General features: G+C 59.4%; 58 protein-coding genes and 2 tRNA genes (1 of these 60 cut by a window edge). 27 read left to right on the top strand and 33 right to left on the bottom strand.

Features of this window, described 5'->3' with window-relative positions:
• A protein-coding gene (locus HY36_RS07650; protein WP_035550765.1) for a hypothetical protein crosses the window boundary here: on the top strand, positions 1-12 show its 3' end. The gene continues 318 nt to the left of window position 1, outside the view; only the last 12 of its 330 coding nucleotides appear in the window; its start codon lies off the left edge, out of view; it ends in the stop codon at positions 10-12.
• Between the two features lie 131 nt (positions 13-143).
• Here HY36_RS07650 and HY36_RS07645 read toward each other — a convergent pair whose 3' ends face one another.
• A complete protein-coding gene (locus HY36_RS07645) occupies positions 144-2045 on the bottom strand; it encodes an acetyl/propionyl/methylcrotonyl-CoA carboxylase subunit alpha (RefSeq protein ID WP_035550762.1) in 1902 nt (633 codons plus the stop codon).
• 69 nt (positions 2046-2114) lie between these two features.
• Here HY36_RS07645 and HY36_RS07640 point away from each other — a divergent pair, with 69 nt between their 5' ends.
• Positions 2115-2498 (top strand): hypothetical protein, encoded by a 384-nt coding sequence (locus HY36_RS07640; protein ID WP_035550760.1) that lies wholly within the window; start codon positions 2115-2117, stop codon positions 2496-2498.
• Here HY36_RS07640 and HY36_RS07635 read toward each other — a convergent pair.
• Positions 2458-3351 (bottom strand): DUF817 domain-containing protein, encoded by an 894-nt coding sequence (locus HY36_RS07635; RefSeq protein WP_081806112.1) that lies wholly within the window; start codon positions 3349-3351, stop codon positions 2458-2460. The two genes, HY36_RS07640 and HY36_RS07635, sit on opposite strands and share 41 nt — an antisense overlap.
• Positions 3352-3492: 141 nt before the next feature.
• Between HY36_RS07635 and HY36_RS07630 the strand changes: the two genes are divergently transcribed.
• A complete protein-coding gene (locus tag HY36_RS07630; RefSeq protein WP_035550757.1) occupies positions 3493-3813 on the top strand; it encodes a hypothetical protein in 321 nt (106 codons plus the stop codon).
• Between the two features lie 7 nt (positions 3814-3820).
• Here HY36_RS07630 and HY36_RS07625 read toward each other — a convergent pair whose 3' ends face one another.
• The 6 genes from HY36_RS07625 to HY36_RS07600 all read right to left on the bottom strand — a co-directional run bounded on the left by HY36_RS07625 (position 3821) and on the right by HY36_RS07600 (position 8994).
• Positions 3821-4621 carry an enoyl-CoA hydratase-related protein gene (locus tag HY36_RS07625; protein WP_035550754.1) on the bottom strand — a complete coding sequence of 267 codons (801 nt, stop codon included), beginning with the start codon at positions 4619-4621 and terminating at the stop codon, positions 3821-3823.
• Between the two features lie 4 nt (positions 4622-4625).
• On the bottom strand, positions 4626-5672 hold the full coding sequence (locus HY36_RS07620; RefSeq protein WP_035550751.1) for an acyltransferase family protein: 1047 nt from the start codon (positions 5670-5672) through the stop codon (positions 4626-4628).
• 83 nt (positions 5673-5755) lie between these two features.
• Positions 5756-6064, bottom strand: coding sequence for an EF-hand domain-containing protein (locus tag HY36_RS07615; protein WP_035550748.1), 309 nt, complete (start codon positions 6062-6064; stop codon positions 5756-5758).
• A gap of 117 nt (positions 6065-6181) precedes the next feature.
• Entirely contained in the window at positions 6182-6769 is a 588-nt protein-coding gene (locus HY36_RS07610; RefSeq protein WP_035550745.1) for an NAD(P)H-dependent oxidoreductase, read from the bottom strand.
• Positions 6770-6850: 81 nt separating this feature from the next.
• Positions 6851-7384 carry a hypothetical protein gene (locus HY36_RS07605; RefSeq protein ID WP_035550743.1) on the bottom strand — a complete coding sequence of 178 codons (534 nt, stop codon included), beginning with the start codon at positions 7382-7384 and terminating at the stop codon, positions 6851-6853.
• 2 nt (positions 7385-7386) lie between these two features.
• Entirely contained in the window at positions 7387-8994 is a 1608-nt protein-coding gene (locus HY36_RS07600; protein WP_035550740.1) for a carboxyl transferase domain-containing protein, read from the bottom strand.
• Between the two features lie 118 nt (positions 8995-9112).
• Here HY36_RS07600 and HY36_RS07595 point away from each other — a divergent pair, with 118 nt between their 5' ends.
• Positions 9113-10909 (top strand): patatin-like phospholipase family protein, encoded by a 1797-nt coding sequence (locus HY36_RS07595; protein ID WP_051602614.1) that lies wholly within the window; start codon positions 9113-9115, stop codon positions 10907-10909.
• Here the strand turns inward: HY36_RS07595 and HY36_RS07590 are convergent.
• From HY36_RS07590 to HY36_RS07575, 4 genes are all read right to left on the bottom strand, one after another.
• Complete coding sequence (locus HY36_RS07590) at positions 10906-12078, bottom strand: isovaleryl-CoA dehydrogenase (protein WP_035550737.1); 1173 nt, start codon at positions 12076-12078, stop codon at positions 10906-10908. The genes HY36_RS07595 and HY36_RS07590 overlap by 4 nt on opposite strands.
• Positions 12079-12114: 36 nt before the next feature.
• Positions 12115-13272, bottom strand: coding sequence for a lysozyme (locus HY36_RS17770; RefSeq protein ID WP_162175965.1), 1158 nt, complete (start codon positions 13270-13272; stop codon positions 12115-12117).
• A 107-nt stretch (positions 13273-13379) separates the two neighbouring features.
• Positions 13380-14762, bottom strand: a complete 1383-nt coding sequence (gene mgtE / locus HY36_RS07580; RefSeq protein WP_035550734.1) for a magnesium transporter — start codon at positions 14760-14762, stop codon at positions 13380-13382.
• Between the two features lie 329 nt (positions 14763-15091).
• Positions 15092-15176: transfer RNA gene (locus HY36_RS07575), tRNA-Leu, on the bottom strand.
• 85 nt (positions 15177-15261) lie between these two features.
• Between HY36_RS07575 and lipB the strand changes: the two genes are divergently transcribed.
• Positions 15262-15960 carry a lipoyl(octanoyl) transferase LipB gene (lipB, locus tag HY36_RS07570; protein WP_035551277.1) on the top strand — a complete coding sequence of 233 codons (699 nt, stop codon included), beginning with the start codon at positions 15262-15264 and terminating at the stop codon, positions 15958-15960.
• Here the strand turns inward: lipB and HY36_RS07565 are convergent.
• The 4 genes from HY36_RS07565 to HY36_RS07550 all read right to left on the bottom strand — a co-directional run bounded on the left by HY36_RS07565 (position 15933) and on the right by HY36_RS07550 (position 20043).
• Positions 15933-16733, bottom strand: a complete 801-nt coding sequence (locus tag HY36_RS07565) for a hypothetical protein (RefSeq protein WP_035550732.1) — start codon at positions 16731-16733, stop codon at positions 15933-15935. The genes lipB and HY36_RS07565 overlap by 28 nt on opposite strands.
• A 23-nt stretch (positions 16734-16756) precedes the next feature.
• Positions 16757-17278: a DUF805 domain-containing protein gene (locus tag HY36_RS07560; protein ID WP_035550730.1), complete on the bottom strand. Its 522-nt coding sequence runs from the start codon at positions 17276-17278 to the stop codon at positions 16757-16759.
• A gap of 146 nt (positions 17279-17424) precedes the next feature.
• Complete coding sequence (locus tag HY36_RS07555) at positions 17425-17871, bottom strand: DUF805 domain-containing protein (RefSeq protein WP_035550727.1); 447 nt, start codon at positions 17869-17871, stop codon at positions 17425-17427.
• Positions 17872-18039: 168 nt separating this feature from the next.
• A complete protein-coding gene (locus HY36_RS07550) occupies positions 18040-20043 on the bottom strand; it encodes an acetyl-CoA carboxylase biotin carboxylase subunit (RefSeq protein WP_035551275.1) in 2004 nt (667 codons plus the stop codon).
• A 141-nt stretch (positions 20044-20184) separates the two neighbouring features.
• On the opposite strand from HY36_RS07550, the gene HY36_RS07545 reads away from it, so the two are divergent.
• Positions 20185-21162, top strand: coding sequence for a hypothetical protein (locus HY36_RS07545; RefSeq protein ID WP_051602612.1), 978 nt, complete (start codon positions 20185-20187; stop codon positions 21160-21162).
• On the opposite strand, the gene HY36_RS07540 is transcribed toward HY36_RS07545, so the two are convergent.
• Both HY36_RS07540 and HY36_RS07535 read right to left on the bottom strand, forming a co-directional pair.
• Entirely contained in the window at positions 21159-21608 is a 450-nt protein-coding gene (locus HY36_RS07540) for an ion channel (protein ID WP_035550724.1), read from the bottom strand. The two genes, HY36_RS07545 and HY36_RS07540, sit on opposite strands and share 4 nt — an antisense overlap.
• A 15-nt stretch (positions 21609-21623) precedes the next feature.
• Positions 21624-22565, bottom strand: coding sequence for a hypothetical protein (locus HY36_RS07535; protein WP_035550721.1), 942 nt, complete (start codon positions 22563-22565; stop codon positions 21624-21626).
• Between the two features lie 145 nt (positions 22566-22710).
• Here HY36_RS07535 and HY36_RS07530 point away from each other — a divergent pair, with 145 nt between their 5' ends.
• The 3 genes from HY36_RS07530 to HY36_RS07520 all read left to right on the top strand — a co-directional run bounded on the left by HY36_RS07530 (position 22711) and on the right by HY36_RS07520 (position 26358).
• The gene (locus HY36_RS07530; RefSeq protein ID WP_035550718.1) at positions 22711-23526 is read left to right on the top strand and encodes an SDR family NAD(P)-dependent oxidoreductase; all 816 of its coding nucleotides are present in this window, start codon (positions 22711-22713) and stop codon (positions 23524-23526) included.
• 175 nt (positions 23527-23701) lie between these two features.
• On the top strand, positions 23702-24376 hold the full coding sequence (locus HY36_RS07525) for a TorF family putative porin (protein ID WP_035550715.1): 675 nt from the start codon (positions 23702-23704) through the stop codon (positions 24374-24376).
• Between the two features lie 167 nt (positions 24377-24543).
• A complete protein-coding gene (locus tag HY36_RS07520) occupies positions 24544-26358 on the top strand; it encodes a cation:proton antiporter (protein WP_051602611.1) in 1815 nt (604 codons plus the stop codon).
• Here HY36_RS07520 and HY36_RS07515 read toward each other — a convergent pair whose 3' ends face one another.
• Together HY36_RS07515 and HY36_RS07510 are read right to left on the bottom strand one after the other, a co-directional pair.
• A complete protein-coding gene (locus tag HY36_RS07515; RefSeq protein WP_051602610.1) occupies positions 26359-26895 on the bottom strand; it encodes an MlaC/ttg2D family ABC transporter substrate-binding protein in 537 nt (178 codons plus the stop codon).
• A gap of 292 nt (positions 26896-27187) precedes the next feature.
• A tRNA-Leu gene (locus HY36_RS07510) sits at positions 27188-27274 on the bottom strand.
• Between the two features lie 173 nt (positions 27275-27447).
• Between HY36_RS07510 and HY36_RS07505 the strand changes: the two genes are divergently transcribed.
• On the top strand, positions 27448-27813 hold the full coding sequence (locus HY36_RS07505) for a hypothetical protein (RefSeq protein ID WP_162175964.1): 366 nt from the start codon (positions 27448-27450) through the stop codon (positions 27811-27813).
• On the opposite strand, the gene HY36_RS07500 is transcribed toward HY36_RS07505, so the two are convergent.
• From HY36_RS07500 to HY36_RS07485, 4 genes are all read right to left on the bottom strand, one after another.
• Positions 27810-29021, bottom strand: a complete 1212-nt coding sequence (locus tag HY36_RS07500; RefSeq protein ID WP_035550710.1) for an acetyl-CoA C-acetyltransferase — start codon at positions 29019-29021, stop codon at positions 27810-27812. The genes HY36_RS07505 and HY36_RS07500 overlap by 4 nt on opposite strands.
• Before the next feature lie 5 nt (positions 29022-29026).
• Positions 29027-29809 carry an enoyl-CoA hydratase gene (locus HY36_RS07495; RefSeq protein WP_155841784.1) on the bottom strand — a complete coding sequence of 261 codons (783 nt, stop codon included), beginning with the start codon at positions 29807-29809 and terminating at the stop codon, positions 29027-29029.
• 85 nt (positions 29810-29894) lie between these two features.
• A complete protein-coding gene (locus HY36_RS07490) occupies positions 29895-30380 on the bottom strand; it encodes a hypothetical protein (protein WP_035550706.1) in 486 nt (161 codons plus the stop codon).
• Complete coding sequence (locus tag HY36_RS07485) at positions 30377-31150, bottom strand: competence/damage-inducible protein A (protein ID WP_035551263.1); 774 nt, start codon at positions 31148-31150, stop codon at positions 30377-30379. Before HY36_RS07485 ends, HY36_RS07490 begins: the two co-directional genes overlap by 4 nt.
• Positions 31151-31251: 101 nt before the next feature.
• On the opposite strand from HY36_RS07485, the gene HY36_RS07480 reads away from it, so the two are divergent.
• From HY36_RS07480 to map, 3 genes are all read left to right on the top strand, one after another.
• Complete coding sequence (locus HY36_RS07480) at positions 31252-31689, top strand: OsmC family protein (RefSeq protein ID WP_035550704.1); 438 nt, start codon at positions 31252-31254, stop codon at positions 31687-31689.
• A gap of 20 nt (positions 31690-31709) precedes the next feature.
• Complete coding sequence (locus HY36_RS07475) at positions 31710-31946, top strand: hypothetical protein (RefSeq protein WP_035550702.1); 237 nt, start codon at positions 31710-31712, stop codon at positions 31944-31946.
• A gap of 87 nt (positions 31947-32033) precedes the next feature.
• A complete protein-coding gene (map, locus tag HY36_RS07470; RefSeq protein WP_035550699.1) occupies positions 32034-32855 on the top strand; it encodes a type I methionyl aminopeptidase in 822 nt (273 codons plus the stop codon).
• A gap of 2 nt (positions 32856-32857) precedes the next feature.
• Here map and HY36_RS17765 read toward each other — a convergent pair whose 3' ends face one another.
• A complete protein-coding gene (locus HY36_RS17765) occupies positions 32858-33487 on the bottom strand; it encodes a cupin domain-containing protein (RefSeq protein WP_051602609.1) in 630 nt (209 codons plus the stop codon).
• A gap of 130 nt (positions 33488-33617) precedes the next feature.
• Between HY36_RS17765 and radC the strand changes: the two genes are divergently transcribed.
• The gene (radC, locus tag HY36_RS07460; RefSeq protein WP_035550696.1) at positions 33618-34307 is read left to right on the top strand and encodes a RadC family protein; all 690 of its coding nucleotides are present in this window, start codon (positions 33618-33620) and stop codon (positions 34305-34307) included.
• On the opposite strand, the gene HY36_RS07455 is transcribed toward radC, so the two are convergent.
• The gene (locus HY36_RS07455; RefSeq protein ID WP_273279285.1) at positions 34308-34853 is read right to left on the bottom strand and encodes a TetR/AcrR family transcriptional regulator; all 546 of its coding nucleotides are present in this window, start codon (positions 34851-34853) and stop codon (positions 34308-34310) included. It lies immediately after the preceding gene.
• 102 nt (positions 34854-34955) lie between these two features.
• Here HY36_RS07455 and HY36_RS07450 point away from each other — a divergent pair, with 102 nt between their 5' ends.
• From HY36_RS07450 to HY36_RS07440, 3 genes are read left to right on the top strand one after another with little or no spacing between them, the layout of a single operon-like run.
• The gene (locus HY36_RS07450; protein ID WP_051602608.1) at positions 34956-35813 is read left to right on the top strand and encodes an NAD(P)H-binding protein; all 858 of its coding nucleotides are present in this window, start codon (positions 34956-34958) and stop codon (positions 35811-35813) included.
• The gene (locus tag HY36_RS07445) at positions 35810-36214 is read left to right on the top strand and encodes a DUF4345 domain-containing protein (RefSeq protein ID WP_035550692.1); all 405 of its coding nucleotides are present in this window, start codon (positions 35810-35812) and stop codon (positions 36212-36214) included. Before HY36_RS07450 ends, HY36_RS07445 begins: the two co-directional genes overlap by 4 nt.
• On the top strand, positions 36211-36699 hold the full coding sequence (locus HY36_RS07440; RefSeq protein ID WP_035550689.1) for a DUF1772 domain-containing protein: 489 nt from the start codon (positions 36211-36213) through the stop codon (positions 36697-36699). Before HY36_RS07445 ends, HY36_RS07440 begins: the two co-directional genes overlap by 4 nt.
• On the opposite strand, the gene HY36_RS07435 is transcribed toward HY36_RS07440, so the two are convergent.
• Positions 36696-37373, bottom strand: a complete 678-nt coding sequence (locus HY36_RS07435; RefSeq protein ID WP_035550684.1) for a Fe2+-dependent dioxygenase — start codon at positions 37371-37373, stop codon at positions 36696-36698. The genes HY36_RS07440 and HY36_RS07435 overlap by 4 nt on opposite strands.
• 77 nt (positions 37374-37450) lie before the next feature.
• Here HY36_RS07435 and HY36_RS07430 point away from each other — a divergent pair, with 77 nt between their 5' ends.
• From HY36_RS07430 to rnhA, 7 genes are all read left to right on the top strand, one after another.
• Entirely contained in the window at positions 37451-38320 is an 870-nt protein-coding gene (locus tag HY36_RS07430) for a hypothetical protein (RefSeq protein ID WP_035550681.1), read from the top strand.
• Positions 38321-38461: 141 nt separating this feature from the next.
• Positions 38462-39979 (top strand): spinster family MFS transporter, encoded by a 1518-nt coding sequence (locus HY36_RS07425; protein WP_035550678.1) that lies wholly within the window; start codon positions 38462-38464, stop codon positions 39977-39979.
• A gap of 28 nt (positions 39980-40007) precedes the next feature.
• Entirely contained in the window at positions 40008-41501 is a 1494-nt protein-coding gene (locus tag HY36_RS07420; protein WP_035550675.1) for a spinster family MFS transporter, read from the top strand.
• Positions 41502-41510: 9 nt separating this feature from the next.
• The gene (locus tag HY36_RS07415) at positions 41511-42491 is read left to right on the top strand and encodes a homoserine kinase (protein ID WP_035550672.1); all 981 of its coding nucleotides are present in this window, start codon (positions 41511-41513) and stop codon (positions 42489-42491) included.
• Positions 42488-42979, top strand: a complete 492-nt coding sequence (locus HY36_RS07410; protein WP_035550670.1) for a hypothetical protein — start codon at positions 42488-42490, stop codon at positions 42977-42979. The genes HY36_RS07415 and HY36_RS07410 overlap by 4 nt, the downstream gene beginning before the upstream one ends.
• Positions 42976-43539 carry a hypothetical protein gene (locus HY36_RS07405; RefSeq protein WP_035550669.1) on the top strand — a complete coding sequence of 188 codons (564 nt, stop codon included), beginning with the start codon at positions 42976-42978 and terminating at the stop codon, positions 43537-43539. The genes HY36_RS07410 and HY36_RS07405 overlap by 4 nt, the downstream gene beginning before the upstream one ends.
• Positions 43540-43577: 38 nt before the next feature.
• The gene (rnhA, locus tag HY36_RS07400) at positions 43578-44021 is read left to right on the top strand and encodes a ribonuclease HI (RefSeq protein WP_035550666.1); all 444 of its coding nucleotides are present in this window, start codon (positions 43578-43580) and stop codon (positions 44019-44021) included.
• Between the two features lie 87 nt (positions 44022-44108).
• Here rnhA and HY36_RS07395 read toward each other — a convergent pair whose 3' ends face one another.
• The 4 genes from HY36_RS07395 to pdeM all read right to left on the bottom strand — a co-directional run bounded on the left by HY36_RS07395 (position 44109) and on the right by pdeM (position 48000).
• Positions 44109-44540 carry a hypothetical protein gene (locus tag HY36_RS07395; RefSeq protein ID WP_035550663.1) on the bottom strand — a complete coding sequence of 144 codons (432 nt, stop codon included), beginning with the start codon at positions 44538-44540 and terminating at the stop codon, positions 44109-44111.
• 21 nt (positions 44541-44561) lie between these two features.
• Entirely contained in the window at positions 44562-45551 is a 990-nt protein-coding gene (locus tag HY36_RS07390) for an NAD(P)H-dependent flavin oxidoreductase (RefSeq protein WP_035550660.1), read from the bottom strand.
• Positions 45552-45629: 78 nt separating this feature from the next.
• Positions 45630-47057: a DEAD/DEAH box helicase gene (locus HY36_RS07385; RefSeq protein ID WP_035550657.1), complete on the bottom strand. Its 1428-nt coding sequence runs from the start codon at positions 47055-47057 to the stop codon at positions 45630-45632.
• Positions 47058-47277: 220 nt separating this feature from the next.
• Positions 47278-48000: a ligase-associated DNA damage response endonuclease PdeM gene (gene pdeM / locus HY36_RS07380; protein ID WP_035551255.1), complete on the bottom strand. Its 723-nt coding sequence runs from the start codon at positions 47998-48000 to the stop codon at positions 47278-47280.
• 168 nt (positions 48001-48168) lie between these two features.
• Between pdeM and HY36_RS07375 the strand changes: the two genes are divergently transcribed.
• Both HY36_RS07375 and HY36_RS07370 read left to right on the top strand, forming a co-directional pair.
• Positions 48169-49200: a sterol desaturase family protein gene (locus HY36_RS07375; RefSeq protein WP_051602607.1), complete on the top strand. Its 1032-nt coding sequence runs from the start codon at positions 48169-48171 to the stop codon at positions 49198-49200.
• Positions 49197-50327, top strand: coding sequence for an acyltransferase family protein (locus HY36_RS07370; protein ID WP_035550654.1), 1131 nt, complete (start codon positions 49197-49199; stop codon positions 50325-50327). Before HY36_RS07375 ends, HY36_RS07370 begins: the two co-directional genes overlap by 4 nt.
• On the opposite strand, the gene HY36_RS07365 is transcribed toward HY36_RS07370, so the two are convergent.
• Positions 50328-52934, bottom strand: coding sequence for a ligase-associated DNA damage response DEXH box helicase (locus HY36_RS07365; protein WP_035550651.1), 2607 nt, complete (start codon positions 52932-52934; stop codon positions 50328-50330). It abuts the gene before it with no gap.
• 109 nt (positions 52935-53043) lie between these two features.
• On the opposite strand from HY36_RS07365, the gene HY36_RS07360 reads away from it, so the two are divergent.
• Entirely contained in the window at positions 53044-53730 is a 687-nt protein-coding gene (locus HY36_RS07360; protein WP_155841782.1) for a hypothetical protein, read from the top strand.
• A 3-nt stretch (positions 53731-53733) separates the two neighbouring features.
• On the opposite strand, the gene HY36_RS07355 is transcribed toward HY36_RS07360, so the two are convergent.
• Positions 53734-55287, bottom strand: a complete 1554-nt coding sequence (locus HY36_RS07355) for a serine hydrolase domain-containing protein (protein ID WP_081806093.1) — start codon at positions 55285-55287, stop codon at positions 53734-53736.
• Positions 55288-55318: the final 31 nt, after the last annotated feature.

Genomic DNA, 55318 nt, shown 5'->3' with positions numbered 1-55318 from the left:
GTCGCGGCCTAGTCACGCAGCGGCCCCTACCCTTTACATGTTCCCTGCCTGTCGCGCCTCCACACCACTCTCCGGGCGCGCGGGTCTGGTCCGATTTCACCCATCGGACAGGGGGCAGCACATCAGCATGTGAAGGGTGGGGGTTACTCCGCCTCCAGATGAACCAGTACGTCACCTTCCGCGACCTGGTCTCCGGCAGCGGCCTCAACTGAAGCGACCACCCCGTCGCGCGGTGCGGACAGTGTGTGCTCCATTTTCATGGCTTCCATTACGGCCACAGGGTCACCCTTGGCCACCGTGTCGCCCGCCTTTACCTGAATAGACAAGAGCTTTCCGGGCATGGGCGCGCTGACGGAATCTCCGCCAAGCACCGCCTCGACGTCTGCATCATAATCCGGCACCTCAACCAGCACCGTATCGCCACCCGTCGTCACAGCATACCGGCGCGGCGACAGATCTGTCACGAAAGGCAGCGGTGTTTCAGCCGCCACATCATGGTCTGCCGGATCGAACCAGTCCGCATCCGCGCCCACGGCCACAGCCGCCTTGCGGACAGGCGCTGCATTTGACCGAAAGCCGTCGCGAATATCCCAGGGCATACCTGCGCCAGCATCATCAAGCCGAATATCACTGACCGCCAGCACTGAGGCGTGCTGATGTTCCGATGGCGAATGAGTCAGAGCGTCCCCCTGCTCGGCAATCCAGTTCACGTGATGTGTACCGTCCCGGAACGCATCAGACTGAGCGCAGCGGCGTAGGAAGCCGGTATTTGCCGGTACGCCGGACAATTGTGTATGGGCCAGCGTCTCCACCAACAGGTCTACCGCCTCATCACGGTCTCCACCCGACACGATCAGCTTGGCGATCATGGAGTCATAGTTCGACGGCACACGGTCACCGGTCTCAAACCCGGCATCCCAGCGGATGGTTTCACCATCTATAGGCTGTAGCAAGCCGAATTCCAGTATCAGGCCCGCACCCGGACGGAATCCGTCAGCCGGGTCTTCCGCGCAGACTCTTGCCTCAATGGCGTGGCCAATCAGAGGGATCTGATCCTGTGCCAGAGGAAGCGGCTGACCGGACGCGACACGCAACTGCCATTCGACGAGATCTTGGCCCGTAATGCATTCCGTGACCGGATGCTCGACCTGAAGACGGGTGTTCATTTCCAGGAACCAGAACGTATCTACCGCCAGCGGTTTCGATCCGTCCACAATGAACTCCACCGTACCGGCTCCCTGATAGCCGACCGCCTTGGCCAGCTTGACCGCTGCATCCGTCATCGCCGCACGTACGTCTTCCGGCATGCCGGGTGCGGGCGCTTCTTCAATAACTTTCTGGCGGCGGCGCTGAAGCGAGCAATCGCGCTCATAGAGGTGGACGACAGTGCCCTGCGCATCGCCAAACACCTGTACCTCGATGTGGCGCGGCTGCTGGACCAGTTTCTCCAGCATCACCCGGCCATCGCCAAAGGCGCTTTCGGCCTCGCGCACCGCGCTTTCCAGTTCGGCTTTCAATTGGCCCGGCTCGCTGACAAGGCGGATACCGCGACCGCCGCCACCTGCTACAGCCTTGATCAGCAATGGAAATCCGATCTCCTTGGCGGCATTGGCGAGCGTTTCCAGATCCTGCCCTTCCCCGCGATACCCGGGCAGCACGGGAACACCTGCTTCCTCGGCAATTCGCTTTGCCTCATCCTTTGGTCCCATGGACCGGATCGCCTTGGCCGACGGCCCGACCCAGGTCAGGCCTGCGTTCTCCACCGCTTCCGCAAAATCAGCATTCTCGGACAGGAAACCATAGCCGGGATGAATCGCATCCGCGCCTGTGGCCTTGGCTGCGGCAAGGATAGCCTCCCCATTCAGGTAGCTTTCTGTGGCCGGAGCAGGTCCGATATGAACAGACTCGTCCGATTCGCGAACATGTTTTGCGCGGGCATCGGCGTCGGAATAAACGGCCACGGTTTGTATGCCGAGGTCCCGGCAAGTGGCCATGATGCGACAGGCGATTTCGCCGCGATTGGCAATCAGGAGCTTTTTCAACATGGGAGAAGCAAGACCCGATTTTGTCGACAAAGACAAGCATCAGGGCTCTGCTATGGAAGGTCAAACTGTATGAAATACCCGGCCCTTATGCTGTCAGCACTGCTGGTGATACTGCCCGCAAACGCAGAATTTCTGGATGTCGACCCGGTGATGAATGCGTTCGCCCAACAATGCGATGAGGCGCTTCCGGGAATGGAGCCTGCCTGCGGCTGTATCACAGCAAATGTCAGAAACTGGGTGAGCCGCACGGATGCTGGCGACCAGCAGGTTCGTCTTTGGATGCTGATGAGCGACGCCTTGCGAGGAAACGTGCCAGACGACCAGATCTATGAGCGCGCCTCAGTCGCCGGAGTTAGCCGAGAGGCCTTGAGCGCGGCGGAGATCAAGTATTTTGACGTGGTCGACGATCTTTTCATGGCCTGCGCGTCCCAGATGACAGCGAGCGCTGACTAGCCTGCCCGCTGCGATGGACGCACGCCACCAGAACAAAACTGATGATCATCAGCAAATACCATGCGCCGAGCTTGGATAGGGAAACCGGATGCCAGCCTTCAGTCTGGCCCGGATACGCCCAGGCGCGGGTGAATGTGCCAATATTCTCCGCAAACCAGATGAACAATGCCACCAATATGAAGCCGATTACGAGCGGCATCGGCCTGTGCGCGTCATCGGCGCGAAACCAGACCACGCAAGGGCCGTAAACTATCGCCGTGGCCGCAAACAGTCCGATCCGGATATCCGGCAGCCAGTGATGCGCGAAAAAGTTCACATAGATGGCTGTGGCAAGGGCAGCCTGAATCCAGAGTGGCGGGAATCGGTCGAACCTGAACTCGAACAGTCGCCAGACTCGCGCGAGATATGAGCCGACTGCTGCATACATGAAACCCGTGAAAAGCGGCACGCCCGCGATGCGCAGCAAGCTGTCTTCAGGATAGATCCAGCTGCCATGCGCCGTCTTGAACAATTCCATCACCGTTCCGACGATGTGGAAGACGAGGATGACCTTGGCCTCCTCCCAGGTCTCCAGCCCAGTCCAAAGCATGCCGACCTGGATCACGATCGCCCCTAGAACAAGGAAATCATACCGACTGAGCATCGCCGTTTCAGGATACCAAAGAAAGGTGGCCAGGAGCAGGCCAAGCATGAGACCGCCAAACAGGCAGGCCCACCCCTGCTTGATGCCAAAGGCGACGAATTCGAACACAGCCTGCGACACGGGCCCGCGCACATATCGCGCATGCAGCGCCGCCCGCGCATCATGAAGACGAATTTGCAAACGAGTCGAATTGGGGGGCGGCATGGTCATCCACATGTCTATCCGGTCCAAACACGGCGCAAACGAGGTGCAAGCCCGGCCACGAGGGGGCGATTGCCCGTCCAAATTCCGCCTTTGACAGCCCGGCGAGCTATCGTAAGGGTTAACGCAGGTAAACCACGGGAGTATCTTATGGCCTATGCTTCAGGGATCAGGATCAGCAGTGTTGCGGGCATAATCGGCGCAGGTGTCGGCGGTTACATCGGCTTCACTCAGGCCGCAGATGTCAGCAATCTCAGCCCCGTGGCAGGCTCACTGATCCTTGGTGCCATTGGCTTTGTCGCCGGCAGCGCAGGCGCCTTCATCCTGAAATCCCTGATGCAGTTCGTGATCTATATCATCCTGTTCGGAATTGTGGCCTACGTCTTCCAGAATCAGATTGAGGCAATGACCGGGATCAACCCGGTCGACGCAACGATTCACGTGTTGAGAGACTGGGGCCTCCCCGTCTGAGGAGAGCCTACTTCCCCCAGCTAGGCGGACGCTTGTCCAGGAAGGCGGCGATACCTTCCTTGCCCTCTTCTGAAGCACGGCGGGCCGCGATCCGCTTTGACGTATCGTGGCTGAGGTCCTTGTCGATGAACACACCCGACACGTCCCGCACCAGCGCCTTGCTGTCTGCAACAGCGCCCGGCGCAGCGGCAAAGACCAGATCTGCGAGGTGCTCCTCCATCGCCGTCATGTCTGCTTCGGTTTCGACGACATACTGCACGAGCCCGAGCCGCTCGGCATAGTCGGCATCGAACGTTTCCGCCGTGGTGAATAGTGCTTTCGCCCAGCGTGGACCAATCGCTTCAATGACGTAGGGACTGATCGTGGCAGGGGTCAGGCCGAGACGCACTTCTGAAAACCGGAACTTCGTACCCTTCATGGCGACAGCCACGTCACACGCCGCCACAAGGCCCGCGCCGCCGCCCATCGCGGCCCCCTGGACCAACGCCAATGTCATCTGCGGCATCTCGTAAAGCGCCCGCAGCATTTCGGCCAAATTCATGGCATCGCGTTCGTTATCGTCGCGCGTGTGCATTGCCGCCAGCTTCATCCAGTTCAGGTCTGCGCCAGCGGAAAAGCTCTTTCCCGCCCCGCGCAGGATCATCATCCGGATCGTTCGCTGGTCTGCAATCGTATGAAAGGCATCTGTCAGCTCCGCAATCAGCTCCGCGTTGAATGCGTTGTGCACATCCGGGCGGTTCAGTGTAACGACGGCGAGGCCCTCCTGCGTCGCTTCAAGCGTGATGAGATCGTATTCGGAATCGCGCATGGGATCATTCCTGTTCAGTGTATTCTGCCACCTTGCGGTAGTGGCTGGACGGGCGCAAGGCGCGCCGTTCGACAAGATGCCACAGCGCATAGCTGGCGGCGATCACCAGCGCGGCGGAGAGCATGAATCCGGCCGCATATCCCAACGAGGCGAACACACCGAGCGCCACCAAAGCCTGTAGTATGGGAAAATGCGTGATGTAGACGCCATAGCTGATGTCGCCAAAACGGGCCGCATACAAGGCCGGGCCCGGCAGGAAAGCGATGCAAGCTATCAAGCCCGTCAGCCCCGCCGCGCGCAGCGGCTCCAACCAGGGATGCGCGAATGAAAGAGCGGTTACGAGGAATCCCAGCACGCCGAACCAAAGTGGCTTCGCCTTTGCGGTACCCCACATCTGCCAAAGCGCAATACCACTGGCAAAGAAGGCCATCTGGCCTGGCAACTGACGCGCAAGCATGGGCGCATCGGGATGATCCAGCATGACCGGCACAAGCTGGCGCCACGCCTCTCCCGCCGCATAAATTCCGATCAGAAACAGCCATTTTGCCCGTCCGAACAATCTGAGCAGCCAACCAATGACCGGAAGGCAGATATAAAACATCACCTCGATCTTCAGCGTCCAAAGTGCGCCGTTCGCTTCCGTGAAGCGGTTGCCTTCAAACACGCCCGGCAAGTCAGGCGACAGGAAATTCAGGAAAACCAGATTGGCCGCGATGTACTCGCCGACGCCTCGAACGTCTCCGCCCATCAGCAAACAGATGATTGCTGGGATCAAGACAACGACCAGATAGGCCGGATACAGCCTTCGCACCCGCTTTCCCGCATAGTCCGCAAGACCTTGGGATCGCACCAGAGATCCCGCCACCAAAGCGCCGGACACGATGAAGAAGCCTTGAATGGCGATTTCTGCGAGCTGGCCCCATCCTGCCTCCAACCCACTCATTGGCGCGAGCGATGACAAAACGATGGCGTGGTAGACAAATACCGTCGAGGCGAGCGCCAGACGGATGAGATCAAACCTGTTCGCCGTGGACGAGTGCGCTTCAGACATCGCGCGTGTTTACCGTATCGGCCTCAAATGAAAAGGGGTCCGCAGGACCGGCGGACCCCTTCAGCACCTGCCTGATGGCTTCCCTACCGAGCCGGTTGGGACGCCGTCATGACAGCGCTGTCTTCGGACCGTCCCCGCCAGGCAGCAAGAGCGTCTGCCAGTTCTTCTTCGGACACGGTACCATTCGAGTTCAGGTCAAGCTTGGTGAACCGGGCCTTCGCCTCTGCCTCGCTGGCCGCGCCTGCGTTGGCATGATGGCTCACAAACTCGTCCTCACTGATCAGGCCATCATCATCCAGATCCAACTGCGAGAAGTCGGGCATTTCGCCCGCATGGCCCATCAGGGCCGTCATCATGGCGGCTGTCACGAGAAAGCTGCTGCGTCTGATCATATTCGAACTCCTTCTCACTTCAGGTGTCGCAGGGGACCGCGACAGAGACGAAGGTACGCGAAATGGCTGGTAATGATGCGTGAAAAGACGTTCACGACGAAGATGTAATGAAAGCGATCAAACGGCTTCGCCACCGATCTCCTTCATGAAAGTCATCCACGATTCGATCTTCGACTCTGTCAGCGCGCCCACACTGCCAATGATGGTGTGATGCATCGGCTTGAAGCCGGACAGGCCAAGCACACCGCGCTCCAGAGCTTTCAAGGCACCCGCATCCATTCCGAAACGGTACATCAAATCCGGCATGCCCATTGTGATGATGATCCTCGCAGACTTGCCCTTCATCATGCGCTCGGGCCACTCATGGTCAGACTGGCCTGGCTTCAGAAAGAAACCCGCACGCGCTGCCTGTTCCAGAAACGCCTTCAGCCGGGCCGGCATGCCGCCCATCCAGAGCGGAAAGGCGATGACGAGATGGTCCGCAACGCCGATCTGCTCCCGCAAACTCAGAATGGGCTCAGGCGGAGGTGTATCGAACTCGTCCTGAGAGTTCAGGAAGGGCACGTCCATGCCGCCGACGTTGATGCGCGACACTTGATGCCCCTCCTCCACCGCACCGGCTTCGTATGCATTGCAAAGCGCATGGATAAGATGGTCCGGATTTGCATCCGGATGGCCGTCAATGATGCAGATTTTCTTGGACACGGGTCAGCCTCCTGTCGGTAACAAGAACTGTTTACCACGCGTGGCGATGCGGCCTTATACGTAGGATTACTACTGACAATTTCACGTCAGAAAACTTGTGTCGCTCGATTGGCGAAGGGAGTCTCTTGCCCCATCGAACTGATCAAACACTTCCAACTGCTCAGCTGTGTAGTGCTTTGAAAGAGTACGGCTCAATTGGCGCGCCGTAAATGTGGTACGCTCATACGCTTTCCAAAAGCGTTCACCTCTTCGCACAGCAGAGGTGAAGATGGCTCCGAACTCCTGCAATGCGACTTCATATGATGTGAAATACTGATCGAGCTTCTCTGGCAGTTTGTCTTTAGAAGTTACCATCGTGCGCAACGTGCCGACTCGTTCTACAAGTAGCTCGATCATCCACACCTCGCGGTTGCCGCCTTCTTGGGTCCAATTTCGTGTAGCAAAATTGAAAAGCCGCCGTTGAATCGTGATGATCTCTTTCACAACAGCGCGACGCTCGCGTTTTCCGATCTCGTGTCGAGAGAAGACGGCGCCTATCAGAGTAAAGAGTATTGCAAGCGTGAGTTCCCAAGCATAGGGACCTATCGAAGTGACTAGCTCGCTATACTTGCTCATGTCTACATCCGGAACACGCCGAACCCCCTGTCCGGGAACGGAGCATTGAGGCTGGCTGACAGGGCGAGGCCAAGGACACGGCGGGTATCAGCCGGGTCGATGATGCCATCATCCCAGAGGCGCGCCGTGGAGAAGTAGGGAGAGCCTTCGGCCTCGTAGAGGTCGCGGATCGGCTGTTTGAAATTGTCCTCTTCCTCGGCGGACCATTCACCACCCTTGCGCTCGATGCCGTCGCGCTTGACCGTGGCCAGAACGCTGGCCGCCTGTTCGCCGCCCATGACGGAGATGCGCGAGTTCGGCCACATGAACAGGAAGCGTGGGCTGTAGGCCCGACCGCACATACCGTAATTGCCGGCTCCAAAACTGCCGCCGGTCACCACGGTAAATTTCGGCACGCTTGCTGTCGCCACAGCGGTGACCATCTTGGCACCATCCTTGGCAATGCCGCCTGCCTCGTATTTCGAGCCAACCATGAAGCCGGTAATGTTCTGCAGGAAGACCAGCGGAATGCGACGCTGGTCCGCCAGTTCGATGAAGTGCGCGGCCTTTTGCGCGCTTTCCGAGAACAGGATGCCGTTATTGGCCAGAATTGCCACCGGCATGCCATAAAGCCGCGCAAAGCCGCAGACCAGCGTCTCGCCATAAAGTTTCTTGAACTCGTGGAATTCGGAGCCATCGACAAGACGAGCGATCACTTCACGGGCATCGTAAGGCTCCCGCACATCCTGTGGTACCAGCCCATGCAACTCCGCGGGGTCATAAAGAGGCTCTGCCGGATCGGTAAGATCAAAGGGCTGCGGTTTCGGCTTTGCCAGTGTGCGGACAATGGACCGGACAATAGCAAGCGCATGGGAGTCATGAGCTGCATAATGGTCTGCCACGCCGGACTGGCGCGTATGCACATCCGCGCCGCCAAGGTCTTCGGCGGAGATTACCTCCCCCGTCGCAGCCTTCACCAGCGGCGGGCCGCCAAGGAAGATCGTGCCCTGCTTGCGCACGATGATTGTTTCATCCGACATAGCCGGTACATACGCGCCACCCGCCGTACAGCTTCCCATCACAGAGGCGATCTGGGGGATGCCCTTCGCACTCATCTGGGCCTGATTGTAGAAGATGCGCCCGAAATGCTCTCGATCCGGGAAAACTTCCGACTGGTGCGGCAGGTTCGCGCCACCAGAATCGACCAGATAGATGCACGGCAAATGGTTCTCCAGTGCGACTTCCTGCGCGCGGAGGTGTTTCTTTACCGTCATCGGAAAATACGCGCCGCCCTTGACCGTCGCATCATTGCAAACGATCAGACACTCGCGCCCCTCGACCCGGCCAACACCCGTGATCAGGCCCGCGCCGGGGGCTTCATTGTCATACATCCCATTCGCGGCCAGCGCGCCAATCTCCAGGAATGCAGAGCCCGGATCCAGCAACCGTTCGACACGTTCGCGCGGCAACAATTTGCCCCGGTCTACATGGCGCTGGCGGGATGCTTCAGGTCCCCCGAGGGATGCTTCGAACGTCTTCTCACGCAGTTCGGCAAGAAGCGTCTCCATCGCGGCCTTGTTGGCGGCAAATTTGCTTCCCGAAACATCTAGGCTGGATTTCAGAACCGGCATAAAGCCTCCCACTGGAATTTTTGTGCCTGCTTAGCGGCGTGCGGCGCGCGTGTCACGCGGACGTCATGCGAATTTGAAACACACAGGATGATCGAAAGGCTATGAAAAGGGAATCGAAATGGGCATGTTCACCAACATGGGCTTCGATATCACTCCCCGCCTCAGGGCCATTGAATTCCTGAAAGATGTGCCTCGCCGCGCCATGCGGGCCGCGGGCAAGGAAGCCAAATGGTTTTCCATCCCTGCCGGTAAGCCGCTTTACCTGGCCGGAGAAGCCGCCGACACGCTCTATTTCGTCTTGTCCGGAACGCTGGGCATCTTCCGCGAAGGCCCGCACGCCAAGACTGAATTCATTGGACATATTCGCTCTGGCGAACCGGCAGGTGAAATGTCGCTATTCCTGGGCGGCGTAGACCTGACGGGTGATGGCCAGCCAAATGATGCGCCACATACCAGCTCGGTTTACGCGCTGCGCGACACTGAGGTGGTCGGTGTGTCTCGCAAGGGATGGGACCGAATGGTCCGCGCCGAGCCGGAATTGCTGGAATCCATGATTCGCGTGATCCTGCAGCGGCTTGGCAAATCTGGTGACCGCGTGGCGAGCGCTGCGCCGAAAGTCTACACGCTGGTGGCCACCTCCCCGACGATCGACCTGAAGCTGCGGGCACGCTCACTCAAACAGGCCCTGGAGAGGCTTGGCCGAAAAGCCATCATCGTTGATGAGTCTATGGGGGATGAGCGCCCGGCCGCCTATTTTGACGAGCTTGAACGCACGCATGATGTCGTGATCCTGATCTCGGCCATTGGGGACAATGCCTGGTTCCGGCTCTCCATGCGTCAGGCGGATCGGATCTGGGTCGTTGGCCGCGCCGATGCCCGACCGTCCAACCCATTGATGCCGGATGATGAGTCTCCGGCGCGAGCAATGAAGCTGGTCGACGTCGTGTTGCTGCATCATGGCGACCAGCGTCGCGGTGCGAAGCCCGCCGAATGGGTCGCCGCGTCCGGCGCGACCCGCGTATTCCACTGGAACCAGGTCGAGGGGAATGATTGCGATAGGCTCGCCCGCATTATGGCTGGCGTCTCAGTCGGTTTGATCCTGTCTGGCGGCGGCGCGCGCGCCTATTCCCATATTGGCGCTGTGAAAGCGATGCGGGAAATGGGCATACCGATCGACTTCACGGGTGGCGCCTCAATGGGGTCTGTCGTGGCCGCCTGCGTCGCCATGGGGTGGAGTGATGCTGAAATCGAACTCCGCATCCGGAAAGCATTCGTGGAGAGCAACCCGCTCGGCGATTACCATCTGCCGGTGGTCGGCATGGTCAAAGGTGCGCGGGTGAATGCGCGTCTGAAAGAACATTTTGGCGAAGCCGAAATTGGCGACCTGCACCTGCCTTTCTTCTGCACCTCAACCAATCTCACCAGCGGCGCCACGCGCATCCATCGCGAGGGTTTACTGCGTCATGCCCTTCGCGCCACTATCTCCCTGCCCGGCATTCTTCCACCGGTCGTGGATGGGCAAGACCTGCTGGTGGATGGCGCGGTGCTGAACAATTTTCCGGCGGACATCATGCGTGACATGCATCGTGGGTTTGTCATCGGGTCCGACGTGACTCGCCAGCCGGAGAACATGGATCTCGCTGAATTCCGAGATCCACCGGGCTTTTTCCGCTGGGTGTTCAACAATGGCTTCTCCAGCCCGCCCCCAATTGCAGGCCTGTTGATGCGCACGGCCACAATCCGTGCAGACACGAAATTCGGCCACGACATGGCCGATGTTCTTGTCCTGCCACAACTGGCCGATGTGCAATTGCGCGACTGGGACGCATATGATGAAACCGTCGAGGCTGGCTATGTCGCCACGATGAAAGCCTTCGAAGGCAAGAAAATCAAGGAATTGTGCTGCCCAGCTTAAGCCGTTTCGCCGAAAAGCTCCCGGCCAATCAACCAACGGCGGATTTCCGACGTGCCTGCCCCGATCTCGTAGAGCTTGGAATCGCGAAGCAGACGTCCGGTCGGGTATTCATTGATATAACCATTGCCGCCCAGAATCTGGATCGCATCAAGCGCCAATTTGGTGGCGGTTTCGGCCGCATACAGAATGGCGCCAGCGGCATCCTTGCGGGTCGTCTCGCCCCGGTCACAGGCTTTGGCCACAGCATAAACGTACGCTTTCGCCGCATTCATCTGGACATACATGTCCGCCAGCTTGCCCTGGATCAACTGGAATTCGCCAATCGATTGACCGAACTGTTTCCGGTCATGGATGTACGGGACCACGACATCCATGCAGGCTTGCATGATGCCGGTCGGGCCAGCAGACAGCACCGCGCGCTCGTAATCCAGGCCGCTCATCAGAACGCCAACACCACCATTCAGCGGGCCCATGACGTTTTCTTCCGGTACTTCGCAATTATCGAAAACCAGCTCGCCTGTCTCGGACCCACGCATGCCGAGTTTGTCCAGCTTCTGCGCCACGGAGAAACCCTGGAAATCCCGTTCGATCAGGAACGCGGTGATGCCGCGCGATCCGGCCTCGGGCTCTGTCTTGGCATAGACAACCAACGTGTCCGCGTCCGGCGCATTGGTGATCCACATCTTCGTGCCGTTCAGCACATAGCGGTCGCCTTTTTTCTCTGCGCGCAGTTTCATGGATACGACATCTGAGCCCGCGCCGCTCTCACTCATCGCGAGCGCGCCCAAATGCTCTCCGGAAATCAACTTGGGCAGGTAGCGGGATTTCTGGTCATCATTCCCCCAGCGTCGTAGCTGGTTCACGCACAGATTGGAGTGCGCGCCATAGGAGAGGCCAACCGAGGCCGACGCCCGGGAAATTTCTTCCATCGCGACGACATGTTCTAGATAGCCAAGTCCGGTGCCGCCCCATTCTTCCTCGACGGTGATGCCCAGCAAGCCGAGCTCGCCCATCTTCGGCAACAGATCGCGGGGGAATGTGTCCGTCCGATCAATTTCGGCAGCGCGAGGCGCAAGCTCGTTCTGGGTAAAACTTGCCACCGTTTCGCGGATCATGTCGGCAGTTTCGCCGAGATCGAAGTTCAATGTGGGATATGTGTTCGGAATCATGGCGGTGACCTAGCAATTCTTTTCCCGCCTGTCAGCCTAATCCTCGCGGGCAAGCATGCGGTAGAGATAGTAAACTGACACAAACAACAGAAAGCCGCCACCGAGTGTCAGGAGCGGACCGCTGTAACCTTGCGTCGCGGTTTCGCCAATTCGGCTGGCCGATCCGGTCACGATGCGCCGCAGCCCCTCGTAAAGGCCAATCGTGCCAAGGCCGGCCAGAAGGGCAAACGGCACCCAACGGAGATTGTATGGTGGCGCGAAATCAGCCACTTCCTCTTGTGCTGGCGTGGTCCGGCGGCTCGTGTCGACATGCACCTTCGCCAAGTCGTCTACAACAATCTGGCGCGTCGACACCTGTAGCTCATCTTCAGGCTCTTGCGGGCGATGCGCGCGACGCCGTTCAGACATGGAGGCTGGCGGCGGATGGTCGCCATTTCCTTCGGGGCCTGCCAGAGCGGACACGGCACGTGTAATTTCGTCGACCGTGGAATCACCGCTTGGCTCTATCCCGGTCTCTCCCGAAGCAAGCGAGCCATTCTCCCCCAGAATACGCGTCAGCCGTTGCGCCACGGCACGGGCGGCAGTTTCAGGAGCGCTTTCGCGCTCTGGCGTTGATCGGGCACGTTCTGCCTCGGGCCGGGATTCCAGAACAACGGAACCTTCCCTGGACAAATTCAGCCCGGATAAGCCATCACGCTCCGGACGAACCAGGGCGCTGGGGATCGCAACCCTCTGGCGCGGCGTGTCGAGAAACATCGCGACTTCAACAGCGCGGCGGCGGACAAGGCCATCGATCACACGGATCTGGCCATCCACCCTGCCCCGCCGCCAACTGCTCATGGCTTCCGAGGCAAGTATGCGGTCACCGGAATTCAGGTGGGCCAGCACATCTGAGGCATCGAAGGCTTTCAGCCCGATATTGAAAGCAAACGAGACCAGTGAATCGAATTCATTCTGGGCAAGCGGTGTGAAGACCTGCTGTGCAAGGTGATCCTCAATTCGTTTGAGGTCGCGATAGCGCAAGATGAGTTCGGCATCGAACGGACTGACCTTCAGTCCGGCCCGCGCGGTTTCCGTATGCCCATACCCGATCAGCCATTTCCCATCCGGCAGCCGACTGGCACGCGCACGGAAGCCCTCGAAACTCTTGATGAGTTCGACCCCCGTATCAGACGTGCGCATGTTTCCGGCCATGCAAAAGGCTCCCATTCTGGGACAGTTCTGTTTTTTACTACGGTGTGACACTGCAATTCTCGCGCCCTTTCACCTGAGAGGCGAGATTCTGGCCCAACGCCTTCATTTTAAAGCAAAACGATTGAGGCAAGGCCCAGAAAGCTGAAGAATGCCATCACATCGGTCAGGGTTAACACGAATACAGAGGACGCCACCGCAGGGTCCGCACCAAGGCGTTTCAATCCCAATGGAACGAGAATGCCGGAGAGCCCAGCCCAAACGAATGTCGCAAGCATCGCCGTAGCGATCACAAGCGCCAGTTCGATATCGCGGAACCATACCAATGAGATTACCCCCACCCCAATGGCGAAGATCAATCCATTGACGAAGCCGCTGAGCACTTCGCGAAGAATGGCGCGGCGCGCTGCATCGCCATCCAATTGTCGCTCTGCAATGGCGCGTACAGCCACGGCGAGCCCCTGGCTGCCTGCATTGCCGCCCAACGCCGCCACGACTGGCATCAGTACGGCCAGCGCCACCACTTGGGCGATAGCCCCCTCGAACAGCGAAATGATCGCCGATGCGATGAATGCCGTAAACAGATTCACCCCCAGCCAGGGGGCCCGCGCCTTGACCGTATCCCAGACAGTATCGGCCCCATCTGCCGAGGTCACGTTGAGCAAGGAGAGCAGGTCTTCTGCGTTCTCTTCCTGCATGACATCGACCATATCGTCGACCGTGATCATACCGACCAGTCGCCCGCCCTCGTCTGTAACCGGCGCCGCGGCCAGCGAGTATTTGCGGAACTGGAATGCCACCTCTTCCTGATCCATGTCGGGCTTCAGGGAGGAGAGCGGGTCCTTCATGATGTCTGACAGCTGGACATCGCGCGCCGTCCGCAGGAGGGTTGCCAGCTGGACGATGCCGATCAAGCGGTGACCGGGGTCGATAACATAAAGCTCATAGAAGACTTCGGGCAATTCCTCGCCGATATCGCGCGCATGGTCGATAGCGTGGCCCACCGTCCAGTATTCCGGCGCAGCGACAAATTCCGTCTGCATGAGACGGCCAGCCGATTCCTCTTCATAGGAAAGACCACGCTCAAGCTGAGCCCGGTCAATCGGCGCGAGGTCTTCCAAGATGCGCTCGCGCCGATCATCTTCGAGGTCTTCAAGGATGGTGGTTGCATCATCAGAGTCGAGCTCATCCAGCGCGCTCGCAACGGCTGCATCGGGCAGCACCTCGACCGCCTCTTCCCGATAGGAATCGCGCAATTCGATAAGGATGTCTGCCGGCAATTCGCCGCCCAGCAGTTCCACAGCTTCGGAAAACGTGTCGAAGGACAGCGCTTCCAGCGCATCCGCGGCATCGGCCGGGTGCATGCGTTGAAGGGTCCGCGCCAGCCAGCGGGTATCGCGCTCATCGATGGACTCGATGATATCTTCCAGCAGATCCGGATCGACGTTTGGCGTCTCAGCGGCCTGCGCAGGCTGAACGGACTGTTCGGTCATGTCGCCTCTTTGCCGTTGTTAATCTGCGTCGGCAAGAACCGAATGCTCGGAGGTGACAGGGATTCGCGGGAAATTCACAGGCTGCCAACAATATGTGGCGGAGAGCTGTGAAGCGTGCGCATACGGGAAATATAGACGGGGTGAGCCTTTGAACTTATTCATTCGCTCCAATCGATCCTCAATCGATTTTTGGCGCGGAGCGCCACCGCAGCAGCCTTGAGCCACATCCAGGGCGAAGTGAAACGAAGCCGGGATGAGTCTTTGAATTCATTCATTCACTAAAATCGATCCTTGATCGATTTTTGGCGCGGAGCGCCACCGCGAATGAATGGTGCGGTCAAGAGGACTCGAACCTCCACGGGTTGCCCCACAGCGACCTCAACGCTGCGCGTCTACCAATTCCGCCATGACCGCACTGGTCTTCAATGAGGCAGACGGGCCGTATAAGGCGACACCAGCCCTTTGTGAAGCCCCGAATGTCGCCTATATGCGCGCGGTGATGCAGAAATTTCCCGACACCGAATGGGCCGTTTCCGAACGGCAGGTTCCCTACGAAGCCGCAGTCCGGTTCATGGAGGCCCGCGCCCGCGCCATCCGTGAGGAAGGCGCACCGGAACTGGTCTGGTTCCTGGAACATCCCCCGCTCTACACATCTGGTACGTCAGCCAAGGCGGACGACCTGCGTGACCCGTCCCGCTTCCCCGTGTTCGATGCCGGCCGCGGTGGGGAGTACACCTATCACGGCCCCGGACAGCGCGTCGCCTATATGATGCTGGATGTCGCCCAGCGTGGCCGGGATGTGCGCGCATTCGTGCAGAATCTTGAAACCTGGATCGTCGCGGCGCTCAGCGCTTTCAATGTCGAAGCCGGTACGCGCGACGGACGGGTCGGGGTCTGGGTCGACCGGACTCAAGCGGGCGGCCCTTTGCGCGAAGACAAGATCGCAGCCATTGGCGTGCGCCTGAAAAAGTGGGTCAGCTTCCACGGTATATCCCTGAACGTGGAGCCTGATCTGGAGCACTTCTCTGGTATCACGCCTTGCGGCATCGCAGACCCGCGCTATGGCGTCACCAGCCTCGTCGACCTTGGTATTCCCGCGACAATGGAAGACGTGGACACCGCGCTGAAAGCAGCGTTTGAAACCGTGTTCGAAAGCCGCCTTGTTCGAGTTCAGGAACCGCTTGCGGCCATCTCGTAGGATTTCAGCCGCTGCTCTTCCTGCGTCAGGTCGCTTCCTGTGCGAAACCCGCCAACGCCGCCATTCGGCAGGCGTGCCACATGAAGCAGCGTCCACAGCATGACGAAGAAAGATGACAGGGCCCACAGCGGCATGGCGAGGCCCATACCCGCGCCAAGGGCCATCTCCGCTGGCGTTGGCGGCGGACCTCTGCGGCCGCGGTTCTGCGCCGGGGCCTGTTCGGCTGCTTCTGTCGGTGCGGCGTCAGCGGCCGCGCCATCAGCCGTTTCATCCGTGACGGTTTCGACCGGCGCCTGCGCAGACTGTCCCTGTTGGGCCTCGTACTGAGACACGCCACCCATAACCCCGAGCGCGAATCCGATCAGGCCGAGCGTCAGCGGAATCAATACGATCGCCGCCTTCAGAGTCGACCGGTTCGCTTCCGCGAAACGACGTACATGAGCCACCCAGGATGTGAACTCAGTGACAATCGTGAAAAAGAAGAAGGGCACCAAAAGCGCTGGCAGCGGCACCCCGATCGATTTGATCGGTTGCCAGGCTGAGCTGAGATCCGCTCCCGCCATCGTCGCAATGGACACGCCGAAAACCGGCACAATGAATAGCAGCAGTCGCCCCATGAACATGAATGTCCAGGCGCGACTGAAGTGCAGTTTGCCCGTCATGCCGAACGGATTGAACAAGGTCTGTACCCAGTTCATCCGGGACGGGTCATCGCGCTCATCCCGAATCCAGGGCCGGTGCGGATCAATCGGTGTTGTCGTATGATGGGTCATATCCGGTCGGCTCCTTCAAAGGATCAGGAAGTGGGGGGAGTCATCGGTGTGCCCGACGTGGGCGGTCCGTACTTGTTGGGTCCCGCATCAGTGGGCAGGCGCGCGGCGATGAAGCCAAGCAATGCGGTGGTCAGCAGGAAGCTGGCCAGCGAAGTCAAGGCCGTCAGACGCTCGAACTCCTGAATGTTCTCCGTCAGCGCTTCCATCGCAGCAGCGAGATCGTTTCCGAACTCCGCATACAATGCAAACGCCTCAGGCGACAGGACGGGCATCAACAGGGCGCTGACGACGCTGGTAACAACCGCATACCCGATCAGAAACAGAAGATAGAACCAGCCCGAATGCCCCGCATCATGCAGGCGCTTCGAGAACAGGCACACATACACATAGACCATCGGATAGAAGAGAATGCCGAACATGGGCGATATAAACGTGTTGGCGATCTGCACCAGAATGAAGGCAGCCGTGATGACCGACAAGCCGCGCAGGAAGGTGCGCGAGCCAATTCGGCCTTTTGACGACAAGAGGACATATCTCATGTCCATATGGGTTCAGTCTCCTTTATCGGGCGAAACACGCACACTGGCAGCGTTCAGCGTCTCGCGTCCTTATCAATAAACGATAAATGCATGCAACAAAAAAGAGCCGGACAACTGCCCGGCTCTTCTGGAAATTGGATTGTTCCGGTCGACTAGACGAATGTGTCAGCCGCGCCAGCCGTCGGATTTTTCGGGTCCGGGCCGTACTTGTTCGGGCCAACCGTGCCTGGGATGCAGGCGATCACGATCTGGGCGATCGAGGCCAGGAAGTTGATGAACGGAATAAAGCCGGCAATCACGAGGCCGAGATAAATCCAGCCCGTCTGATTGATGTCGTGCAGGCGACGAATGAACAGAGCAATACTCGGAATGATGATTGCGAGCGCATAGAGCCCCATAACTGCAAAGAAGATCATGCCCAACGGATTCATCTCACCGGTTTCGAAATTGCCGCCAAGCCCGAACGCGAGCACGGCAAGAACGCCGAACACGATCACATTGAACAGAGCAACCCACCAGTATTCAGAGCGCTGTGAACGACCCTGAAAATCCACATAGCGACTGAAGAACATTTTTACTGCGTCTGGAAAACTGACCATTTCGGCCCCCTTGATTTGCTTCCACTGCGAAAGACTGGCGCATTTTCTTCGCGCCAGCGGTCAGGTCAAGGAAAGACTCGTAAACGTTTCCCCTGCCCCACTGGCGAGATATCCGCGCCAATTTGGTTAGGGCAGGGTTAATAGGTTCGCCAGATGGGCGTTTTCAACCTAGTCGAATTCGACCATGATCTCGTCGGCTGCAACGCTGTCGCCAGCGCCGACATTGATGGCTTTCACGGTACCATTGGCTTCGGCGCGGATGATATTCTGCATCTTCATCGCCTCGACCACGCAAACCGCCTCGCCTTCCTGGACCTCCTGGCCGATCTCGACATCGATCGACACGACGAGGCCCGGCATCGGAGACATGATCAGCTTGGATGTGTCCGGCTTTTCCTTCTCCGGCAGGCGGGAATGCAAATCAGCGACTTTTGGTGTGCAGACCAACGCGCGAAGCGCCACGCCGCGATGACGGAAGAGATAGCCCTCAGTGCGGTCTGCAAACTTCACCGCAAACGGCTCACCATCCAACAGACCCTCAACAAGGTGCTGACCTGGATGCCAAGGCGTCACCAGCGTGTGCGTTTTGCCGCCATCAATGGTGATCTCCGCTTCGCCCACATCGCCAAGATCCAGCGTCACCGGATAATGCTTGTCACCCAAGATAACGACCCATTCTCGGCGCGCTTCCGCTTGAGGCGCGATGCGGCCACTTGTGTCAGAGGCCCGGCGCGTCATGAAACCATGCACGTACGCCGCCGCGCAGATCAGCTGGGTCACCTGCGTTTCAGTTGGCTCAACGCCGTCAAAGCCTTCCGGGAACTCGTCCTTGATGTAGGCCGTCGTGATCTTGCCGGAACGGAACCGCTTTTCGTCGATCACGGCCGCAATAAAGGGCATGTTGTCCTGAATGCCTTCAATGTGGAACCGGTCGAGCGCCTCGCCGTGCACGTCCAGCGCCTGATCGCGATCCTTGCCGTGCGTGATCAGCTTGGCGATCATCGGGTCGTAGAACATGGAGATTTCGTCGCCTTCGCGGACACCGGAATCCATGCGGACTGTCCCGCCAGCCAATTCGCCCTCTTCCGGCGCATGGAAGCGCTTCAGACGGCCAATGGATGGCAGGAAGTTGCGATAGGGGTCTTCGGCATAGACGCGGCTTTCCACGGCCCAGCCATTGATCTTGATATCGGACTGTTTGAGCTTCAGCGTCTCACCATAGGCCACGCGCAGCATCTGTTCGACAAGGTCAACGCCCGTGATCAGCTCGGTAACCGGGTGCTCCACCTGAAGACGGGTGTTCATTTCGAGGAAATAGAACCCCTTGTCCGCGCCAGATGCGACGAATTCCACCGTACCGGCGCTGTCATAGTTCACAGCCTTCGCCAGCGCGACGGCTTGCTCACCCATTTTCTTGCGGGTTTCAGGGTCCAGCAGCGGCGAAGGCGCCTCTTCGATAACCTTCTGGTTACGGCGCTGGATCGAGCATTCACGCTCATTCAGGTAGATGCAGTTGCCGTGCTTGTCGCCGAGCACCTGAATTTCGATGTGGCGCGGCTCTAGGATGAACTTCTCGATGAAGACGCGGTCATCGCCAAATGAAGACTTCGCTTCGGCCTTAACAGCCGGGAACCCTTCTTCGACTTCCTTGTCGTTGGCAGCCACACGAATGCCTTTGCCACCACCACCGGCGGACGCCTTGATCATCACCGGATAGCCAATTTCCTTGGAAATTTTGACGGCTTCGGCGGTATCCTCGATCAGGCCCATATGTCCCGGAACGGTCGACACGCCAGCATCAGCAGCAAGTTTCTTGGAGCTGATCTTGTCGCCCATAGCCTCGATTGCGTAGGCATTCGGGCCGATCCAGCCGATCTTCTCTTCTTCAAGACGTTTGGCGAAGGCCGGGTTCTCTGACAGGAAGCCAAAGCCCGGATGGATGGCTTCGGCGCCGGTCTGGCGCACGGCGTCGGTGATCTTGTCGGCAACGAGGTAGGATTCTGCGGCAGGTGACGGACCGATATGGATCGCCTCGTCTGCCATTTCGACGGCCATGGAGTCAGCGTCGGCATCAGAATAGACGACAACCGTCTGCACGCCGAGCCGTCTGCAGGTCTTGATGACCCGAACTGCAATTTCCCCACGGTTGGCGATCAGAATCTTTTTGAACATGCTGCCTCGATCCATTGCAAAGTCTTTCAGCGACTGCACTAAGCCGCTCGCACGGTGATGTCCACAATTCCCATAGGTGAAGTCGGTTGTCAGGTTGACGCAGATATGTTAGTAAGCGCTCACTTTATGGAGGTAAAACCCATGTCCCGGATTACACTGGACCTCGACGCCTTGATGAAAAACGGCCAGATCGACGACGCCGAAGCCGCACGGCTGAAGGGCTTCGCGCTGCCGGAGCCGAAAACAGGCTTGCTGGTCAACATTCTCCTTATTTTCGGGGCCATCTCTGTTGCCGGTGGCACGATTGCACTCGTTCCGAACGCCGGGACCGGCCTGTTTCTGGCCCTGCTTGCGCTGGGCGGAGCGGAATTCCTGCGCCGCAGCGCCACGGGCAACTCCCTGAAAACACTGGGCAGCGCCCTCAACCTGATGGGGACGCTGGGCGTCGCAGGCTGGATCGGTTGGGAATTCCGGGAAGTCGATGATGGAACGATGCCGACGGTCCTTATTGCCGTCGTGATGACGGCGTCAGCCATATGGTTTCGGTCCGCCCTGCTGGCCGCGTTCGCAGTGCTGTCGCTCGGCGCAATCCTCGGTTCGGGCACGGGCTATTGGCACGCGAGCTATGCATTGTTTGTCGAAGAACCGACGATCACTATCATTGTCTTCAGCCTCCTGTCGGCGGGGCTCTATCACACGCGTGAACGGCTGGGAGACGCCTGGCGCAATATGACGACCATCGCCGCACGGACAGCGATGTTCATGGTAAACTTTGCATTCTGGGTCGGCTCACTCTGGGGCGACCGGGTGGGTGAACACTGGTTCGCACCTGACCGTTGGTCCGAGCGTTCTGAATGGCGCGAAGCGGCCATGTCGATCCCGGACTACGTCTTTACGCTTGGTTGGGTCGCTGCACTGGCGATTGTCATCTTCAAGACCCGCCGCAACAGCTTCCTGTCCATCACATCGATCGTCTTCCTGACGATCCATGGCTATACGCAATATTTCGAGTATCTCGGCGCGCAACCAGAAACTCTGGTTCTGGGCGGACTGGTTCTGGTTGGGCTGGCAGTGGCCGGAGCGCGGTTCCTGATGCGACCGGAAACAGAGTCCGACTAATCGTCATCCAGCTGTTCGATCCGCGCCTCAAAGCTGCGCACGCGCGCCGACACTGAAACAAGGAACGCCGTGGACCAGCCCAGAAGCAGAAAGCCGATGACAGATTCTGCTGCCCCCAGCATCCTCCAGCCTTTGTCGACCACGACATCACCATAGCCCACCGTGGTGAATGTGGTGGTCGAATAATAGACCGCAGTTTCGACATCGGGGAAAATGTCGAGGGCCAGATAGGCGAAGGTAAAAATCCAGATTTCTATTGAGTGCAGCGCGAACAGGCTGATCAGGATAAAGAAGATGGCGACGCCCTGCCCCGCCACTGTCGACAGGTTTACATGCGTATCACCCCTTTTGCGGATAAGCGCAGAAAGACCGACAAGACCTGCGAAGTGAACCGCAAAGCAGATGGATACGAGCACACCTGCGACAATCAGATTCAACAAGAGCATGACGATGCCCTCCCGTCAGCGGGCCGCGATAACCAATCCTTCCATCAAGCCTGGCGCTTCCCGGTTGAGGAAGTCAACCAGTGCCTCTGCAGCGCTGCTTGATTGAGAGCCGGACGAAATTCGGCTCCACAGGGATGATTTTTCGGATTTGGCCGCCAGCTTGTCTGCAGCCTGCCCAGCCACTTCACGAGCCTTGCGCGCTGCTTCAGGTCGCTTGCTCATTCGGGCAAACCATTGGCCCTTGTCGAGACCGGCTGCGATGCATCCGACATATTTGCCGGGATGCGGCTCTTCTGGATTCAGCCAGAATTTCCGACTTAGCGAATTGGGTTCATTTGCCGGGTTGGGATGTGCCTGAACGACAAGATAGTTCCCGAAGGCGCGCGCATAGAGATCGCTCCACGACGCATCATTGTCGCAAGTGGACAATTCCTCGGCGGTGCGCATGAGCAGCATCGCTTCTTCGCGCGAAACCCAGGGCTCAGCCTCTTTTGCGCGAAGCGCCAAAACCTGGCGCAGCCATTTTACCGTATCTGCGCGCGCGCCGCCTTCCCTCACCATATGCGTACAAACGCTCTCGCACAGTGTGTATGCGAAGCCCGGCGGCACGATCGTCGCCTTGGCGAGCAGGCGCGTCCACAGACCCAGCAGATTTCGATGCTGGAATATGCCTCTCGGAATCGCCCGGCCGGATAACCAGTCCAGATTGGCCTGTGTCAGCGCCCCGTCAGCCGCATTTCGTGTCAGCACGTAATCGGCCATGATACGGCTAAACCGCAAATCCCAATCCGGGCCGGCCCCCACCATACGCGCATTGAAATCCAGGAGTGACGCAGCCTCGATGTCGTTCTTTGGGGCGCGGGAGCACATCTCCATCGCGATCTGGCGTGCATCAGCGCGGGCGCGCTGAGCGTTCCCCTGAAAGCGCTGAATAATCCGGCTCGCGGAAAGCGACATTATGTGAAGACTCCGTTCCCGTCTGAACCCCTAGCGGGAATGGGTTTCCGCTTTCTTGCCCAAATCCGTGAAACCTGTTGCCACTATTATAGGTGGGCCCTTAGTTTCTGTGGATAGACACGACAAACTCAAGGGAGATATCGCAATGACAGCTCAAAAGGACCTCGCAGGACGCAAAGCCATTGTCACGGGTTCGGCAACTGGACTTGGGCGATCCATCGCCCTGAAGCTGGCGGAACGCGGCGCAGACGTCATCATCAATTGCGCCAGGTCGGTCGAAGATGGTGAAGCGACCGCAGCAGACTGTCAGGCACTCGGCTCCCAGTCGAGACTGGTCCAGGCAGACGTTTCAACTGAGGAGGGCTGTCGCAAGCTGGCCGACGCAGCCACGCAAGCGGGCCGTCTCGACATTCTCGTCAACAATGCCGGTACAACAAAACATGCGCGCGACCATGCCGATCTTGATGCGCTGACAAAGGATGACTTCCTGCACCTCTATGCGGTCAACGTGGCCGGGCCATTCCTTATGATGCAAGCCTGCAAACCACTGCTTGTTGAAAGCCATCGCCAGACTGGCAGAGCCGCCACAGTGCTGAACACATCCTCCATTGCAGGCGTCACGGGCATCGGGTCATCGGTTGCCTACGCGGCCACAAAAGGGGCGCTGAACACGATGACATTGTCACTGGCGCGCGCGCTCGCCCCGCAGATTCGGGTTAATGCCATCTGTCCCGGTTTCATCGGCACTCGTTGGTTCAAGGACAAGATGGATGAGGAACAATACCAGCGAATGGAGGCCTCTGTTGCCGCAGCGACACCCCTGAATGCCGCCAGCGGACCCGACGATATTGCCGATTCTGCGCTGTTTTTCCTGTCCGATGCTTCACGCCACGTCACCGGGGAAACCTTGCTTGTGGATGCGGGAACCCATCTCGGTTACGCGCCATTGACGGCGCGTTAATCCGAAGGCGCACCAGCACGTTTCTGAGGCATTCCTGTCCCTGCGTGCCTAAAAAGCTGGCGATCCGTTTCCCGGCCCGCAACCTCCATATTTTTGTTTCCGATCCCCGTACAAGGCGCGCCATCCTGTCTGTGGCGCTGGTCACAGCGCGATTCAAGAACGGGGAATAAATAACATGAAACAACAGCTTTTACGCGCAGGGGTCGCCGTTGCGGCAATGTTGGCAGTAGCTGGCACTGCAGCGGCGGAGGGAGAATGGTCCGGCAACGTCGCTCTCAGCACGGATTATGTCTGGCGTGGCGTCTCTCAGTCCAATGAGGACATGGCCATCTCGGGTGGCTTCGATTACGCGAACGGCATCTTTTACGCGGGCACCTGGGCGTCGAACGTCGATTTTGAAGACGGCTCCGACACCAACGTCGAACTGGATTTTTATGCGGGCGTGGCCAGCGAGTTTTCCAATGGCGTGTCCTGGGATCTTGGCGTCATCTACTACTCCTATCCGGACTCGGAAGATGAAGACCTGGACTTCGTCGAACTTCAAGCTGCATTGGGGTATGCATTTGAAGGTGGCGTGGAAGTCGGCGGCGCGGTCTATTGGGACCCGGACAATGAGAACATCTACATCGAAGGTTCCGCAGGATATGCCTTCACAGACGTTTTCTCGGCGGACGTCTCGGTGGGTAACTACTCCTTCGATGGTGGCGGCGACTACACCAACTGGTCGCTGGGCGGCACCTACTCGACGCCAGTCGGCATCGATATTGATGTGCGCTACTGGGATACTGACATCGATGACACGGGCATCGCCGACGAGCGCGTGGTCCTGACCCTCGCGAAAAGCCTCTAGAGGTTCAGTAACTTTCTTCTCAAGCCTTGCGCGAGACTTGCCCTCCTTCGTGCTGGGCCTGGTGAAGGCCGCTGGTTCCCCAGGGAACTGGCGGCCTTTATTTTTAAGCGACTTCCCTTACGTTGGGGGTATCATCGAATTTCACAACATATTGGAAGAGCCTGCCAATGGCCGCTGAATTGAGTCCTGCAGACGCCGTCGGCGCTCTCGTCCCCGCGATCACCTTGCTGGGCTTCGGGGCAGCGGCAGCGCTCGTTTCCCGCGCGCTCAATCTCAGCCCCATAGTGGGATACCTGCTTGCTGGCATCCTGATTGGGCCGGGCATGCTCGATCTTATCCATGAAAGTGGCGGCACTCACCTTCTGGCCGAACTTGGCGTGGTGTTCCTGTTGTTCGATATCGGCATGCACGTCTCACTCAGGGAACTGAAGGAAAGCCGCGGCGACCTTCTAGGGCTCGCTCCCGCGCATCTATTGCTGACCGGCCTGATCAGTTCCGGCGCGCTCTACATGCTTGGTATCTCATGGCCCATTGCCATCGCCGTTGGCCTCAGCCTCGGCCTGTCTTCCACCGCCGTCGTCGCGCGCATCCTGACAGAGCGGGAACAGAACTCTTGCCCTATCGGGCGAACAGCCACGCATGTCCTGATTTTCCAGGATATTGTCGCGATCTTCCTGATGATCTTCGCCACATCCCTCGGTGAGGGGGAAGCAGGTGCAGCCGGTCTTGCCGGACTTGTGTCTGATTATGTGCTGAATGGGGGTGCCGTACCGCTCTTCGCATCGCTCGGTCTTGCCTTCATACAGGCCTTGATCGCCTTCGGAGCGGCCATGCTGTTCTCCAGATACCTGCTCAATCCGGTGTTCCGTACGCTGGCAGCAACACGCAATGAAGAAGCCTTTACGGCCTTCACGCTGTTGCTGGTTCTGGCGGCGGCCTGCGCGACAGCGGTCATCGGTCTGTCTTTGACACTTGGCGCATTCCTGGCTGGTCTCGCGGTCTCTGGCACGCCATTCCGGCATCAGGTTCAAACCGAGATGGGGCCGTTTCGGGGACTGCTCCTGTCCTTCTTCTTCATCAGCGTCGGCTTGTCGATTGACCTGCCGGGCCTGTTGAGAAACTTGCCATTGGTCGTGGTCGGCGCGTTCGGTATCCTGATCGTGAAGTCGGCGCTCGGCTATATTGCGGCGCGCGTCAATGGGTGGAGCGTTCCGGGCGCCACCCAGCTCGGAACACTGCTGGCACAGGGCTCGGAATTCACGCTGGTTATCCTGTCGATTTCGGCCGTCACCACCAATATGCCCCCTGCCCTGATGGGCAGCCTCATCGCAGCCATTGCCCTGTCGCTGGCACTCGCCCCAAGCTGGGCCATTCTGGGCGGCAAGCTGTCTCGCGAACTCGCCCGGCGCAAACAGGTTACAATGGAAACGTCCAGCGAACCCGCTGGGGAGCGCCCGGTGATCGTCATTGGCATGACAGCAGCGGGCCGCCTCGCCGTAGACGCGCTCGCGGACTTCAAGATTCCCTATATCGCGACAGATGGCGACCCGGACCGGTTCCTGTCCGCCGTTGCGGACGGCTACAATGTTTCGTTCGGAGACGCGTCCAACATGAAACTGATGGACGCTATTGGTGGCAGCAATGCCCGCGCAGTTGTGCTCGGGAAAGCGCGATTTGAAGTTTCGAAAGAAGTGACGCCCGGCATTCAACGCAGGTTCCCGGATCTCATCCGCCTTGTCGCGGTAGAGACACTACAGGATCTGGACAATTATCTGGAACTCAATGTCCGCGCCCACCTCGTTGCCAGTGAACCGAAAGGCATAGAGATGGTTGCGGACATGCTGCGCATTCTGGGCGTGCCGGATGATGAACTTGCCGACTGGCTGAGCCGCGAGGCGGACCTGTTCACGATTGGCGACGCATCAGATCGCCAGGATCGTACCGACGAGTTGGAAGAAGAAACCGTGGACGAAGCCGCCTGATCAGGAATCGAGGGCCTTGATCGCGTCATCGATGGTTGCGCGGGGCTTGTCCATGATCGCCGCAATCTGCGCACGCTGCTCAATGGCGAGCCAGAGGCCAAGCACCTCAACGTCGACCACGCGCCATTCACCATTCTTCTCAATAACGCGCCAGCGCACGGTCTGAGCTTCTTCACCGGAACGCTCAACGCGCGTTTCCACGACAGAATCTGTCGGCGAGCGGTCTTTGGAGCCGATCACAGTGATCTTGGCATTCTCGAATTTCTCACGCTGGTCTTCAAAGCTCTCGAGCAAATAAGTCTCGAACGCTTCGGCAAAGCGGGCACGATCCTCATCCGAGACACGGCGCGCGTATTTGCCGAGCGTAAAATTCGCAACAGTATTCAGATCCATTGACTGGCGGAGCGTCTCCCGGCCCTTGTGGGGATCGGCGATGCTCTGCGCAGCGCCCTCGATGACGGCTTCGGCCTCAGGGCCAGCAAGGGCAGGCAAGGCCATCAGGCCAAGGGCGGTGGAAGCAATAAGGGCGCGAAACATGGGGCAATTCCTTGTGAAATCTCGTCGTGTTGCCCTCTAGATATGATTGGGATTGACCTTTTGTTCCCCGAAACCCGAGATAGGCTCTATGCGCTTTTGGCATGAACCGGCCGGTTTCACCGGCGTCAGGCAGGTGCCGGACAGTCGTAGAAGCTGAAGCTTCGGGCGACGGCAAGATAGCGTGGCAGGGTACATGATATTCTCCTCTCAGGGGAGAAACATGCAAGTCGTGTACCAGAAACGAGATAATCCGGGGCCATCGCGGCCATGATAGTTGAAGGAACAAGTGCTGTGGTGCGGGCGGCCGGGCTCGAACCGGCAAGGCCTTGCGGCCGAGGGATTTTAAGTCCCTTGCGTATACCAATTTCGCCACGCCCGCGTGGCCGATGCTGGACATAACGGCATTTTACGATGGATGCTACAATTCATGTCTGAAAGATGCGGAAAGTTGGACTGGAAAAATTGAGACACAGCCTTCCCACATCCTGGTTCATATCTGCAGGCGTCGTTGCACTTTCCGGCGCCGTCTTGCCGTTCCTCATCTCACCCAACATGGACGACTTCGCCAGAACTGCCACTCTCGCTTCGACCTTGCCACAAGGCCTCCTGTCGGGATTGGTTTTTGTAGCCTATGGCCTCGTGCATATGCTCATTCTGCAAGTCCGCCCCTCGACAGCGGCCAGCGTATTCGGCTTTCTGCACCTTGGCGCAGCACTCATGGAACAGGCTACGCGGACTATCGCGCATGTGCTTCGACAACAGATGATTATGGAAACGCGTGAAGCGGGCAGCACCGCTCAAACGATGGCGTTGGTCCACGTGGCCGCTGCGGCACTCTTTGTAGTCAGCCTCGCCTTCTTCATCATCGCGGTGTCCATCGCGCTCAGAACCAGATCACCGATCGAAGAAGCATTCTAATCCACCCGCTCAAACACGGCGGCGAGCCCCTGCCCACCTCCGATGCACATGGTCTCCAGGCCGTATCGTGCCTCGCGGCGCTCCATTTCCCGCAGCATCGTGGTCAGAATGCGTACCCCCGTCGCGCCGACCGGATGGCCGAGCGAGATGCCCGAACCGTTCACATTGAGCCGGTCCATGTCATCATCGGAGAATTCCAGCGCCTTTGTACACGCCAGCACCTGCGCCGCGAAGGCCTCGTTCAGCTCGATAACATCAATGTCCTTCAGTTCAAGACCTGCCGTCTTCAACGCTTTCTGGGTCGACGGAACTGGACCGATGCCCATGACTTCGGGGCCCACGCCTGCCACTGACCATGAAACGAGACGACCGAGCGGTTTCAAACCGTACTTCTCGGCGGCTTCTCGCGTACAAACGATGCACGCAGCCGCGCCATCATTCTGACCCGACGCGTTGCCTGCCGTCACCGTAGACTGATCATCCACCTTGCCCCGGATCGCGCGCAGCGTGGAGAGCTTCTCCAGCGAGGAGTCCGCCCGGATATGTTCGTCACTGTCCACCACCGTGTCCGCCTTGCGGCCTTTCACGGTGTACGGAATGATTTCTTCTGAGAACTTTCCGGCCTTCTGGGCCGCTGCCGCTTTCATGTGGGAATTGTAGGCGAACTGGTCCTGTGCCTCGCGTGTGATCTGGTAGTCACGACGCAAATTCTCCGCCGTCTCGATCATGCCACCTGGCACGGGATGGTGCTTTCCGCCTGCCGTGTAGCGCCCGCGTGACAGACCGTCATGCAGCATCAAGCCATCGCCTTTGATGTTCCAGCGCATGTCGATGGAGAAGAAAGGCGCATTCGACATACTCTCTGCGCCGCCCGCGATGATCACATCATTTGCGCCCGTGGCCACCTGCATGACCGCATTGATGACCGCCTGCAGGCCAGACCCACACCGACGGTCAATCTGATAGCCACCGGTGGATGTCGTCAGCCCGGCATCAAGCGCAATCATGCGCCCAAAGGCCGGAGCCTCCATCGTCGGGTAGCATTGCGCGAAGATGCAATCTTCCACGGCTTCAGCCGGCAGCTTGGTCCTCGCCATCAGCTCACTGACAATATGAGCCGCCATCTCGTGCGCGTGAACCGTTTTGAATGCCCCTCCAAAACCGCCAACGGCCGTGCGAACTGGTTCACAGATTACAACATCTCTCATGATATTTATCCCTGCTGGTCGCGGCCGCGCGCGGTAACCTGTTTGCGGGCCTCTTCCACGGCATCTGCGGTAACCGATTCCGAATGCGCGATGGATCGCTTGACCTCTTCCTTCAGCGCGGCCGTGAAGTTCATGCCATAGCCATCATCAATCAGCGCCTTGTACTGCTTCAGCAGGTCAGGCTGCGAACCGCACATATCGTGCGCCAGCTTCATGGCCGCCGGCACGAGTTCGTCTGCTTCGTAGACGCGATTGACAAGACCCCAGCGTTCCGCCGTGTGCGCATCAAGGAAATTTCCCGTGAAGGACAATTCCTTGGCGCGGCTGATGCCAATCAGGCGGGAGAGCTTCTGCGACAGCCCCCATCCCGGTACGATGCCGACGCGGGCATGCGTATCGGCGAATTTCGCGTGCTCTGACGCCAGCAACACATCGCACATCAAGGCCAGCTCAAACCCGCCCGTGATGGCAAAGCCATTGATCGCGCCAATGATTGGCCAGGGATACTCGGCCAGCGCGCGGGCCATGTCGATGGATTTGGAGTCTTCATCTGCGCCAAGGGCAAACCCGGTCTGCCCGGCTTCCTTCAGGTCGATCCCGGCGGTAAAGGCACGCCCGGCGCCGGTCAGCACCACGGCGCGAATGTCCTGGTTTTCTTTCAGCTCATTGAACACGCTGACGATCTCGGCGCGCAAGGCGCGGTTCAGCGCATTGAGTGCGTCTGGCCGGTTCAGCGTCACGAGCGCCACAGGGCCGTCCAACTCGACCTTTACGATGTCTTCCGCCATGGGATCCTCCAATTTCCTCTGCGCCTCTCTTAGCGAGGACAGAGACGAAGGACCATGCCTGACGTAGCGGCGCTGGGGCGCAACCTCAGGCGCCGCGTTTCCGGAACAGGTTGATAACACCGATCACCAGAGCAATTGCGGCAATCCCGGCCGCCAGAAAGAACAGGCCGAACTTCAGGGGTGTCAGCCATGCCTTGGCATCCAACGCGTCGGCCCAGTTGGCCAGCGCCAATACCTGAACCAGGTTTTCTGTCAGATCGACGACGACAACGCCCAGCGCGGGCACAGCCGCATATTTGCCGAATGACCCGAAGAACCGAAGCGCCAACCCTCCGAGAAATCCCCCATAGGCCAGCGGATACGCCGTATCGAGCAGCACGGTAACCCATGCATGGGCCGTTCGCTGCGCATCATTCATCGTTGCAATGATCGTCCGGGCCATTTCCGGGTCAGAGGTCATGTCCAGGAACGCACCGCCCACCATCGGCCGGCAAAGACCAAAACCCACGCCAATCACCAGCATGAGAACAAAGCTTATCCAGATACTCGAGGTACGGGCCAGAAAACTCATGCGTTGGCGTCCTCCACGCGTTCCGGCTGTACACCGGTTGCGGATATAATCGCCTCAAGCTTTTCCGTAATCAAGGGGATCAGCGCCTCATTCGTGGTGCTGGCAACAAGATGAACGCCATTGTCCCCAATGCCCCGGAACCAGGGATAGGAGCCTAGCGCGACATCACCCATCTCCTGCGCCATCGCGCCGAGCGGTTCCGCAATGTCGCCTTCGCGCAATCCCCTGCCCCGGATCGTGACTTTGTGGATTACCGCCCCCGTTTTCAGGCGCGGGCCGATATCCTCCAGCATGGCACGCGCAACAGATGGCACACCCGCAAGCGTGAACACGTTACCTGTCTGGAAGCCCGGCGCACCAGAGACAGGATTGGCGACAATGGATGCGCCATGCGGAACCCGAGCCATGCGACGGCGCGCCAATGTGTACTCGGTTCCCATCTGGGCGTAGCGCTCGGCCAGCATGGCGGTTACTTCAGGATGCTCCGAAATTTCGACATTGAAAGCCTTGGCAATCGCATCTGCCGTAATGTCGTCATGGGTCGGGCCGATACCGCCGGTTGTGAACACATAAGTGTATTTGTTGCGCAAGGCATTCACGGCATCGACGATTTCTTCCTCGACATCGGGCACGATGCGGGTTTCCCGGACAGGAATACCAAGAGGCGCGAGATATCCGGCGATCTGTTGAAGATTGATGTCGCGTGTGCGGCCAGAAAGCAATTCGTCCCCAATCAAGAGAACAGCGGCCGTGGGGGATGTGTCGGTCATGCCGAAAAAGATGGCACCATCCGAGCTGCCCGCCAAGTCGGAACGTAACGCCAAGGTGCGCATTGCAATTGGCGACACCCAATTGTTCACGAGGACAGATCATGAAACGCCACGCTACCGCCCATTGGTCCGGAAACCTGAAAGAAGGCACAGGCTCTCTCACCACGCAGAGCGGCACGCTCTCTGATACGGCTTACTCTTTCGAAGCCCGCTTCGAGGATGAGTCCGGCGAGTCCGGGACCAATCCGGAAGAATTGCTCGCTGCCGCTCACGCAGGCTGCTTCACGATGCAGTTGTCACATTTGCTCGCAGAAAATGGCACCCCGGCGACAGATCTCGACACGAAATGCATCGTCACCGTAGAACCCAAGGAAGGCGGCGGCTTTCAGATCACACGCAGCGCCCTCACATTAAACGCTGTCGTCGACGACATTGAGCCCGAGACCTTCGATGCCCTGGCCAACAAGGCCAAGACTGGCTGTCCGATGTCGGTTGCACTGGGCGCCATCGAGATCACCCTCGGCACGCAGCTTCAGTAAGTTTGAAAGGGAGTCGCCCAATGGAACCGGAAATTCTTTATGGAATTGGTGCCCTGCTTCTACTGATAGCCCTTGTCTGGGGTGTCAGCCGTGGTCGATTGAAATCGCGCACAGCCGAGTCGATCAGTGAGGAAAGTACCCGGGAAATCTACCAGGAACCGGAGCGCTTCGACGAAACGCGACGCGACCAGCTCAAACGGGCGGCGGAATCAGCCGAAGCCTCAGCCGAAAAGCGCGAAGACACCTCGGGTACATGATTGCAGGCACGGCGGTAGAATTGTCGGAGCCAAATTGCTATTTAGGGGCAAATAGACCGCACAAACGCCCCCGAAAGGCTCGCTTTGATGACCGACACCAACCTCCTGCTGCCGATGCGCACAGGCGAAATTCGCATCCATGATGCTGAAGGCTTCGACGGCATGCGCAAGGCCGGCCGTCTGGTCGCCGAATGTCTCGACATGCTGGTGCCAGAGGTAAAGCCGGGTGTCACAACCGAACATCTCGACAATCTGGTGCGCGAGTTCGTGATGGATCATGGCGCGACCTCAGCGACGATTGGCTATCGTGGGTACCGCCATGCCAGCTGCATCTCGCTGAATCACGTGATCTGTCACGGCATCCCGAACGCCAAACCGCTCAAGGAAGGCGACATCGCAAACATCGATGTAACGCTGATCCTCAATGGCTGGCACGGCGACCATTCCCGCATGTATGGCGTTGGAAAGGTCAAGCGCAAGGCAGAGCGCCTCATGGACGTTACCTATGATGCGCTGATGGCAGGACTGGCACAGATTCGCCCCGGCAAACGCTTTGGCGACATCGGTGGCGCGATTTCCGAAGTTGCCCGGTTGAACCGGATGTCAGTCGTCGAAGACTTCTGTGGCCACGGTCTCGGCCGCCTGTTCCATGATGAGCCGAATGTGGTTCACTCGTCCGCCTACAATACCGGCCCCGAACTGAAACCGGGCATGTTCTTCACCGTAGAGCCAATGCTCAACCTCGGTCGCAAGGACGCCGCGATCCTGCCCGATGGATGGACCGCTGTAACGCGTGACCGGCAGCTGTCGGCACAGTACGAGCATTCCGTCGGCGTTACCGAAGACGGCGTGGAGATCTTCACGTCTTCGCCGAAAGGCTTGCACCAGCCCCATAAGGTCGAGCTCTAGGCTTATTCGGCCGGTGGGGGTGGCGCATAGAAAGGCGCCGCGGCCTCTGGCATCTTCTCCATCGAAATCATGATGCCGTGCTCCGCCGCCAGCTGTCCTATGACTGCTCCTGCGGCTTCGGCTGAGTCCGGCTGCGCATCCGCTATCCGAGGGGCGGCGCTCGCCATGAACTCTTCAAAGGAGCCGCCCGTCGTTGTCATGATCAATTTGGTGGTCTTATCGCTGGCATTCCAGAACATGTGCGTATTGCCCCGATTGAGCGCAGCGAAGTCTCCCGGATAAAGAGAAAGAATCTGGTCGCCCGACATGACACTCAGGACGCCTTCGGTGACGTAGAAATATTCGTCTTCAAGTGTATGAGTGTGCGGCGGAGAACCGGGACTGCGAGGCGGCAACTCAAACTCGTATACCGTCACATCGCCCGCAGACTCCTCTGAAGACAATAGCAGGCGGACGGGATGAAACGGGTTCTCAACCGTCTTTCCGGCGCCGGCCACAACCAGCTTGTCGGGATGAGCATGCACCCCTTCGGCATGCGTGCCATCCGGATTGTGGTGATGGCCCGGCTCAGCCGACGCGCAAGCGGCCAGCGCAATCGTCGCGCCCGATAGTCCCAATACATATTTCAACATTCAGTCGTCCTCCCACGGATTTCCCAGACAAAAATGTTATGATGAAGGATTGATCATTGAAAGCCGCTTCAAGAAAAGTTTGCGCTGAAGAACCTTTATCGCGAACGTTTTTCGTGGTCTTTCAACCGGAATGAGCACGGCACCTGAAATCCCCCACTGGAAAGGGCATCGCGAGCGCTTGCGCAGCAAGCTGCTGGCACGCGGCGCTTCATCTCTGGATGACTACGAAGTGCTCGAAGTTCTGCTGATGGCCTTTATTCCGCGCCGGGATGTGAAACCTATTGCCAAGGCGCTTCAGGCAAGATTCGGGAGCCTCTCGGCAATTCTCGCCGCCCCGAGTCGCGATCTGGTCCAGGTGCCCGGCATAGGTGAAACCGTGGCGGCGTATCTCAAGGCGATTGCCGAACTCAACGCTCGCGCGTCTCGGGAAAACATTCAAAAGAAAACGGCGATCTCATCCTGGTCGGCGCTGGTCGAGTATGTCCGCACCGAACTGCAACACGAGAAACGCGAGCAGTTTCGTATCCTGTTCCTGGATCGCAAGAACCAGCTGATCGCAGACGAAGTCATGGGGCATGGCACTGTCGATCACGCACCGGTCTACACCCGCGAAGTAGCGCGGCGTGCGCTGGAACTGCATGCGTCGGCGCTCATTCTGGTGCATAACCACCCGTCCGGCGACACCACGCCTTCCCGCGCAGATATAGATGTCACCCGCGAGATCATCGACGCGCTCGATCCCTTCGACATCACCGTGCACGATCACCTCATCGCTGGCACGGGCGGCGTAACGAGTTTGAAAGCGGCTGGCCTGATCTGATCAGCCGACGAGACTGTTGCGCGTGAGGCGTTGCATGCGGAGGACGTAATCTTCCTGTGACCACCCGCATTCAAAGCGCAGCTTCTCCCACATTTCGACTGACAGGATCGACCAGAGAAGATCCGTAGCGGTTTCCGAGGTAAACTCCGCCTTCAGGCGATCAACCTTCTCCAACGCGCCTATTGCCGCTGCGCAACCATGCCGGACGGCCTGCATGCGATCGCCCCACGCTGCGGCAGCTGCCTCATCCGTGTCCCGCATGGCGATCAACGCACGACCTACGCCGTGGATCTTCGGAATGTAGTTGCCCCACGCTTCGACCCACAAATCCAGCCGCTCAACACCTGAGGCAGCGCGGCTGGCCGCGAGACTGCCATCAATATCGTGAACGTCGTCCATGTAGCGCGCGGTGCTGGTCAGCAATTCGGCGCGGGTCGGAAAATGAAGATAGACCGCCTGACGGCTGATGCCGGCGGCCTTGGCGATATCGCTCATCCGCACCCCTGCCCCACCAGATTTCTCCAGCAAGTTCCAGGTCGCGCGCATAATTTTTTCTCGGGTTTCGGGATTCTCACTTGACATGATGTCAAGCTAAGCGCATTTGACACCATGTCAACTTTACACGGTGTCAAGCAAAGGAGAATCACGATGCCACAGACAACTCGCCAACCCATTGAGCATGCGGGCCCCGTTCTCGTGTTAGGCGGAACTGGAAAGACTGGCCGACGCATTGTCAGCCGGCTGAAAAGCATGGGCGTCGAGACACGTATCGGCTCGCGCTCCGCAGTTCCTGCATTTGACTGGCAAGTTCCCGCCGGATGGGACGCCGCCCTCAAAGGGGCGCATGCCGTTTACATCAGCTACACACCTGATCTTGCCGTTCCAGCGGCCAAAGATGCAATCCAGGAGCTTACCCATCGGGCAAAGGCGCTCGGCGTGAAGCACCTTGTCTTGCTGTCCGGGCGCGGAGAGCCGGATGCGCAGGCCAGCGAGCGCATTGTTCAGGAAAGCGGTATTGACTGGACCATCGTCCGCGCCAGCTGGTTTAACCAGAATTTTTCCGAAGGTGAGTTCCTGCCGCTTGTCCTGTCGGGACACATCACCCTGCCTGTCGGCCATGTGCAGGAGCCATTCATCGACGCTGACGACATCGCAGACGTCGCTGTTGCCGCCCTCACGCAAACCGGACACACTGGTGAAGTCTACGAAGTCACTGGCCCACGCCTGATGACATTTGAAGACGTGGCACAGGAGATATCCAACGCCACAGGAAGCCTCGTGAATTTCGTCCGCATTCCATCGGAAGACTTTCTTCAGGGCTTGCGTCAGGCTGGCGCCCCTGATGACCAGATCTGGCTGCTGGATTATCTGTTCACGAATGTCCTTGACGGGCGCAACGCGCACCTGACTGATGGCGTCCAACGCGCGCTGGGCCGTCCGCCGAAAGACTTTTCAGAATTTGCCCGCGAAATGGCAGCAGCCGGCCTTTGGAGGGATGCGGCATGACTCAGCCACTGACCCGCATATTGCTGGCCGTGTCGGGAACGACAGGACTTGCCATCGGATTGGCGGTCCTGTTCCAACCGCACGCCTTCCTCGCCTCAAGCGGCATAAGTCTCGGAACGGATGCCAGCCTGTTATCGGAAATCCGCGCGCCCGGCGGACTATTGCTTCTGTGCTCACTGGTCGCGCTGGGCGGCGCCATCCGACACAACCTGATGCAAACCGGTCTGGTCTTCTCCGCGCTGATTTACAGCACATACGGTTTGTCCCGTCTGGTCAGCATCGTGTTGGACGGAATGCCCTCACACAGTCTTCAACTCGCCACCTTCATCGAACTCGCTATTGGCGCGCTCAGCCTGTTCGCCTTGCTACAACACAAGAAAGCCACAGGAGCGGTAAAATGAGCGCCGAATTGTTCGCATACATCTGTCTTGCGGTCGGACTGGCCGCCGCGCTGGTCGGCGGAGTATTCCAGTCATTCTCTGACTTCGTGATGGCAGGGCTTGTCCGCGCAGCACCGTCCGGCGGCATTGAATCCATGCAGCAGATCAACCGGACAGTGTTCCGGTCGGTCTTCCTGGCGACCCTGCTGGGACTTGTCCCGGTCATGCTCGTCATGTCCCTGCTTGCGTGGCAGACGCAGGATGGCGCGGCGAAGACCATGATCTTCACAGGCTCGGCCATCTATATCGTTACCGTGCTGGGCGTTACCATGTTCGGGAACGTCCCGATGAATGAGCGACTTGATCGCCTGCCCCATCGCGATCAGGACGCCGCCAATTACTGGAAAACCTATGGCGTGGTCTGGACCCGCTGGAACCATGTCCGCACCCTTGGGTCGATTGCTTCCGCAATCTGCTACCTGCTGGCAGCGATGGCCTTGTCCTAGCTCTGCCCGAAACGGCGGGTGAGATTGGAGATGCTTTTCGACAGGACAAGCATTTCCGGAGATTGCAGGTCCAGCTTGCCGACCAGGCTGGACCGCAAATTCTCCAGATCGAACAGGATCTCTCGTACTGCTGCATCCGGAATCGCGCTCTCGATCCATCCCACACAGGCCAGACGCGTGCCGGACGTGACAGGCGCGACGCGATGTAGTGTCGTTGACGGATACAGGACCAGGCTGCCCGGCGGCAATTTGACGGACTGCGTCATGCCCGCCAACTCGATTTCCAGCTCCCCCCCTTCATAAGTGTCCGGCTCTGACAGGAACAGCGTGAAGGAGAAATCCGTCCGCAGGCGCGACGTGCCGATCGGCATGAATGGGTTGTCGACATGGTGGCCATATCCCCCACCCGCCTCGGTCCGGCTGACGATCAACTTGGAAAACTGACGGGGCTGGGCCGCAGCGCGCAGCACGGGATGACACTCGACCCTGGCTTTCAGCTTGTGCTGAACCTGCGTGCCGAGACGCGAGGTCAGGTCTGCCTGCTGGTTGTGTTTCACCGCCCGGGCGGTCCCGCCCGCCGTTTCGGCACCATCCCGCCACCCCAATCCACCGATCAGCTTCAGCGTCTCATCCAGTTCTTCACGGTCGAGTACATCAGAAAGGGTCAAAAGCATGGGTAGGCCTACTTGCGAATAGTTTGCATTTGCGTAATTCCCCGCTATAGCAGATCGACGCAATAAGGAACTCTATCATGGCTTTTGACACCAAATTGAAGCAGTGGACCAGTCTGGGTCTGGGCACGGTCCTGATGACCGGCGCACTGGCTGGCTGCGGCGAAGCAACCAAGCCTGCAGACACACCGGCAGCGGCTGAAGTTTCCGAGACTGAAGCCAACAGCCATGCAGGCGGCGACCATCACGGCGCTGAAGCCGATGCTGCTGCTCCAGCTACAGAAGCCGGCGAAGGTGAAGGTGGTGTGACCATCGAGGCTGCTTATACCGATCCGGTGGTCTACAAATCAGCCATCGCAATTGCTGCCGCCCACGTTCTGGCTGCGCGTGATGCCTATGCCGAAGGCAAAACTGAAGCCGCTGCGGAGATGTTTGCTCACCCAGTCTCTGAAGTGCTGTTTGACATGGAACCAGTCTTCGCCTCCCAAGGCGTTGAAGACTTTACCGGCCTCTTCTCCGACACATCAGCCGCCGTTTTCGCGGGCGAAAGTCAGGAACAAATCAATGCGCGGACCGATGAGATCCTCGCAGCGCTGGACAAGGCCGCTGAAAGCGCACCGGAAACCGACATGTCCGACGCCATGGTCAGCGCCAGCGTCGCATCAGACCAAATTGAGCGCGCGTCTGACATGTATGTCCTGTCGATCGATTCCGATTTCTACGAGACCTATCTGGACGGCTATGGCTTCTACAAGGCGGCCGAGCTGACGTTCAGCCAGAACGAAGCCGCAATCGAAGCAGAGAATGCCAACGCCGCTTCTGCGATCCGGTCCGCGCTGGCCCTGCTGGCAGAAGCTTACCCGACGGCGCTACGCCCCGATTCGCTTGATGCGGACGCATCGGCGCTGGCGGTGGCTGCTTCCGAAGTTCAGCTGGAACTCAGCCAGTAACAGCAAATTTACCCGCGCAGGGCCTTCGATACGATCTGTCGTAAAGGAAGGCCTTGCGCGCCCCGCGCATCACATTACCGTAGGGCGACTTGTAGAGGCGCCGCCAAGACGCGCCCGGTATTTTCGGGAGGAGTTCGGCGGATGACCGACACGACAGCTGGCCAGACAGCTACAGATGGCCACATCACAGGGTTCGGCTCCAAGGGCTATCGCACCTATGTGCTCGTAGCCCTCATGCTGGTCTACACGCTCAACTTCATTGATCGCACGTTGATTTCGGTTGTCGCCCAGCCGATCATCAACTCTTTCCAACTGAACGATACACAATGGGGCCTGTTGTCCGGTCCGCCCTTTGCCTTGTTCTACGCCGCGATGGGCATTCCGATTGCCATGTGGGCCGACCGGGCCAATCGCGTCCTGATCATCGGGTTGTGCATCATCATCTGGTCCGTCATGACGGCCCTGTGCGGTGTGGCATCAGGCTTCATCTGGCTGCTCATATTCCGGGTTGGCGTGGCCGTAGGCGAGGCCGGCTGCACCCCTCCCGCCAATTCGCTCATCACCGACTATTATCCACCCAAGAGCCGTGCCGGCGCGCTTGGTATCTATTCCATGGGCGTGACACTTGGCGGCGTGCTGGCCCAACTGTTCGGCGGTACAATTGCCGGCATCAAGGGGGCCGATTTCGGTGCCTGGGTCCAGTCTATCGGTCTTGGTGGCCTGTTTACCGGGCTCGACTGGGCCACGGTGGAAGGCTGGCGCATTGCCTTTGTTCTGGTGGGGGCGCCCGGTGTGCTGATCGCCTTGATCGTCATGTTCACGATCAAGGAACCGCCGCGGGGCTATTCCGACCCACCTTCGGCCAAAATTGCGGAGAAGGCGCCATTCTTTGACGCGTTCAGGGAGTTCTCACCAAAGCCAACCTTTTGGTGGCTATCACTGGGCGCTGCGCTGGTCGCTTTTGTTGGCTATGGCCTGATCAGCTTCCAGGCACCATTCCTGCAACGCGTGCATGGCATCGACGTCCGCGATGCGGCCGTGCTGTACGGTGCACCATTGGCGGCGGTTGCCGCATTCGGAACTTTCCTCGGCGGCTACATTTCCGAGAAGCTCGAAGGCCGATTCAGATCGATCTCGGCCTGGCTGCCCGGCGTGGGTCTGCTGATTGCTGTGCCCGCCTATGTCGGAGCCTTTTTTGCTCCCTCAATCGAGCTCGCCTTCGGGCTCTGGATCATCGCAGGCACGATGCACTACGCCTATCTGTCCAGCCAGTACATGGTCGGCACCGCCATTGTCAGCCCGCAATCGCGCGCCACCACAATCGCCGTCCTGCTACTGATCGTCAGCCTGATCGGCAATGGCATTGGCCCGCTCTTTGTCGGTGCGATGAGTGACTTCTTCATGGGTCAGGAAATCACCAAGGCTGGGCTTTCAGCTTTCGCAGAAGCCTTCAATCCGCGCCTCTGCGGCACAGACCCGGCCGCGCTGGGCGCAGAGGGACCGGAACTCTGCCGCGCCTATGCAAATGGGCTGCGCCATTCCATGGCTGCGACGGTGCTGTTCTTCCTTGCCGCCGCCGGCTGCTATTTCATGGCGGCCCGTTCGTTCATGAACGACAAGTATAATCCCGATGCCCCGACTGCAGGTATGGGCACCTGAATCCCAGTGACGGAAAGAGACACGTAGCATGACAGACACGACCGCCGCCTCTGCTCCCTCCGGCGAACAGCCCGGATACGAAACCGGATACAGAACCAAAGGCTATCGCGCCTATGTGCTCGGCTCTCTTCTGGTCGTCTACATCTTCAACTTCATCGACCGGTCGATCTTCGGCATCCTGACGGACCCGATCCGCAACTCGCTCAATCTCGAAGACTGGCAAATGGGTCTTCTGGGCGGGCTCGCCTTCGCAACCTTCTACACCACGCTGGGCATTCCGATTGCGCGCGTTTCGGAAAAAACCAGCCGGATGATGATCATTATCCTGTCGCTGGCGGTCTGGAGTTTGATGACCGTGATGTGCGGCTTGGCCGTCGGTTTCGCCAGCATGTTTGTCTGCCGCCTGCTCGTCGGCGTCGGGGAAGCTGGATGCACCCCGCCAGCTCAGTCCGTGATCGCGGACTATTTCAAGCCCGGCAGCCGCGCCACCGCCGCGTCTATCTACGCGCTTGGCGTACCGCTCGGCGGCATGTGCGCGGGCCTCGCGGCAGGTCCGATCAATGATTACGTCACCGGAGAAAACGTCCACACGCTGCTGGAAGGTTGGGGCTGGTCCTGGGCAACCGGCCTGCTCGACTGGAAAAGCCTCGAAGGCTGGCGCATTGCCTTTATCGCCGTTGGCCTGCCGGGCCTGCTCTTCGCTCTGATCATCGGGCTTACTGTGAAGGAGCCACCACGCGGCTACACTGACCCGCCAAACGCCTCAAAGCCCGAGCGCGAAACATTCGGCGCCGCCCTGAAAAAGCTCAGCAAGAAGCCGACCTATGTTCATGTCGTCTTCGGCGCAGCGCTCGCTTCCTTTGCCGGATATGGCATCGCGGCCTTCTCCACCTCCTTCCTGCTGCGCACGCATGAATTGTCGCTGACAGAAGCCGCGCTGATCTTCTCCCTCGTGCTCGGCCTGATGGCAGCCATCGGTGTCTTCCTGTCGGGCTTCCTGGCGGACCGCTTGGCCAAGCGCTATCCGACCGCCCTGTCATGGATGCCAGCGCTCGGCATGGGCTTGTCAGTCCCGCTCTACTGGATGGGGTATCTCAGCCCCTCGGTCGCGCTGATGCTGCCGCCGCTGATGGCCGCTGCGATGCTGCATTATTTCTACCTTGGGCCAATGTATGCCGTCTCAGCCGGCGTCGTGGATGCTCGCACCCGGGCAACCGCCGTGGCCATCACGCTGTTCGTCGTGAACCTCATCGGTCTCGGTCTCGGGCCCACATTGATTGGCCTGCTATCGACCGTGCTGAAAACGATGATGCTGTCTGGCGCAGATCTTGGTCTGACCCTTGACCTCTGCAAGGAAACGGCAAGCCTCAGCGCCGATCAGGCCGCCGCCTGTACCAGCGCGGATGCTCGCGGCCTGCAATGGTCGATCATCATCTTCGCAACGATCTATGCATGGGCAGCCATCCATTATCTGCTGGCTGGCAAGACGCTGCAGCGTGACATGGTGGCCAAGACGGCCTAATCGGTCCGCATGGCAGTCTACACCCAAGTATCCGATGACGCGCTGGCCGCGTTCCTCGATGAATATGACCTCGGCAAGGCCCTCTCTTTCAAGGGCATTGCCGAGGGCGTCGAGAATTCGAACTATTATCTCGAAACGACATCAGGGCGCTTCATCCTGACCCTGTTTGAAAAGCGCGTGAACGCCGATGATCTGCCCTATTTCATCGGCCTGAAACAGCACTTGTCCGCCAAGGGCTTCCCCTGCCCGCAGCCAATCATGGCGCGCGATGGCAAGGCCCTGCGCACGCTGGAAGGTCGCCCGGCGGTGATCGTTTCCTTCCTTGAAGGGCTCAGCCCGAAACGCCCCAGCCCGGCCCAGTGTCGCGGGCTCGGCGAAGGTCTCGCTCGGATGCATGTGGCGCTCTCGGATTTTCCGATGACGCGCGACAACAGTCTTGGACCGGCCGCATGGCCACATCTCTGGCAGGGCCAGTCCGAAGAAGCCGCCAAACTGCAAGCCAGCCTGCCGGACCTGATCGATGAGGCCCTTGCCGATATCGCAGAGGCGAAACCGCAGAGCCTCACCCTGCCGCGTGGCACCATCCATGCAGACCTCTTCCCGGACAACGCATTTTTCCTCGGCGAGGATTTCTCCGGTATCATTGATTTCTATTTCGCCTGCACGGATGCGCTGGCCTATGATCTCGCCATCTGCCTGAACGCCTGGGCCTTTGACGACAATCCGGGGCGTGGTGCGATCGACTTCAATTATTCCAAGGGCGCAAATCTGATTGCGGGCTATGAAAGCGTGCGCCCGCTGGAGCCTGCTGAGCGGGACGCCCTGCCCCTGCTGGCCCGCGGCGCGGCCTTGCGCTTTTTCCTGACCCGGATGGTGGACTGGACGTCGACGCCCGAAGGTGCCCTCGTAAAGCCCAAAAATCCCCTCGAATATGCCGGTCGCCTCGCCTTCCATCGCAAGGTGACGAATGCGGAAGGCTATGGTGCATGACAGTTGGACGACGAAAATGGGTGACCCTGATCAGCGCCGCGCTGGTCGCACCCATCTTCGCCGCCACCCTCACCGCGACTGTCCTCGCCTTCGTCATGTTTCCTGAACTGATCTTCCAGACGGAAATCACCTCCGGCGTTTATCGTCAGGCGACCCTTCGAGAGATGGCTACCAGCCTTGTCGGGTTCAGCTTCGTCGGCCTGTTCCTCGGCATCATGCTTGGCTGGCCGGCAATGTTCATCGGTGGACTATCACTGCACACTTTTTTCCTCCGCAGGCGAATGACCAGCGTCATGACATACGGATTGGCAGGGCTTGTGGCCGGTACATTGGTTATGCTCGCCTACTTCATGGTCACAGGTGGCTGGCGAACCCCAATGACCGTGCTGCAGATGGGCCCGGCCCTGGTATCGGGGCCGATCACCGGACTCCTGTCAGCAAGCATATTCTGGCTGATCCGACGCCCGGATCGGATACTGCATCCATGAGTGAAGCCGACACCCAAACGCCACGAACGACCGCCGCCTATGCGACAGGATATGGCCCCGGAAAGATCCGCCGCGTGAAGCTGGGCCTGTTCTTGGCGTCCCTCGCCGCCTGTTTCAGCGTTACGCTGATTGGTCTTGGTGTCGTGGCCGTTTTCAGCCTGCTTGAAGATATAGGCCTCGTATCCGGATACAATGCGTCGCCTTCCGGCTTTATGATGGGCATCCAGATGGCCAGCCTGATGGCCCTGTTCAATTTCATTCTCTTTTTCATCACCGTTCCGGCAGCGTGGCTGGCCATGGGCCTGTCCATTGGTCGGTTCCCGCATCGGGGCATCAAGCGTCGCGCGCCCTATCTGCGCTGGGCCAGCATCTGGGGCGCGTTGCTCGTCGGCGGAACGACAGGGGGATTCGGCATCTCATCCTCCCCGCTCACCGGGCTTGGCGCAGTCCTGACCGGCGGATGCATCGGCGCGCTGGCCGGCCTGCTCTGCGGCCTGTTGTTTCTCGCCATCGTGCGCCCGGCTGAACAGCTCCACGCGGCCGATATCAGCGTCTTCTGACGCTTGACGGTTTCGCCAAAGCCCCTCACCTGAAAGCCATGACTGATCTGATCGAAATCTGGACTGATGGCGCGTGCAGCGGCAATCCCGGCCCTGGCGGCTGGGGCGCACTGCTTGTCGCGGGCGAGAACCGCAAGGAACTCTGGGGCGGAGACAAGGCCACCACCAACAACCGTATGGAAATGCTGGCCGTGATCGAAGCGCTCAACGCGCTCAAGAAGCCCTCAAAGGTCACCCTGCATGTTGATTCCACCTATGTGAAAGACGGCCTGACCAAATGGATTCATGGCTGGAAGCGCAACGGATGGAAAACCGCCGCCAAAAAGCCGGTCAAGAACCAGGACCTATGGATGGCAATGGACGAAGCCTGCCAGCGCCACGACATCACCTGGAAATGGGTGAAAGGGCACGCGGGCGATCCGGGCAATGAAAAGGCTGATGAGCTTGCCCGCCGCGGCACAGAGGAAGCCCGCGGGCGCTAGACAGTCCCGGCACGGTATATCACAGAAAAAGGGCCAATCGGTAATTTTACCGGCTGGCCCTTTTCAGTTCGCAGATTCTATTGACGATCAGGACGCCGCACAGGCACCTGTTTCTTTGTTCAGCGCACGGCGCACTGTGTCAATATAGCTGCCCGTGGTCTCGAAGCCATCGCGCGTAACGCCATAGGTCGGGCTGCTGCCATCTTCGATGAAATCGGCCATCAGGCGGCCCGCAGCCTCTTCCAGATGAAGGTCGTTTTCCGCGCGGATGTCGGACACGACCTGGGACACTTTCAGGATCGTTGCCTGAGCGTCTTCAGTCTTGTTGGCGAGCAGTGTCGCATAGCAACCGCAATAGACTTCGATCGTGTCGCCATCCTCTGCAAGGTCTTCCACAATCTCCGGATCCCCGGCCAGCATGGTGTTGCAGACCTTGGCGGCTTTACTGTCAGCAGGGCTTCCCACACCGCATGCGGCGAGGGCGAGACAGGCGCTGGCGAACAGGGGGAGTCGGATCATGTGGATTTCCTTCAGATTGGATCAGGCCGGAACCTTGCCTGACAGCATGCCCGCCAGACGATTGGAGATGATGTCCTCGGCTTCTTTCATGATTCGGTCGATGAGTTCCTTACAGGTCGGAATGTCGTGGATCAGACCGGCCACCATGCCGCATGACCATGCGCCGGCGTCCATCTCGCCTTCCTTCATGATGCGCGGGTAAACGCCCGCAACTTCCTCGATGATGTCCTCGAATTTCAGGTCGGCGCCGAGGGCGCGTTCCTTCTCCAGCAGGCGCTCGACCGCCGCATTGGTCAGCACGCGTTCCGTGTTGCGCAGCGGACGCATGACGAGACGCGTGTCCAGTTCGGAGGCTGCCACGATTGCGTCTTTGACATTCTGGTGCACAGGCGCCTCCTTCGTCGCGATGAAGCGCGTACCCATATTCATGCCGGATGCGCCCATCGCAAGCGACGCAACAAGGCTGCGGCCATCCGCCTGGCCACCGGACGAAACGAACGGAATTTCCAGCTCATCCGCCGCGCGCGGCAACAGGATCATGTTCGGAATGTCGTCTTCGCCAGGGTGTCCACCACACTCGAATCCGTCGACCGACACAGCATCACAGCCAATCGATTGGGCCTTCAGCGCGTGGCGCACGGCGGTGCATTTGTGGATCACCTTCACGCCGGCATCCTTCAGGACAGGCAAAACCTGCGCCGGGTTGTTCCCTGCCGTTTCGACGACTTTCACGCCGCCTTCGATGATGGCCTTGATATAGCCCGGATAGTCCGGCGTGTTCACGGTTGGCAGGAAGGTGACATTCACGCCAATCGGCTTGTCCGTCATATCCCGGCACCGCGCGATCTCATTGGCGAGGTCGGCAGGTGTTTTCTGCGTGAGGGCGGTGATCACGCCCAGACCGCCAGCGTTCGACACGGCGGCTGCCATTTCGGCAAACCCGACATAATGCATGCCGCCCTGGATGATCGGATGCTCGATTCCGAACATTTCGGTGATGGCAGTCTTCATGGCATATCCTCCTTGTTTCCGGCCTATCCTTGGCGGAATGAGGTCGCGGAAACAAGGCTGACATTGGGGAAAGAGCCGCTAGCCGACAGGCGACCAGGACTTCTTCGGACGCGACCGGCGCTTCTGCCCACCACCCTGGTGCGAGCCGGATTGGCCGGACTCTGCACGCGCAGCTGGACGATTGCCGCCATTGCGGTCACCGCCGGGCTTGCCACCGCTCTTGCGGGGGCCTTTGCCACCGCCAGAACGCGCGCGATTTTGCGACTGGCCGCCCTGACGACGCCCAGCGCCCTGACCGCCGCGGCCTTGGCCACCCCTGCCCCGGCTCTGCTTGGTATGCGGGCCCGGCTCTTCCGGCAGCGACAGGTCCAGCGCCATGTCTTCCGGCAGGTCAATCCGGTCAATCTTGCGGCCGATCAGCTTTTCGATGTCACGCAGGTAGCCGCGCTCATCATTGCCAACGAAGGACAGCGCGATGCCACTGCGCCCGGCGCGGGCCGTGCGACCAATGCGGTGGACATAGGATTCCGGCAGGTTCGGCATGTCCATGTTCACAACATGACTGACGCCATCAATGTCGATGCCCCGCGCGGCGATGTCTGTAGCCACCAGGATCGGGGCCTTGCCGCTCTTGAACGCGTTCAGCGCGCGAATACGCTGGTTCTGGCTCTTGTTGCCGTGAATTGCCTCGGCATAGAGGCCCTCATTGGCAAGGAAGCGCACGACCTTGTCAGCGCCATGCTTTGTGCGCGTGAACACGATGGCGCGGTCCATATCGTCGACAGACAGGACTTCCGCCAGAAGGCGCGGCTTGGCCGTGCCCTGCACCATGTAAACGGCCTGATCGATCTTCTCGGCAGGCTTGGAGACGGTCGCTACCGTCACTTCGGCCGGATCGCGCAGGAAGTCGTTCGCCAGCGCGCGGATTTCCTTCGGCATCGTGGCGGAAAACAGCAATGTCTGACGGCGCACCGGAATGGCCTTCATCACTTTGCGGATCGCCGGCAGGAAGCCCATGTCCATCATCTGGTCGGCTTCATCCAGCACAACGGCTTCGGTGCCGCTCAGCTTCACGGCGCCGGTTTCCATATGATCCAGCAGGCGTCCCGGCGTTGCCACCAGCACGTCCACGCCGCGCGCCAGCGCGCGCACCTGGCCGCCGGGCTTCACGCCGCCGACGACAATCGTGGTGCTCAGTTTCATTTCCTTGCCATAGATGCGAACACTTTCCGCAATCTGCGCGGCAAGTTCACGCGTTGGCGCAAGGATCAGGATGCGGGCGGATTTCGCTTGCGGGCGTCCCGGATTGGCAGCAAGGCGGCTCAGCAGCGGCAGCACGAAGGCCGCCGTCTTTCCCGTGCCAGTCTGCGCGATGCCAACAAGGTCGCGCCCTTCCAGCAGGGTTGGAATGGATTGCGCCTGAATTGGGGTCGGCTTGGTGTATCCCTCAACGGCAATTGCCTTGAGGATCGGCTCGGCCAGGCCGAGTTCGGTAAACTGTGTCAAATCAATACTTTCATATGCGGGCGCCGAGCGGACTCAACAGTCCGCGCGCCCAGTTAGGCTTTAAGTTTTAGGAAGCCTGCTTTTGATCGGCATCCCGGTGTGTTGCGCACTCGACGCGGCACCGGAAAAGGTAACGATCAATGCGAGAGCAGCAGCGTTTCGCCCTGCTGAGGCGGCATATGGCATGCATTGGCCGCATCTCCAAACTTTATTGTCTGTATCAGAGTGTCCAGCGTGCTCCGCGTGGTATATCGGCAACAAGGCTCTTCGCCGCCACCATGAACACACGCTCCTGTCCTAGGGCGAACGCCATCGCCCCTTCCGGAAAGATCGGCGCAAAGGCCTTGTCCAGCACATTCAGCCCGCCGGTAAACGCGCCCATGGCCGGCATCACCAGTCGCGCGCCATCACTGGCGAAACAGCGCCGACGCACCGAACGTCCCCGCCCGATAATCTTTGCTGCGGGGTGCAAATGCCCGGCGATCTCGCCCAGCTCGCCTGTCGGCTCATGGCGGAAGACGAGCGGGCCAATGCGCAGCACCTTGCTGGCACGGCCGCCCAGATGCGCTGGCGGGTCCGGATCGTGGTTGCCCTCTACCCAGACCCAGTCATGCGCCGAGGTCAGCGCCTGAATGCGGCGCGCATAGTCTTCCGGCAGCCGCAACTCCGCCGCGCGATCATGGAAACTGTCGCCAAGGGAGATCACGGTCTTCGGCTTCAGCAGCGCGCAAAGCCGCTCAACCAGCGAGAGCGTCGCCGCCGTGTCATAGGGCGGCAACAACTGGCCCCGCGCCGCAAACGCGCTGCCTTTCTCGAAGTGCAGGTCCGACACGACCAGCACCCGCTCCGCCGCCCACCACAACGCCCCTTCCGGCAGCGGCGTCAGCAACTCCCCGGCCAGATGCAGATGTGTTTCAGAGGGCTTCTTCGCAGCGGCTGTCATGACAATAGAATTGGACGCGTCGACCGGGCCCGTCAATCTGAGGAAACCATGATCGGTGCCAGCCGCTGCAGCGCCGGGAAAATCACCTTTCTTTACATGCATTTAAACATATTTCCCTAGGCTGTTCCTCACGCAAAACAACAAAACAAGCGTGGTGGGTCATTCGACATGACAGAAATTGCAGCCCCCTGGACCGATGCCCTCGGCAGCGCGCAGCGACTGAGTGGCTGGATATTCGGCCTGCTGCCTTTTGGCCCTGGCGACCGCACGCACTGGACAGGCCTTGTCGCCTTCCTGCTCATCGGCACATCTCTCTGGGCCATCAATCGCAAATCACTTCGTGAGGAAGGTTTCAGCGGCCTCGTCAACTATCTGGTCCCTTCCCATATCTATTTTTCCCGATCATCGCTTGTCGATGCCAAGGTCTTCCTGGCAAATCACCTGTTTGATCCGCTCCGCCTGATACTGTCGCGCGGTCTGCGGCTGCTGATCGTCGTGAATGTTGCGCACTTTGTCAGTTCAGGCGTACACGGCAATTCTGCAGACGGCACGCTGTCTTTCCCAATGCTGTTGTTGGCTGCACTCCTCGCAGCTCTGGCGAGCGACTTCGCCTATTATGTCAATCACCGCTTTCATCACGAGAACCGTATCCTGTGGCCCTTTCACAAGCTGCATCACAGTGCAGAACACCTCACACTGCTGACGGCCAAGCGCAATCATCCGGTATTCGATTTCCTGCTCACATTTTTCAACGCCATTTGTATCGGGCCCGTGATTGGAGTCATATATGGTCTCTTTGGCATGTATGACGTTGCCACCCTGTTCGGTCTGAGCGTCGTCTTCATCGCCTTCAACTTTGCAGGCGGGGCCTTGCGCCACTCACACATCTGGCTCGATTTCGGACCGGTTCTGGATCACATTTTCATCAGCCCGGCCCAGCATCAGATCCACCACTCCATGGCCCCACGCCATCACGACAAGAATTACGGACTTGTCTTCGCTGTCTGGGACTGGATGTTTGGTACACTGTACGTCCCCAAGAGGCGCGAGACACTGCAGTTTGGTGTTGCCGACCGGGCCGGCCGTCCGGAACCCCAGACCCACACATCACTGGTCACGGCCTACGCGGTTCCGTTTGTCGAAGCCGCTCAGGCCGCTCGTTCCCCCGCCCGCCCAGTCGCAGGAGTCCTGACCGAATGACTCGCGGCTTCTCCATTTACCTGGATATAATCCGCTTCCTTGCCGCGCTGGTCGTGTTGGCTTCCCACATCGGCTACTATCGGTTCACACAGGGCAACATGCAGTGGATCCGGGACCTGAATTTGGGCAGTGACGCCGTGGTCCTGTTCTTTGTCCTGTCCGGTTTCGTGATCGCCTATACGACTTTCGCCCGCAATCGCGGCGCTGCGGTGTACGCAGAAGCCCGCCTTGCCCGTCTGTACTCAGTCATCATTCCAGCACTCGTCTTCACTTTCGTGATCGACACGCTGGGCGCACAATTGATGCCACATGCCTACGAAGGGTGGTGGTACAATGCCGAGGACCCGGCTGGGCAAGTGTTCCGGGCCCTTACTTTCACAACCCATGCCTGGTTTGACAATATTCGCGTCGGCACAAACGGACCTTTCTGGTCGGTTGCTTATGAAGCCTGGTACTATGCCGGCTTCGGCGTCGCCGTGTTCTGCCGTGGTCGTACGCGTATTCTGCTCCTCAGCCTGATGGCACTCATCGTCGGCCCGTCTGTGCTGCTGCTGGCGCCTTGCTGGGTTCTGGGCGTCGTTTTGCAACAATTCGTTCAGCGCGGACATGCCACGAAACTGTCACTGCCAATGGGTTGGCTTCTCGCAATCACGCCCTGGATTCTATATGCCGGCGCGTTGGCACTTGACCTACCTGACCGTCTGTTGAGTGCAACCTTCGTGCTGCTCGGACAAGACTCACGGCCCTATGATGTGTTGGGCTTTTCCGACGAATTTCTCTGGAACACCCTTCTCGCAGTCTTGATGTCCCTACATTTCTTGGGCGTCTACCGACTTGCCAGTGAGGCGAACTGGATCGGCGCCCGTATGGAAGCCATTGTGCGATGGTGTTCAGGCGCAACCTTCTCATTATACTTGTTTCATTATCCGATTCTGACCTTCCTGCACGGCCTGCCGGGCTATGACGGGGTGAACACAGTACACGTCATCGTTATGACAATCGTCACGCTTGTCGCATGTTTCCTGCTCGCGGAGATTTCCGAACGACGCCTTGGGCACTGGAAGCGGATAACCCGAAACATCTTTGAGCGAATAGCCTCCCTCAAACTTCGGACATCTCCGATCTAGTCATCCCATCGCATCGCGCACCAGGTCGGCCTCGGCCTCGCCCAGGAGCGCATCTTGCACCGACTCCCCGGACACCGGCTCCTTGCCGATCTCCAGCATGACCGGCACAGCGAAGGGGCTGATCTTCTTCAGGGCCTGATGGTCGATCTTGCCGCGAATGCGCACCAGGGCATCTGACAGGCGGCGCACATCCAGCAGGCCCGTCGCCGCATCCTGACGGGCGGCCTGCAGCAGAATGTGATCCGGCTCATGACTGCGCAGCACGTCATAGATGAGATCAGAGGAAAAGCTGACCTGCCGGGAATTCTTTTCTTTGCCCGGAAGGTTCCGGTGGATGAGGCCGGAAATCTGTGCGCACTGGCCGAAGGTCCGTTTCATCAGCGCGCTCTCGTCCAGCCAGCTTTCCAGATCATCCCCCATCATGTCCGGATGGAAGAGGGCCTCCATGTCGATACCGGACATATCCTCCATCCCCCAGACCGCCATGGCGTATTCGCTGGCCACAAATCCGGTCGGCTTGGCGCCCATCCGTTCCAGCCGCCGGGTCAGCAACATGCCCAGCGTCTGGTGTGCCAGCCGCCCTTCAAACGGATAGCAGACCAGATAGAAACGCCCGCCGCGTGGGAAGGTCTCGACAAGCAGATGGTCCGGTGGCGGAATTTCGGATTTCAGCTTCTGGATCTCGAACCATTCCCGCACGGGGTCTGGCAGCCCCTCCCATTGAGAAGGATCGTGAATCATATGGCGCACACGCTCTGCCAGAAACGTCGTCAGCGGGAACTTGCCACCATTGTAGGAAGGAATGGCTGGCTGCTCGCTCACCGCCCGCACCACCAGCGCGTCCATGCCGTCCACGCCGACCAGCCGCAGCACTTCGCCCGCAAACAGGAACGTATCTCCCGGCGTGAGGGTAGAGAGGAAATATTCCTCCATCTCGCCCAGCTTCAGGCTGGCGCGTACGGCCCGTTTCTCTCCCGGCTTTTCCTTGCCAATAAAGTTCGCCAGCCGCACCGACAGCATGGGAGATTCCACAATCGCCCCGACATTCATCCGGTGCGCCTGCGCGTCTCGCGCCGTCCGTGCCACCCATACGCCGTCCGGCCGCCGCACGATCCGGTGGAACCGGTCATAGGTTTTCAGCGCATAGCCACCGCTCGCCACGAAATCGACAATCCGCTCATAGGTTTCCCAGTACAGATTCTGATAGGGCGCCGCACGGATTATCTCGTCATACAGCTCCTCCAGCTGGAACCCGTCGCCACAGGCACGTCCCATGACGTGCTGGGCCAGTATGTCGAGCGCGCCCTCGCGGATTCCCTCCCCGTCGATCTCGCCCGCTTCGACGGCTGCCTCTGCCGCGCGGCATTCCAACACCTCAAACCGGTTCGTTGGCACAAGGACAGCCCGGCTCGCCTCATCCATCCGGTGATTGGCGCGGCCGATGCGCTGGATGAGGCGCGCAGCCCCTTTCGGTGCGCCCATCTGGATCACCAGATCCACCTCGCCCCAGTCAATGCCAAGATCCAATGTGGATGTACACACCACCGCCTTCAGCAAGCCCGCCGCCATCGCAGCCTCGACCTTTGTGCGCTGTTCCCGCGCCAGAGAGCCGTGATGCAGCGCAATAGGCAAACCATCTTCATTTACGCGCCATAGCTCCTGAAACATCAGTTCGGCCTGGCTGCGCGTATTCACGAACACCAGCGTCATCGTCGCGCGCTTGATCGCGTCGTATACGTCGGGCACGGCGAACCGCCCCGAATGGCCCGACCATGGGATTCGCTGCTGGGAGATCAGAATGTCGACATCGGCGGACACGCCCCCGTCCGCCGTCAGGATACGAACATTCCCGCTCCCTCCTCCCCCGCTTGCGGGGGAGGTGCCCGAAGGGCGGAGGGGGGTCTTTGCGCCACCCGCCCCCTCCGACCGCTGCGCGCCCACCTCCCCCGCAAGCGGGGGAGGACCATTCCGAACATCCAGCCAGTCCGCCAATGTCTGCGGCTCGCGCACCGTCGCAGACAGACCGAGAAACCGGCACGCCGGCGCCCAACTCGCCAGCGTCGCAAGGCCCAGCGCCAAAAGGTCCCCCCGCTTCGACGCGGCCATTGCGTGAATCTCGTCCACGATCACGCATTTCAGATCCGCGAAGAATTCCCTGGCATGATCGGAGGCGATAAACAGCGCCAATTGTTCCGGTGTGGTCAGCAGGATGTCCGGCGGAGTCCGCCTTTGCCGCTGGCGCACATGGCTGGGCGTGTCTCCGGTCCGGCTCTCGATCTTGATGTTTAGCCCCATCTCTTCGACGGGGCCCATCAGATTGCGCTGAACATCGGCTGCCAGCGCCTTCAGCGGGGAGATGTATAGCGTGTGCAAGGCGGGCCGGTCAGAGTTTGCCGCCCGCTTGCGTTCACTCAGTTCAATCAGGCTGCCCAGAAAGCCCGCCAGCGTCTTGCCGCCACCGGTTGGCGCAATCAGTAGCGCGCTTTCGCCTTTCAGGGATTGCTCCGCCAGTGCCAGCTGGTGCGGCCGCGCTTTCCAGCCGCGTCCGGCGAACCAGGCCTCAAACGGTTCTGGCAAGAAGAATGGAGAAACGGCGGAATCAGCCATGATTGAAATTAAAATCTCGCAAGAATTGCAGTATTTGGCTTTCTTTCACTATGCGTTCAGCTTGGCTCAGGCCAAACCTATTTTTCAGAGAACCAATATGAGGCCCGCCATGTTCCGCTCCCTTGCTGTGTCTGCCAGTCTGATCGCGCTGGCGGCTCCTGCCCTTGCCCAATCCCCTCTGGAACAAGCGCTCGCCGCGTCTGCGGAGGGCCCGCTCTATGCGTTTGACCTGACGCTTTCCGCCGGAGAGGTCGACGCGCTCATGCGGGTAGACCCAAGCCAGCCGGAAGGCGAGCGTCTCAGCGTGATTTCACCTGAACCTGAAGACTGGAGCGAGGACTTCGCCAAGCGGGTCGAGAACATGAAAGCCAATACAGATGGCGAAATCTGGTGCCAGGATTTTGCCGAGAACATTCCCGTCGCAGATGCGACGCTTGTCAGTGAGACAGACACCACCGCCACCTACAGCTTCAGACCGCAGCCCGGCGCAGAGCCAGATGACATGGACAAGATCTACAAGCACCTCATCGGAAAAGTCGTCGTGGACAAGACCGCGCCCGGCATTCTCAATTACGAGATGATGGCGGAGAAGCCGTTCAAGCCGATGCCGGTCGCAAAGATCAAGCAGTTCGAGATGAAAGTCGCGTGTGACCGTGCCCCCGATGGCCGCACCCATGTCGCCAGCCTTGATGTCACCGTCGAAGGCTCTGCCATGATGAAAAGCTTCAGCCAGTCCGACCGTCAGATCATCTCGAACCTGACACCGATCCCGAACTCCGGAACCGGCTCCAGATAGGCGCTATTCCTCGAGGCCGTACTTTTCGAGAATCTCTGCCCGGATGGCATCCTTCGCGCGGTCTGAGCGGGCCCGGCGCGCGTCGATCGTCGCCTGGATTTCCAACTCGATCTGCTCGCGCTGGGCTGCCTCTTCCGCCCGGGCATCGTCCGCCGCCTGAAGGCTGAGCAGCACGTCCCGCGTAAACGCATTGATATCAAACCGCGCACCGCCGATCACATCATAGCCGCGCCGTACGATCACGGCATTCATGCTCGGCACGATCACGACATACTGGCCGCGATTGCCCGCCATGTAATAAGTGCCGGCCGGGATGCCCTCGGCATCATTCATCAGCCAGAATTGCGCACCATAGCCTGCGCCGCTCAGCGGCTGGGCCGGTCCGGGGGACGAAACAAATTCCACCCAGCCTTCCGGCAGCAGGCGCTCATTGCCCCACATGCCATCCTGCAGATAGAGCTGGCCGATCCGCGCAAGATCGCGCGCTGTCGACCAGACCTGGCTGGACGAGATGAAATCGCCGTTCCAGTCCACTTCCAGCGTCGTGTGCACCGCGCCGATCTTGTGCAGCAATTTCTCATACGGGAAACGATGATAGGAATCATCCGTGCCAAGAGACTCGCGGAAGGACCGCATGGCGATCAGCGTGTCATTGTTGGAATATTTGAACCGCGTGCCCGGCTTCACTTCCATCACCTTGGACGCCGCCTGGTCCACGACGCGCCCGCCGCCGAAATAGATGCGGTCCGTGCGCGACCCCGTCTCGCCACTATCGAGGCCGCTGGCCATCTGCAACAGGTCGCGCAGCGTGATTTCACGGCGCGGGTCTGCGCCATTGTTCCAGTCAGCGATCACCGCCGGATAATCCAGATCAATATGCCCGTTGCGACGCGCCGCGCCCAGAATGGTCGCCGTGATGGATTTCGCGACCGACCATGTCCGCTGCGGCGTTTCATGGTCGATGCCGCGGGCATAGCGTTCGGCCACAACCTGCCCATCCTTCACCACGACCACAGCGCTCGTGCGCGTGCCATTGCCGTAGGAGCGTTCGTCAAAGGCGAACGAGACCGGCGCTTCCAGCCGTTCGGCCTCTTCGATGCGCAGCTGCACTTTCACGTTCGAGCCGATGGCGCTGCCCCGGTCTTCGCCTGAAAACTCCGGCCAGGCGGCAAAGCGCGGCAGGAAGTTCAGCGCGCCCTCTTCTGCGCCCACAGGCAGCTGCGTGCAGCCAAAGCCGGGGCGCCAGGCTGCAATGCGCGGCGGCATGCTGGTCGAATAGGTGACGGACACCGTCTTGCGCGCGGCATCAATCACCGCATCCGGCAGCTTGTCGAAACTGCGCTGGTAATCAGGATAAATGCCGGACAGTTCATTCTGGCGGATCTCTGCGGGCGTCTGGCCGGCGGTGAACAGGGCCGAACAGGTGAAGCTCGCCTTGTAGCCCGCGGCCAGCGCATCCTCCAGCGCTCGCGTCGTGCCGCCTTCCTCTGCGATGGCGGGCATGGCCACGGCGGCCAAGGCGGACAGGGATACAAGACACTTCCGGACTGCGCGCATGCGTGATTCTCCTCTGGATCGGCCCGATCTT

The organism is Hyphomonas atlantica corrig., assembly GCF_000682715.1.
Classification (GTDB): Bacteria; Pseudomonadota; Alphaproteobacteria; order Caulobacterales; family Hyphomonadaceae; genus Hyphomonas; species Hyphomonas atlantica.
This window is presented reverse-complemented; position numbering and strand designations above follow the sequence as displayed.

Bases quoted from the DNA above. Each gene is read 5' to 3' on its own strand.
- HY36_RS07645 (WP_035550762.1), bottom strand. From the start codon at position 2,045: ATGTTGAAAAAGCTCCTGATTGCCAATCGCGGCGAAATCGCCTGTCGC.
- HY36_RS07640 (WP_035550760.1), top strand. From the start codon at position 2,115: ATGAAATACCCGGCCCTTATGCTGTCAGCACTGCTGGTGATACTGCCC.
- HY36_RS07635 (WP_081806112.1), bottom strand. From the start codon at position 3,351: ATGACCATGCCGCCCCCCAATTCGACTCGTTTGCAAATTCGTCTTCAT.
- HY36_RS07630 (WP_035550757.1), top strand. From the start codon at position 3,493: ATGGCCTATGCTTCAGGGATCAGGATCAGCAGTGTTGCGGGCATAATC.
- HY36_RS07625 (WP_035550754.1), bottom strand. From the start codon at position 4,621: ATGCGCGATTCCGAATACGATCTCATCACGCTTGAAGCGACGCAGGAG.
- HY36_RS07620 (WP_035550751.1), bottom strand. From the start codon at position 5,672: ATGTCTGAAGCGCACTCGTCCACGGCGAACAGGTTTGATCTCATCCGT.
- HY36_RS07615 (WP_035550748.1), bottom strand. From the start codon at position 6,064: ATGATCAGACGCAGCAGCTTTCTCGTGACAGCCGCCATGATGACGGCC.
- HY36_RS07605 (WP_035550743.1), bottom strand. From the start codon at position 7,384: ATGAGCAAGTATAGCGAGCTAGTCACTTCGATAGGTCCCTATGCTTGG.
- HY36_RS07600 (WP_035550740.1), bottom strand. From the start codon at position 8,994: ATGCCGGTTCTGAAATCCAGCCTAGATGTTTCGGGAAGCAAATTTGCC.
- HY36_RS07595 (WP_051602614.1), top strand. From the start codon at position 9,113: ATGGGCATGTTCACCAACATGGGCTTCGATATCACTCCCCGCCTCAGG.
- HY36_RS07590 (WP_035550737.1), bottom strand. From the start codon at position 12,078: ATGATTCCGAACACATATCCCACATTGAACTTCGATCTCGGCGAAACT.
- HY36_RS17770 (WP_162175965.1), bottom strand. From the start codon at position 13,272: ATGGCCGGAAACATGCGCACGTCTGATACGGGGGTCGAACTCATCAAG.
- mgtE (WP_035550734.1), bottom strand. From the start codon at position 14,762: ATGACCGAACAGTCCGTTCAGCCTGCGCAGGCCGCTGAGACGCCAAAC.
- lipB (WP_035551277.1), top strand. From the start codon at position 15,262: ATGCAGAAATTTCCCGACACCGAATGGGCCGTTTCCGAACGGCAGGTT.
- HY36_RS07565 (WP_035550732.1), bottom strand. From the start codon at position 16,733: ATGACCCATCATACGACAACACCGATTGATCCGCACCGGCCCTGGATT.
- HY36_RS07560 (WP_035550730.1), bottom strand. From the start codon at position 17,278: ATGGACATGAGATATGTCCTCTTGTCGTCAAAAGGCCGAATTGGCTCG.
- HY36_RS07555 (WP_035550727.1), bottom strand. From the start codon at position 17,871: ATGGTCAGTTTTCCAGACGCAGTAAAAATGTTCTTCAGTCGCTATGTG.
- HY36_RS07550 (WP_035551275.1), bottom strand. From the start codon at position 20,043: ATGTTCAAAAAGATTCTGATCGCCAACCGTGGGGAAATTGCAGTTCGG.
- HY36_RS07545 (WP_051602612.1), top strand. From the start codon at position 20,185: ATGTCCCGGATTACACTGGACCTCGACGCCTTGATGAAAAACGGCCAG.
- HY36_RS07540 (WP_035550724.1), bottom strand. From the start codon at position 21,608: ATGCTCTTGTTGAATCTGATTGTCGCAGGTGTGCTCGTATCCATCTGC.
- HY36_RS07535 (WP_035550721.1), bottom strand. From the start codon at position 22,565: ATGTCGCTTTCCGCGAGCCGGATTATTCAGCGCTTTCAGGGGAACGCT.
- HY36_RS07530 (WP_035550718.1), top strand. From the start codon at position 22,711: ATGACAGCTCAAAAGGACCTCGCAGGACGCAAAGCCATTGTCACGGGT.
- HY36_RS07525 (WP_035550715.1), top strand. From the start codon at position 23,702: ATGAAACAACAGCTTTTACGCGCAGGGGTCGCCGTTGCGGCAATGTTG.
- HY36_RS07520 (WP_051602611.1), top strand. From the start codon at position 24,544: ATGGCCGCTGAATTGAGTCCTGCAGACGCCGTCGGCGCTCTCGTCCCC.
- HY36_RS07515 (WP_051602610.1), bottom strand. From the start codon at position 26,895: ATGTTTCGCGCCCTTATTGCTTCCACCGCCCTTGGCCTGATGGCCTTG.
- HY36_RS07505 (WP_162175964.1), top strand. From the start codon at position 27,448: ATGGACGACTTCGCCAGAACTGCCACTCTCGCTTCGACCTTGCCACAA.
- HY36_RS07500 (WP_035550710.1), bottom strand. From the start codon at position 29,021: ATGAGAGATGTTGTAATCTGTGAACCAGTTCGCACGGCCGTTGGCGGT.
- HY36_RS07495 (WP_155841784.1), bottom strand. From the start codon at position 29,809: ATGGCGGAAGACATCGTAAAGGTCGAGTTGGACGGCCCTGTGGCGCTC.
- HY36_RS07490 (WP_035550706.1), bottom strand. From the start codon at position 30,380: ATGAGTTTTCTGGCCCGTACCTCGAGTATCTGGATAAGCTTTGTTCTC.
- HY36_RS07485 (WP_035551263.1), bottom strand. From the start codon at position 31,150: ATGACCGACACATCCCCCACGGCCGCTGTTCTCTTGATTGGGGACGAA.
- HY36_RS07480 (WP_035550704.1), top strand. From the start codon at position 31,252: ATGAAACGCCACGCTACCGCCCATTGGTCCGGAAACCTGAAAGAAGGC.
- HY36_RS07475 (WP_035550702.1), top strand. From the start codon at position 31,710: ATGGAACCGGAAATTCTTTATGGAATTGGTGCCCTGCTTCTACTGATA.
- map (WP_035550699.1), top strand. From the start codon at position 32,034: ATGACCGACACCAACCTCCTGCTGCCGATGCGCACAGGCGAAATTCGC.
- HY36_RS17765 (WP_051602609.1), bottom strand. From the start codon at position 33,487: ATGTTGAAATATGTATTGGGACTATCGGGCGCGACGATTGCGCTGGCC.
- radC (WP_035550696.1), top strand. From the start codon at position 33,618: ATGAGCACGGCACCTGAAATCCCCCACTGGAAAGGGCATCGCGAGCGC.
- HY36_RS07455 (WP_273279285.1), bottom strand. From the start codon at position 34,853: ATGCGCGCGACCTGGAACTTGCTGGAGAAATCTGGTGGGGCAGGGGTG.
- HY36_RS07450 (WP_051602608.1), top strand. From the start codon at position 34,956: ATGCCACAGACAACTCGCCAACCCATTGAGCATGCGGGCCCCGTTCTC.
- HY36_RS07445 (WP_035550692.1), top strand. From the start codon at position 35,810: ATGACTCAGCCACTGACCCGCATATTGCTGGCCGTGTCGGGAACGACA.
- HY36_RS07440 (WP_035550689.1), top strand. From the start codon at position 36,211: ATGAGCGCCGAATTGTTCGCATACATCTGTCTTGCGGTCGGACTGGCC.
- HY36_RS07435 (WP_035550684.1), bottom strand. From the start codon at position 37,373: ATGCTTTTGACCCTTTCTGATGTACTCGACCGTGAAGAACTGGATGAG.
- HY36_RS07430 (WP_035550681.1), top strand. From the start codon at position 37,451: ATGGCTTTTGACACCAAATTGAAGCAGTGGACCAGTCTGGGTCTGGGC.
- HY36_RS07425 (WP_035550678.1), top strand. From the start codon at position 38,462: ATGACCGACACGACAGCTGGCCAGACAGCTACAGATGGCCACATCACA.
- HY36_RS07420 (WP_035550675.1), top strand. From the start codon at position 40,008: ATGACAGACACGACCGCCGCCTCTGCTCCCTCCGGCGAACAGCCCGGA.
- HY36_RS07415 (WP_035550672.1), top strand. From the start codon at position 41,511: ATGGCAGTCTACACCCAAGTATCCGATGACGCGCTGGCCGCGTTCCTC.
- HY36_RS07410 (WP_035550670.1), top strand. From the start codon at position 42,488: ATGACAGTTGGACGACGAAAATGGGTGACCCTGATCAGCGCCGCGCTG.
- HY36_RS07405 (WP_035550669.1), top strand. From the start codon at position 42,976: ATGAGTGAAGCCGACACCCAAACGCCACGAACGACCGCCGCCTATGCG.
- rnhA (WP_035550666.1), top strand. From the start codon at position 43,578: ATGACTGATCTGATCGAAATCTGGACTGATGGCGCGTGCAGCGGCAAT.
- HY36_RS07395 (WP_035550663.1), bottom strand. From the start codon at position 44,540: ATGATCCGACTCCCCCTGTTCGCCAGCGCCTGTCTCGCCCTCGCCGCA.
- HY36_RS07390 (WP_035550660.1), bottom strand. From the start codon at position 45,551: ATGAAGACTGCCATCACCGAAATGTTCGGAATCGAGCATCCGATCATC.
- pdeM (WP_035551255.1), bottom strand. From the start codon at position 48,000: ATGACAGCCGCTGCGAAGAAGCCCTCTGAAACACATCTGCATCTGGCC.
- HY36_RS07375 (WP_051602607.1), top strand. From the start codon at position 48,169: ATGACAGAAATTGCAGCCCCCTGGACCGATGCCCTCGGCAGCGCGCAG.
- HY36_RS07370 (WP_035550654.1), top strand. From the start codon at position 49,197: ATGACTCGCGGCTTCTCCATTTACCTGGATATAATCCGCTTCCTTGCC.
- HY36_RS07365 (WP_035550651.1), bottom strand. From the start codon at position 52,934: ATGGCTGATTCCGCCGTTTCTCCATTCTTCTTGCCAGAACCGTTTGAG.
- HY36_RS07360 (WP_155841782.1), top strand. From the start codon at position 53,044: ATGTTCCGCTCCCTTGCTGTGTCTGCCAGTCTGATCGCGCTGGCGGCT.
- HY36_RS07355 (WP_081806093.1), bottom strand. From the start codon at position 55,287: ATGCGCGCAGTCCGGAAGTGTCTTGTATCCCTGTCCGCCTTGGCCGCC.